Origin of the sequence: [Clostridium] aminophilum DSM 10710, assembly GCF_000711825.1 — a bacterium.
GTDB lineage: Bacteria > Bacillota > Clostridia > Lachnospirales > Lachnospiraceae > Clostridium_R > Clostridium_R aminophilum.
In genome coordinates, this window is sequence record NZ_JONJ01000018.1 from 1 (window position 1) to 42,875 (window position 42,875).

A 42,875-nucleotide genomic window follows, 5' to 3' on the forward strand; every position below is an offset into this window, starting at 1 on the left:
CGTGGGTCGGCTCCGCTTGTGCAGGCATCTGGCCGGGCTCCATCGGCTCCGATCATTTGCTTGAGGAAGCGGTCTGCCAATCGGCGATCTCTGCTTCTTAGGTGCGGGATGCATAGAGCACTTATCCGGGAGGCTTATCAGGGATGAGCACGTGGAACATCAAAAAGGCAGAGGCGTCCTCCGCAAACATGTTGATAATTGAAATACTAAATGCTTAATTGCACTACTTAATGCATAGATGAGCTTTTACTTTTGCAAATATTGGGTTAAGTAAAGGATGCGGTGGGTACCCGCATCCCCATTTAAAAAACATTAACCTGAATTATTCATGGAGGCGTTTGCTCATTCTATTTCACCTTGTTAAACAGTAATATATACATGGTATATATCTTCTTTAATTTGCCAGCTTCAAATTCTGTCCTATATAGATAATATCCGGATTGGAAATGTTATTCTTATTGAGTTCGTAAATATAGGTCCAGTCTTTTGAATCCCCATATTTTTCTTTGGCAATTTTAGAGAGTGTATCGCCTGGCTTAACTACATAAATACCGGAAGTGACATCCTTATCAGGAACTATTTCGGTAACAGAGGATAGAGCCGTTGCTGTTTCAGAAAGGTCTTTTTTAAGAGTGTCAATTTCTTCATTAGTAAGCCCTGTAGATTTTAGATATTCAGCAGCTTCTGCACTTAAATCCGCGCTGCGAAGATTTTCCACACCAAATTCATTTTTCAGAGTCTTTTCAAGATTACTGGTTAGAATACTGTTATATCTTTCATCATCCGTAGTGATTCCATAATAATTATAGAAAGTTGTCATATAATCGGCAGTCACCTCATCATAAGCAGCACCCATTAAGCATTCCAAAACAGCAACAACGAAGCCCGCTCTGTCTTTTCCCTCTGTACAATGAACAAGATATACTCCTGGATCAGAAATGAAGAATTTGAGTCCATTAGCCAGTTTTTGCTTAAAATCATCAGCTTCAAAGTCAACTCCCATATTCAGAGCTATATAATTCTGGTGTGAATAGTATGTTGTATTGATATCGGGGTATGAAGCGACTGTTTCCGGGTCATCAGCAAGATTCATTATTGTTGTAACATGAGCTTGCCTGATGGCTGCATCTGCATATATGTTCCTGTTGTATTTAGGATTAATAGGTGAAGCGGACCTGTACAATCTTCCTCTTCTGATTCCTGAAGTTGTCACTTCTCTGAAATTAGCAAACTGGGCATCAGAAAGGTTTGGATAATCGGATCTGTCTGTGGTATAGCTCAACTGATGCAAAAGATATTCGCCATAGTATCCACCTTTTGTATCCATGGAGATAGACACTTCTATCCTGTCTGTTGCACCGTCTGCAGGTTGCCATGATACAGAATTGTCAGCGGCTGTCTTTTTAGTGGCAATACCGTATGTTGTGGCAAAATCTTTCATGTTGATTGCAAGCAGGACAAACTCATCTTCCTGTCTCACAAAAATCCCTGCAGTACCTGAATCAACATCAGAATAATTGCTACATAGTGGGAGCTTCAAATTCTGGTTCAAAAAGTTCACTTTTAGTATATCTCCGAATTCATAGCCTGATGACAGAAAATCAGAACACTTAATATCAAGAACAACGTTCCCGTATTTTTGAATATTTGCAACGCTGGCAGTTGTATTAATTACTTTATTTGCTGCACTAACTTTTCTTGATGGCAGAATCACTAGAGAAAAAATGATAAGAATTACTGATAACATAGCCAGCAGTCTTTTTTTTACGTTTGCAGCGTTGCACATCTGTTTCATAGATACCTCCTGAACAATATATTTTTTCACGTGATACCAATGATATTTCCGCATACCTACATTTATTCGAGTATCATATGAGAAATATCGACATCTCCTTGTAAAAAATCATCTGTTATTTTTTGCCTCTGTGGATAAGTTTTATGACGGCTCTGAAAATTTGCTATCATTTATGCCGACAATGATGCATTAAATCTAATGACTGGTGATATCAAAATCTATTTTTAAGAAAGGTATCATCATGAAAAATAAACATTTAACTTTTGACGAACGTTATGCTATACAGACAGGTCTTAACGATGGAAAATCTATTCATAAGATTGCGGTTGAACTTGACCGTGTAGACTCTTCTATCCGGAGGGAAATCAACAGGAACAGGCACAGAGTATCCGACAGGAAATATACGGTTCATCCATGCCGCTTTTCAGGCATAAAAAATCGAGGTATTATGCAGTTACCTTTGCAAAACTGATAATACCTCGAAATTAAGCATTTACCTTTTCAAGTGACGCTCCGCAAACATGTTCGCCGAGGATGCCCCTGTCTTTGGTTATATTCTCGCTCTAAGTGCGCAAAGTCCGGATATATTCGAAATGCTGATGCGGCATCTTACGGGGACACCGCTTTTGCTTCGCTCACATCCGCAAAGCCAATCCGAAACAGGATCGGTCGGACCGCCAGATACACGATGACGCCGAGAATGGAATTGATAACGGCATTGATAATCGTCGCGTAGGTAGTAATCGCCAGAAGCGCGCGAATTGCAGATTCCGCCTTGTCTGCATTCGGGGTTAGAATGGTGTACCACAGATACTTAATAGATGGTTCAATGATACAGTTGGCACCGAGACCCGCCGCGGCGGAAATCGCAGACCAGCGCATCAGGTAGGATTTCGGGTGGCTCTGCGAGATTTTTGCGATGCGGTGTGCCACAAAACCGGCGATCAGGCCGATCAGAAGCTTGCAGATAAATGTTCTCGGCGCAGATGCCGCGTAACCTCCGAGAATATCGGCGAGTGACAGTCCGATTGCACCGGCCATTCCGCCGTAGGGACCTCCAAGAAGAAGTGCACCCAGCACCACGAACGCATTTCCGAGGTGAATCTTCGTTCCAGTCGCGTTAAAGGCCGGGAAGACTGCGTATCCGACGAAGCAAAGTGCGGCCATAAGACCGGTATACGCAATTTTTAACAGGTACTGATTCCTTTCATTTGTTTTCATATCCTTTTCCTTTTCTCTTTTCCAAAACGTTCTCACGGGGTTCTGAGCTTCCGATCAGCGCTGAATCCATAGCTCTTCTATATGATATCTGTCAATATAGCATCAGGTTGACAATATCGAAAATGTCAGAAAGGAATAATTTTATATAACCAGATATAACCTGCAAGAGTAACGGTGACGTATGAGTAACGTTTCGTGTAGATTCTGAGTAACGATCCGTGAGAGGTTCCGAAGTACGATGCGTGAGAGGTTCCGCGTGGTGTTCCATGGAGGCTTTCGAAAACGAATGTCATCCGGAAAAATACCGGGCATTCCATTGGAAGAGGAATAGGGAAAAATCTTCAGATAAATGCTTGACAGATGAATGCTTTTTCGATATACTACCTTTGTTGCTGATATGACAGCAATTATTCCTCTATAGCTCAGTCGGTAGAGCGCGTGACTGTTAATCACGATGTCGTTGGTTCAAGTCCAACTGGAGGAGCTTGTTTTACACCAGATCCTGTGTGTGGGACAATCAATACGGCCCCATGGTCAAGCGGTTAAGACATCGCCCTTTCACGGCGGTAACACCAGTCCGAATCTGGTTGGGGTCATTTCGATACTTTGGTATCGCAACAGAATATGGCGACATAGCCAAGCGGTAAGGCGTGGGTCTGCAACACCCTGATCACCAGTTCAAATCTGGTTGTCGCCTCGAGGAAGAGAAGCTGAGAAGCTTCTCTTTTTTTGTTCTGGATTTTAGTCTGTTGAATGCGCACGGTGCGAGTTTCTCAACAGAGAAATGAAGCGCGCATGAAACAAAAATTATCTACCATCAATTAAAAGCAGATATCAGAACAATTCTGAAGCAGCTTTGTACGTACAAAGGTGTTGAAAGATTGGAGGGGCATCTCATGCCAGACCAGCGTGAGGGGATACGCATACCTCAGACAGGCAAATGCCTCCGGATGATTCTATATACTTTCTCTTTACCGCTATCCCCATAAAGCGTATAATAAATTCAGATAATTTTGTTCCAAAAAGTTAATTTAATAACAACCGGCAACCAACAGCCCGCAGTGCGGCTTCGATATGACTCCGTTTCTGCGAGTGTTTTGAAAATGGGAGGACAACGGGTAAATGAGTCGACTTAGCATCGTAACCCAGGACAAGGCCCAGCAGACGGTGGAAGAGCTGTACAAAGACCTGGAGCGTCGTATTACCGCCAGCCAGCCGGGACTGTGTCCGGTGGATCTGGCATGGTCATTTCTTCATCTGTGCCATGCACAGTCCTGCGGAAAATGTGTTCCGTGTCGCGTCGGTCTGGGACAGCTGGAATTGCTGATCAATTCTGTTCTGGACGGAACGGCAACCATGGAAACGCTGGATCTGATCGAGAAGACGGCAAAGAGTATCTATTATTCCGCCGACTGTGCGATCGGAGCGGAAGGTGCGCACATGGTTCTGCGCGGACTGGAGGGATTCCGCGACGACTATGTGGAGCACATCACCAGAAACCGCTGCAAGGGAATGCAGAACCAGCCGGTACCGTGCGTATCGCAGTGTCCGGCGCACGTGGATATTCCGGGATATATCGCCTTGGTGCATGAGGGCAGATATCAGGATGCAGTCGATCTGATCCGCAAAGATAATCCGATGCCGGCAGCCTGCGGCCTGATCTGTGAGCATCCGTGCGAAGTCCGCTGCCGCCGGATGATGATCGACGCGCCGCTGAATATCCGCGGTTTAAAGAGGTTTGCAGTGGAGCATGAAGGAGAGATCAAGGCTCCGAAACGGATGGAGAAGACCGGAAAGAAAGTTGCCGTGATCGGCGGCGGTCCGTCCGGCCTGTCTGCGGCATATTATCTGTCTATCATGGGCCACGATGTCACGGTCTATGAGCAGCGCCAGAAACTCGGCGGTATGCTCCGCTACGGCATTCCGTCCTACCGTCTTCCGCGAGAAATCCTGGATCACGAGATCAACGGTATGATGAAGTCCGGCTTCAAAGCGAAATGTGGCGTCAGCATCGGAAATGACATCAAGATCGAGGATATCCGGAAAAAATATGACGCGATCTATGTTGCCATCGGCGCACAGACGGACCGTAAAGTGGGAATCGACGGCGAGGATGCCTCCGGCGTGATCTCGGCGGTAGAACTTCTCCGCCGCATCGGCGATGACGAGTATCCGGATTTCACCGGAATGCGTGTTGCGGTGATCGGCGGAGGAAACGTTGCGATGGACGTTGCCAGAACTTCGATCCGCTGTGGTGCCAAGAGCGTACACATCATGTACCGCCGCCGGATCGATGATATGACCGCGCTTCCGGAAGAAGTTCAGGGAGCGATCGCGGATGGCTGTGAAGTGATGGAACTGGATGCGCCGCTTCGCATTGAGAAGGATGCGGAAGGAAAAGTGGCGGCACTCTGGGTTCGCCAGCAGATGACCAGTTATATCAAAGACGGAAGACCGTCCGTGAAGGATTCCAGTGAACGGGAAGATATCCGGATGCCCTGCGATCTGGTGCTTGTTGCGGTCGGACAGGGAATTGACTCCCGTAAATTCGGAGAATTCGGTCTGCCGTTGGAGCGAGGCCGTCTTACTGCATTTGACACCAGTCAGATTCCGGACAATGAAGGAATCTTCGCGGGAGGTGACTGCGTGACCGGACCGGCGACCTGTATCCGTGCCATTGCGGCCGGAAAGGTTGCGGCGGCGAATATCGATGAATATCTGGGATATTTCCACGCGATCACGACGGAAGTTCAGGTACCGCCGGTCCGCTTCAGCGACAATACGCCGTGCGGCAGAATCAATATGCACGAGCGTCCGGCCGATGAACGCCGCAACGATTTCAAACTCATGGAACTGGGAATGACGAGAGAAGAGGCCTGTCAGGAGTCTGGCAGATGTCTTCACTGCGATCACTTCGGATATGGTGTATTTAAAGGAGGCAGAGACGCGAAATGGTAAAAGTTACGATCGATGGCAGAGACCTGGAAGTCGCAGAGGGAACTACCATTCTGGACGCTGCCGCCATGGCAGGTATTCATATTCCGACGCTCTGCTTTATGAAGGGGTTAAATGAAATCGGCGCCTGTCGTGTGTGCGTCGTGGAAGTGGAAGGTTACGAGAGACTGTTTACCGCCTGCAATAATCCGGTGCAGGACGGTATGCAGATCCATACCAACACAAAGAAGGTGCGCGATGCCCGCAAGACCAATGTGGAACTGATCCTGTCCGAACACGACACCAACTGCGCGATCTGCAACCGAAGCGGAAACTGTCAGCTGCAGAAAGTGGCGAACAGCCTGAATATTTTCCGTATGCTGTATGAGAGGAATATTCCGAAGAAGAAATCAAATGTAAAATTCCCGCTGATCCGGGATTATGACAAATGCATCAAGTGTATGCGCTGTATTCAGGTGTGTGACAAGATTCAGAACACAAATGTATGGGATCTGGTCAATACCGGCAGCCGTACCACGGTCGATGTGACCGGACTTTACCGTCTCGAAGACGCAGACTGTGTCCTCTGCGGACAGTGCATCACGCATTGTCCGGTCGGCGCGCTCCGTGAGCGTGATGACACGGATCGCGTGCTGGAAGCACTGGAAGATCCGGATCGGATCACGATTGCGCAGGTTGCACCGGCGATCCGTACCGCATGGGGCGAGTCGTTCAAGATCAATCCGGAATTTGCGACTTTCCGCCGTATTGTCGGCGGTCTGCGCAAGATTGGCTTTGACTATGTATTTGATACCGACTTCAGCGCGGATCTGACGATTATGGAAGAAGCGAGCGAACTTCTGGAGAAGGTAAAACATCCGGAGGGCCAGAAATTTCCGATGTTTACATCCTGCTGTCCGGGCTGGGTTCGCTACTGTAAGTCGCATTATCCGGAATTTGTCGATAACCTTTCAACGGCCAAGTCCCCGATGGAGATGTTTGGCGCGCTGATCAAGACCTATTATGCGAATCTTCTCGGTGTGGACCCGGCGAAGATCTTTGTGGTTGCGATTATGCCATGTGTTGCGAAGAAGGCAGAGGCGGAATATCCGAGCATGAAGAATGCGGAAGGCGACCCGGATGTCGATGTTGTGCTGACGACGAGGGAAATCGCGCGACTGATCCGTGCAGACCAGATTGACGTGACATCTCTTCCGGAATCCGATCCGGATCTTCCTCTGGGTGTCGGAAGCGGTGCCGGCAATATTTTCGGCGCCACCGGCGGCGTTATGGAGGCGGCGCTCCGTACGGCCTATTACATGGTCAACGGCAAGAACCCGAAGCCGGATGCGTTCAAGAGCGTCCGCGGCATGAAGGGATGGAAGGAAGAAGAATTCGAACTCGGCGGAAAGACGCTGAAGGTTGCGGTTGTCAGCGGGCTGGGCAACGCGAACGAGCTGTTAAGGCAGATGAAACAGGGACGTGTGTCCTACGATTTTGTGGAAGTGATGGCCTGTCCGGGAGGCTGCGTCGGAGGTGGCGGTCAGCCGATTCGCGAAGGCTTTGAGATGGCTTCACTCCGCGCCCCGATCCTTTATATGCAGGACAGCGGAAGCAATCTGAGATTCTCTCACGAAAATCCGTCCATCAAACAGGTTTATCAGGACTTCCTGGGAGCTCCGCTCTCGGAGAAGGCCGAAGAACTTCTGCATACCAATCATCATGACTGGCGGATGCCGAATGAGAGATAAGACAAAACCCGAGAATTGAAATCAGGCCGGAATTGCTGCCGGAGCGAAACGCCCTGCAGAGGATTTCGGCCGTTTTTATGTCGTTAGGAGATTTCTCTGAAATCTCCGGTGATATAAAACGTTCTGCGGGGACATGCACGCTGCTGAGAGGAAGATGTCGTTTTACGCGGTCCTGACTATGTATTTGATGCGGTGACCGGCGGCGGAAAAAGACGGAGAGCTCTCTTCAGAATTGAAGGGGTGAGAATGGTCATTCCACGGTTATAAACAATCGGCAAAAGAACAATCGGCGGAGATGAGCGCGGCGCAAAAGACAGATCCATGCGGACGGCATTTGCCGTAAGGCGGGAGTAAGTGTTATAGTGGAAGAAATGTTTCAGGATACAGGAGGAGACGTGGATAAGAATGTGAGCGTGTATCATCGGGGCAAGTATGAGATTCTCTATGACCCGGAGAAACTTCGCATAGGTTTTGGCGTTTATCTGCTGGGACTCTGGGGACCGCTCATCGTGCGGCCCGATGAGTTCGGAATTTATGATCATCTTCGACGCGGGCTGGAGGAAGACCGGTGTTCCGATATGATCCTTGCGGCGCTGATGCTGGTCATGATGAACGTTGTCCGAATGATGCCGCACTATCTCGGCGCTTTTCTGATCGATGAGTCAATCGAGTTCAAGAAAGCCGGAAAACGGCGCTTTGAGTGGAATGTCTGGCTCACATTCGGTCTCATTTTAGGGATGTACCGGCTGATCGATCTCATCCACGGTGCAAGCTATGATTTCGGTTTTCCGGCTCTTTTTACCGTCAGTGTGATTCTTCTTTTGTCATATATGAATCTCTTCGGCGTCAGTCCGTTCAACAAAGTCATCGTCGTGATGACGATGCTGCTCAGTATTCAGTGGCTAGACGTCATGCCGGCATTAACCCGTTACGGGTTTGGCCGCGGAGAAGTGTCCAGAGATATCAAGTCCTTTGCCTTTGCGATGGGCGAGGAAGATACACTGACGATTTTTGCGGTATGCCTGACGACGATCTTTACCTTCGCATCGGCCATGCAGATTGCCCTTTTATGGAAAGAACACAAGCTCCGGATTGCCGGGGAAGAGACAAGAAGGGCGCAGCAGAATCTGTATGAATCGCGGATCGAGGCGCTGAATATGCGAAGTACGACGGAGGCGCAGAGTCTGGTACATGATCTGAAAAGCCCACTGACCACGGTTCAGGGGCTGATCAGCCTCGCGGAGATGATGGAAGAAAATCCGCTGATCCGGGAATATTTCGCCAAGATCTCAAAAGCGCTCAGCAATATGAGTGTGATGATCTCGGAGATTCTTTATGAAAACCGGAAAAAACCGCTGAATACGGACGATCTGTTTCATGATGTTCTCGCGCAGGTTTCCATCACGATACCCGCAGATATGATCCGGTATGAAAATACGTGTCCGGAGGCGCAGATTCTTGGAAACCGGATTCGCCTGGTCCGCGCGGTCATCAACCTCGTCAACAATGCTTATGCAGCGGTGGACAAGAAAAAGGGCCGAATTGATCTGACCGTCGGCCGGAAGAACGGCGGGATCGAGATCATGGTGCAGGACAATGGACACGGCATGACAGAGCATGAGAGGACACAGGCCTTTGAACTCGGTTATTCCGGGGCCGGATCCTCGGGACTGGGGCTTGCATTTACCCGTCAGGTGATCACTGCCCACGGCGGAACCATTGAGATAGAGAGTGAGAAGAATCAATACACGCGGGTGAAAATCCTGCTGGATGAAGTAAGGGAGGACGCGCATGACGGAAATGGCGGCGCAGACGGTGAGGATTCTGGCGATTGATGACAATCCGGATATTCTGTATACGTTGGAACAGATCTGCAGATTTCAGGGGTGGATTCCGCTGATGGCAAACGGCTATGACGCGGCGATGGATGTGATCCGCAGTCAGATACCGGATTTGGTTCTGGTGGACTATCATATGCCCGGAAGAGATGGGATCAGTACCGTCAGCGAGCTTCGGAAGATTCTTCCGGATGTGCCGATTGTCGTACTCACGATTGAGGAGAGCGACCGTGTGGTTCAGCGCTTTACCGAAGCCGGTGCAGATGATTATGCCCTGAAACCGATCAAAGCGATCGATCTGATCTCCCGGATCAAGGTTCATCTTCAGCTGGCGGCAAAGAGGCTACCTGACCGCACGCCCGGGAAAGATGACCGGGCGGTCAGAAGCGAGGCTGCGGGGGAAGGGCAGAATGATAACGGCGAGAAAATCTCACGGCAGGATGTTTTCCACGAAAAGGGAATCAGCGAGGTGACGCTGACCAAGATTGAGAAAGCATTGAAGGGAGAAGCGGCTTTCCGGGATATCGATGAGATCGAAACCGCGACGACCATCAAGAAAAAGACGCTGTATCGCTATCTTCAGTTTCTCCTCAAAGAAGGAAGAATCGAGCAGGATTACTCGTACGGTGAGATGGGACGGCCCAGAACGCTGTACCGTTGGAAAAACGAGCATTAGGCATAATACGGCGTCGGGGGATGTGGATCGGATTTTTTCGGAATGAATGTAATGGGGGCGAAGTCTGTTTTGGGACTTCGTCCCCATTACATTTGAAGGCAGCGGTCCGGAAACTGCAGCGCAGGTATGGTCAGAATCCCGCAGACGGGAAGAAATTCTGTGAAGATAAAAATGAGAAAAATGAGAGAAAATAGACAAGATGTGTAGAATTCTGTAATTATAAGATTATGCGCGGCATAAAAATGAAAATTCAGATTTGATTGCGTTTCGGGAGAAATAACGTATGAAAAGACAACACGGAATCGTTTTTCCGGGGCCGTTGATCGAGGGAGCAGGTATGTCGAGACACATTCCGGCAGCATTGTCTGCGATAGGGATTGCTTTGGCGGCAGCCGGCTGCGGATCTTCCGCTTTTTCTGCGGCGATTCAGAGTCGGACGGCGCAGGAAACCGGTCTGAATGGTTCGGAATGCCGCGAAGACAAAAACGGGAATGATGCTTTAAAACCGGAACTGTTATCCAAAACAGATGAAAGGAATTCGGATGTATCTGAAAATACAGAGAATATGACCGGGAACGATACCGAAGAACCGGAAGAAAAGCGGATAGCAGACCGGAATATTATCAATTCTTCGGAACAAAGCATCGAGAGTTACACGATTCCGTCGGGAAGCGGTCCGAACACCGTGATTCACATCCGAAGCGGAAAGAAAGGTCCGGTTCTCTATATCGAAGCCGGGATCCACGGCGATGAAACAGCCGGTCAGGGGGCGGTCCGGAAGCTGGCAGAGACACTGTCACAGGGAGAAGAACTCTCTGCCGGAGAAATTTACCTGATTGAAGCGGTGAACCGGTACGGAGCGGAACACGGAAAGCGGACCACAAGAGAGAATGAAGACATCAACCGGGCATTTCCGGGAGAGAACAACGGAAGCGGAGCGGAAGTGACTGCTGCGGCACTCTTCCGGGATATCCGGGAGAAGAGTCCAGATCTGGTACTGGATCTGCATGAGGCGAGAAAACATGCGGACGGGATCGACCAGCTCGGCGAAAGTGTGATCGCCGGTTCTCTGGACGGGATCGAAGATCTGACGCTCGGTCTCATCGCCGATTCCGAACAGAACCCGGAAATCGGCGTCAAACTGGATTTGTTTGGATCACCGCCGGAAGGCAGCATCAACCGGACAGTGACGGAACAGCTTCATATTCCGGTCATCACGGTTGAGACGTCGAGAGAAAAGCCGGAAGCCGAGCGGATCCGTGTGCAACTCGGTATCATTCAGTATGTTCTTGATTTCTATCATATGCGCGGCCGGTAGGGCAGCCATAAGCCGGCATGGATGGAAATGGAGATAGAGCAGCCGGAACGGCTGCGGAATCAGAGGGGGACGGAATGACAAAGGAAGGAGAGAAAGTATGAAGAAAAAACTGCGCAGAGTAGTCAGCGCGGCGCTTTCCGCAGCGATGGCAACCAGCCTTGCAGCCTGCGGAAACACGGCGGCGACCTCCACCACAGCTGCCGCGGAGAAAACCGCGGCGGCGGAATCAGAGACAAAGGCGGAAAAACCGGCTCTGACACCGGCATACAGTGTTGCGGATTTCCAGACGGTGGACGCGGAAGGAAACCGGATCACAACCGGACGCGATGCAACCAGCAAGAAGGCGGTTGCGGTTGCATCCAAGTATGAGGTGTCTCAGGTCGGCGCGGAAATCATGAAAAAGGGCGGAAATGCCGTCGATGCAGCGGTAGCCATGGGATTTGCGCTCGGCGTCTGCGAACCGTTTACGTCCGGTCTCGGCGGAGGCGGCATTGCAACCATCCATATGAAGGACGGATCGAATTATTTCATCGATTTCCGGGAGGTTGCTCCGGCACTCGCAACGCTGGATAAGTATGTGGATGAGAAGGGCGAGCCGAACGGCAACACCAAGAAGGGCGGCCTGGCATCCGGTGTTCCGGGCGAGTGTGCCGGTCTCCTCTACATGCTGGAGAAGTACGGCACCATGACCCGTGCAGAGGTTATGGCTCCGGCGATCCGCATTGCGAACGAGGGATTTACGGTATCCACCTACTGCGCAAATGCCATCAATGACGCTTATCAGACCGCACAGGAGTTCCCGGAGATGCAGAAGGTCTACTGGGACGAGAATGATCTTCCGTACGGCGAGGGCGCGGTGATCAACAATCCGGATCTGGCAAAGACACTTCAGAAGATTTCTGATGAAGGCGCAGATGCATTTTACAAGGGTGAGATCGGACAGGCCATGGTTGACACTCTGAAAGAGTACGACGGCGTCATGACCATGGAAGATCTGGCAAAATACACCGTTCTTGAGCATGAGCCGGTGGAAGGGGAATACAGAGGATACAAGATTATCTCTTCCCCGCCGCCGTCTTCCGGTGGTACGCACCTGATCGAGATCCTGAATATTCTGGAAAATTATGACATCGGCAGCATGAAGATCAACTCTCCGGAGTACGTTCACACCTTTACGGAGGCATTTAAGCTTGCCTTTGCGGACCGTGCGAAGTATATGGCGGATACCGCATTTACGGACGTGCCGCTTGATGGCCTGACCAGCCAGAAGTATGCGGATGAGAGAGCGAAGAAGATTGATCCGGAGAAGGCGATGGAAGAGGCTGCACCGGATGATCCGACACTCTTTGAGCACACCGATACCACACACTTCTCTGTCGGCGATATCGACGGCAACTGCGTGGCGATCACCAAGACCATCAACTACTACTTCGGCAGCGGCGTCATGGTCAAGGGCTGCGGATTCATGATGAACAACCAGATGGATGATTTCTCGACCGATAAAGACAGTGTCAATGTGATCGAGCCGGGCAAGAAGCCGCTTTCATCCATGAGTCCGACAGTGGTACTGAAGCCGGACGGCACGCCGTTCATGGTTACCGGTACTCCGGGCGGATCCCGCATCTTCTCCTCGGTAGCACAGACCATCTCCCGTGTCATCGATCACAAGATGACGCTTCTGGATGCGATCTGTGTTCCGAAGATCTGGAACTGCAGCAACAAGAACAAACTGGATTATGAGAAGAACCTGAAGGGATACGAAGAGTATGCCGTAACGGAGGACACGATCGCAAAACTGACCGAGATGGGCCATGGCGAGATCAAGACCGCGGCGAGCGGCAGCGTAAACTCCATCATCTACAACGATGACGGCACGATCACCGGCGTTGGCGATCCGCGCCAGGACGGTAAGGCGGTCGGTGTAGACTGACCCCGGATGGAACTGAGGGACGGGGTCAGCGGTCCATTTTGCCCCATCCGGACCGCAGCCCGTTCAAAAAATACGTTTAATAGATAACAGCAAAAGCTTCCATACTTGCCGGATAATGAGGTCACGGCGAGAATGCGAGAAAGAATCAAAGAGCATAAAGACAGGCAAAGAGCCCGGCGGATTACCCCGCCGGGCTCTTGGTATTTGAGAATCACGAACGTTATCCGGAGACAGCAGCACCGCTGATATAACTGCTTTTGCTGCAGCAATTCGTGTTATGAATTGAATTTTTTCGTATCGAGAAGTCCTTCTCGCTTGGCAACGATCGTGGATACCACTGCGTCTCCGGTTACGTTAGTGCAGGTCTGCATCATTCCAACCAGCGGGTATAATCCCATGATAAGGCTTATTGCCTCTGCCGGAACACCGATCTGCGGAATCAAAAGCGCGATGCAGACCAGATTTCCGCCCGGAACACCGGGGCTTCCGACAGAAAGTACCATGATCGAAATAAACAGAGACAGCAGTACGCTCGGAGTGACCGGTATCTGGAAGATCTTTGCGCAGAATAAAGCGGATATCAAAAGTGAAATGCAGCTTCCATCCATATTGATCGTTGCTCCCAGTGGCAGGGAAAACGAATAAATCTTCGGCGAAATTCCCATTTTATCGCATCGCTCGATGGAAGTGGGGAGCGCCGCATTACTCGATGCACAGGTAAATGCGGAAACCATTGCGGGAAAATATTTTTTGAGGAATTTGTGCGGAGCCAGACCGGCAAACACTGCCAACAGGATGATATACACTCCGATCATCAAAATGTCTCCGAAGTAAACAACCGGTGTCCATACGAATACATTTAAGAGAGTTCCAAAGTCCATTGCGATCATCATTTTTGCCATAGAGCAGAAGACAACGATGGGAATTAATTTTACTATCACAGATGTAATTTTGGAAAAAACAGCATTAAAAATTCCCAGCATTCTTTTGAATTCCGGCATTTTTCCTGCCAGAGAGGCCGCAGCTACGCCGAATATCACAGCCAAAAATATCAGCTGAAGCATATCGGACTTCTGAAATGGTGTAATGATATCACTTGGTATGATGCCTACAAGCGTGTCCTTGATGGAAATTGTTACGCTTTCCGCTTTCTGCAGTGTCGACTCTGCGGTCTCTTCGGAAACCGCCATTGCCAGATCAGTATTTCCGATTGGAAAAAGCTGATATGTGAAATATCCAACAAAGATCGCGATGACAGAGGTCATGAGATAAAAGATAACCATCTCGAACGCAATCCTCCCAAGTGCTTTCAGATCCGTGAAGTCAGCAATGCTGTAAGCCACAGAGAAAAAGACAAGCGGAGCCACGATCATTTTCAGGAAATTGATGAACATGGTATATATCGGTGTAATGATGATCGTGCTGATGTTTTTTCCGACTGCCGCAGGAAATAACTTATGGATCAGAAATCCCGTCAGAATACCAAGTACCAGCGCAGCAATCGTATAGACCAGACTGGAGTACGGAGATTTTTTTACAGGAAACGTGACGGTGGTCTTTCCCCTGCTATTACGTATGGAAAGGGTGTCTGCAAATAACTTATCGTAAAGTTTTCTGATAACATCGCCTGCGTCTTCATCAAATTCATCAATCCTGAGATTCTCATAGATATCAGAAACCGCAAAAACTTCGCAGGCTGACTTTATCTGAATTGCCAGATTCCCAAAATGCCCCTTGATTTCTATCACAATATCACTTTCCGCAGGAGCTGATTCCAAAATCTTGGCCAGTACCTCCTCAGAAGTCAAAAGGGTCTGAGCAATCTTTCGCTTGCTAATATCCCTTGCTTTCAGCGATTCCTGAATAAAGTTTACTCCGTTTGCAATTGCATCACGATCTGCTTTTAATACCTTCTTGTTCATACGGATCTCCCTATGAAAAATGTTGTAAGGGTCAAAAGTTCAGTGTTGTTATTCATAAACTCCGGCATGTGATTACTCAGAACACCGAAATCATTTGTACTGTTAAGAATCTGCCGGTCAATTTATGGTCGCGTGCGGTATATTGTGACCATCTATTCTACTACTTCGCCATTTTCTTAAAAAACATAAATTTTCCATAATTGATTATGAAGAGAAGATTTAAAGATAACGTATATTACAGCGGTATGTGCCGCCTCGGAAAGATCCGAAAACATAGAAACGACAGAATGACAAATCCCGCACCGAGCAAACCGGCAATTTTCCGGTCATAGCGCAGTTCCGAGTAGACATCTCCTTCGCCGACCGCCGGAAGCGGGACCGGATCGTAGGGGAGACCGTTGGCCGGCATCAGCGTCTTCATATTCAGAAGATGAATGACCGGGGTTCCACGGCGGAAGAAATACGGGATCAGGCCCTGCGGTTCGGAGGAGGACCGGTCTTCTGTCACGATGCCGTCGGCCGCCGTCAGTTTTTCCTCCGCGCCGGCGAAGGACAGGAGATTTCCTCCGACATTGATGAAGCACACCGGTTTTTCCGGCACGGCCGCGTAGATTTCCTTCCGGATCTCCAGATTTGCGGACAGATCCGGTTCGTGGATATAGGAAAGTCCATGGGAACGCGCACGTCGGACGATCTCTTCCGTCACTTGCTCCGGCATACCGGTTCCGACATCACCTGCCCCGCCCAGTGAGAACCATTCTGCATGATTCCGGATCAATCCCTTCCCGAGAAGCTCCTGTTCCATATCGAGGTAGGTCAGATCCGGAAGATTGGCTCCATAGGTGGAGGCACCGACGGAATTGATGATAATGCCGTGGGCTCCGATGCTGTCCAGTGCACAGACTGTTGCGAGGTCCAGCGTCGGAAAAGAGCTGGAGAAATTGCAGGCGACGTAGTCCCCTTCCTTCACGCCGCACCGGATCAGAAGATCTGTGACCATGGCGGCACTGTTGGGATTGGCGGCAGAGCGTTTGGCTTCCAGAATGCCGTGCGTGGTCGTGATATCGGTCAAAAGATCGCCGATCATTCCGGTTTCGTTCGGATCATCGAGTTTGTCGATGGGATGTCCCAGCGAAAGCCGGAGATCCTTTATTGCACCGAACGCAGTATTCAGCTGTTCGGAGGCCTGAAGCATGATATCCGCATACGGCTTGGGAGCGCGGTATCGCGTGGCCTGAAGGAGGCCGCAGCTTCCGCCCAGATACACGGTCAGAAGACTGAGAAGAATCAGGCGTTTCCTGGAATCGGAGAGCGCCGAAAAACGGGATGACAGGAACAAGGGACACCTCTTTTCGGATGATAGGAAACAGGGTTTCGTCGGAGATATTCTCTACCGCAGAAGAAGGATCACAAAATAGGTGGCAAGGGTTACCACCGCCAGTGAAAGGAGTGTCGGCAGGATGTGCTGCCGCTCCATCTCACGGCCGAGAATTCCCGGGATCAGGCTACCGATGGAGAGTGCCGTGCCGCCGATCAGCGCCGACATCAGCACCTTCAGCAGGACGCCAGAGATCAGGAAAACGGCGTACCGTCTTCTGCCGTAGAGGATCATGTACCGGGACAGAAAACTTACGATCAGCATTGTCACAAGGGCGGCGGCCACCGTTGTGAGAATCCGCACGGGGCTTGTGAGATAGAGCGCAAAATATGCCGGGACGATGACGCCGCCCGGAGACAGATCGGTAAATTCGGTAAAGATCAGGGCGAAAATGATGCCGATCAGGAGTGTTTCGTTCATGTGGTTCCTTCTTTCATAGAATGTTCGCCGTTAAAAAATGCGGGCTTTGTTTTGAAACCGGATTGTTGATTTGTAATCAGGTCCGGCCGGATTCCAGCGTCTCGATCAGATGATAGGCGGGACCTTTGATGTTTCCGATACCGGTGATCAGGATGCGGGGAATGCATTCGGATCTGGCGGCGGGAACCATTTTGTCTGCCGGAGAGCATGCATTGGCGTCCGGGTGGCGACAGTCATCGGAAACTGCCGAAGGAGCAGCGGCGCGCTCAGAATCCGTGGCCGGATCCGCAGTGCGGATCATATTCCGGAGCACCTCCGGCGTCAGCTCTTTCTCCCCGAGAATCCGGATATTTTCCGCGCCAGCCTCCCGGAAGAGCCGGGCCGCAAGTGCACCTCCTTTTCCGGAGATGAACCAGCGGGCGTCGCGGTGGAGCAGCACGAAGTGCTTCGCAAACAGGATGGCGCGGTCCGGACGGTCCGGGCGGTGGTTGTAGAGGAAGATAACCTCGGCCGGCGCCCGGAGTTCGCCGGCAGGACTGTTTTTTTCCACCTCTCGGAGTTCGTCGGCAGGACTGCCTTTTGCTGCCCCCCGGAGCTCGTCGGCCAGATTGCTTTCCGTCGATTGGGGATCGTTGGCGGAGAACAGATTGAGAAAAGCGAGCTGTCTTCCGGATACTTCTCCGAGCCGGTAGACTCTTCGGATTCCGAAATCCTGCTTTGTGCGGGAGAGTCCGTCCCATGCATCGGATTCCGGAATTCCGAGAGTGCGGGCAACGGCCAGCGCAATGCCCTCATTTTCGGCGGCGGTATCGGTGGATGGGCAGGTGATGAGCCTTGTTCCCCGTTGGCGGCATTTTTCGCCCCAGTATTCTTCGGCATGCGGGTCGGCGGAGATCAGGATGCCGTGATCCGGAATGACAGCGCTCAGCGATTCGGCAATCTCCGGGAGTGTATCCCCCATCTCGAAGGTGTGATCGTACCGGACATTGGTGATGACGCTGATTTTGGACTGCAGGATCCGATCCTGGGCGATCTTCTGCAGATCGGGGCGGACGGCCATGCACTCAAGAATAAGGATCTCGGCGCCTTCCCGACGGGCTTTCCGTATGGTGCGGATCTGTTCATGGATGTTGGCGGGACCGAATCGTCTCACGGGATGTTCCGTTCCGTCGACTCCGATGTAGGCCGCGTCGGTCCCGGTGGTCTTGGTGAAGGTCCTGTAATGTGTCCGGAGAGCGGCGTCGATTGCACGGCAGGTGGATGTCTTGCCGCGGATCCCGTTGACGTGGATGACATAACGAAACGAGGAAAGCGCCCGCCGGTTGAATTCATTTTCCAAAAGAAGACCGATGAGATAGGCCGCGGTCAAAAGCAGAAGCAGAATGAGCATTCGGATGTGGTCCTCCTAAAAAATGTTGCAATCAATACAATGTATATAGAAGTTTATCGCAAATCACAGAGAAATACGAGTTTTTCCGACGAACAATCCATGAGAAAAATGAGAGAAAATAGACATTTGAAGTTGAATTCTGTAATCTTAAAGACATCAGGATGAAAACTGTGAAAATGTCGCAGAGAATTCCGATTCTTAATGAGGTACTGAAAACCAGCAGAAAGGGAGAAAAAACATGAAAAAGAGAAATCTTGTACTTGCACTTGCAATGGCAGCAGCAATGACATCCGCAGCAGCATGCGGCGGAAGTTCCGCACCGGCGGCAGCAACGACAGCAGCGGCTGCAGCGACCACAGCGGCTGCAGCAGAGAGCAAAGCCGAGGAGACAAAGGCAGCAGATACAAAGACTGCGGAGACCAAGGCAGCGGACGCGGCAAAGAGCGATGCGAAGGCAGAGGCATCTCTGGAAACTCCGGCTGTTCTGACCAGCATCGGTCAGTCCGCAGACGTTGACATTGTAAAGACACTCTGCACAAAGGCAGGACTTACCATCGAGACCAACGGAACCCTGAAGGCTGACGATCTTCCGGCAGACTGCAAGACGCTGATCCTTGCGGTGGGCGGATCCTCCAAGGGTCTGGGTGCTGCAGGAATTGATGCGGACGGCGAGCTTGCCCGCACAAAGGCACTTCTTGAGAAGGCAAAGAGCCAGGGCACCAAGGTTCTTGCAATGCACACCGGCGGCTCCGCAAGACGCGGCACCCTGTCCGACAGCTTCATCAAGCCGGCATTCGAGGCTGCTGATGTGGCAATCGTTGTTTCCGAGGGCGATTCCGACGGACTGATGAAGGGAATCATCGACGGAAAAGGCGCTCAGGGCGTATATGTCGATAAGATCACCGATGTGCTGACCACACTTCAGGGCCTGTTCGGCGTTTCCAAGTAACAGGGAAATCCTGACAGGAAAATCATGCAATAAAGAAAAACCGGTTCTGCGGCTTTCTTCCGGAAAGCCGCCCGGTAACGGTAACTTTTGGGGATATTTAGTTTCACATATATTTTTCTAATTTTTTCTTTTTCCAGAATATAAAAAGCTTTTTATACAATAACAACTTCATAACACACCCGGAATGCCTTTAGGGGAGACATTCCGGGTCTCACCTGAAAAAGGAGATACCTATGACTGGCTATCTGATTACATTCCTTATCATGCTCGGTGTCTTCATGATCGGATGTTTCGCCTTTAAACTTCCGGTTGGTGTATCCATGCTTCTCGCAGCAGTTCTGGGTGCACTCGAAGGCGGACTCGGCATCGACGGTATCCGTATGATGGTCGAGGGCGAATTTGGTTATGTTGACACGATTCTCACCATCGGAACCGCGATGATCTTCATGAAAGTATTCGAGGATTCCGGTGCGCTGGATGCGCTGAGTTCTCTGATTATCGAGAAATTCCACAAGGTTCCGGCCGTTCTTCTGATCCTGATCATGCTCATCATCATGTTCCCGGGTATGATTACCGGATCTTCCACCGCAGCGGTTCTCTCCGCGGGATCCATTATGGCGCCGGTACTGACGCTGATGGGAATTGACGCGGTTACGGCAGGTTCGATTATCGCCGTCGGCGCTCTTCTCGGCATGATCGCTCCGCCGGTCAATACCGCAGCGCTGATCATCTGCGCCGGCATTGACGTTCCGTATGTCGGTTTTGAAGGCCCGCTGGCACTTCTGACATTCCCGCTTGCTGTCCTCTTTGTACTGATGCTCGGATGGAAGCAGGCAAAAAACATTGACTATGAAAAACTGAAACCGGCTCTGGTAAAGCAGGACGAGGTCAGAAAACAGTATGGATTCCGCATTTACGTTCCGCTGTTTGTACTGGTGATCCTGATGATCCTCTTTAAGGTGGTCAAGATCGGAGAGGATATCGGCATGCCGCTGATGTTCCTTCTGTCTGCCATCTCCGGACTCTTTACCGGTAAGAAGATCAACGTTCTGGAGAGCGTTCCGGCGGCAATCCGTACTGCAGCTCCGGTTATGGGTATCCTGATGGGCGTAGGAATGTTCATCGAGGTGATGACCGCAACCGGTGTCCGCGGCCTCATTGTTACCAGCTGCCTCAGAATTCCGTCCTCTCTCTGGCTTCTCGCATGCTGCATCAGCATTCCGCTGTTCGGCGCGGTTTCTTCTTACGGCGCATGCTCGGTTCTCGGCGTGCCGTTCGCGTACATTTACGCTTCGCTCCTTGGCGGAAATGCCGTCGTTGTACTGGCTGCAATCTCTCTGATCGCATCCGTCGGCGATATGATGCCGCCGACCGCTCTGGCCGGACTCTTTGCCGCACAGGTTGTCGGAGTAAAGGATTACACGAAGATTCTGAAGAAATGTATCATTCCGATCGTGATTCTTCTGGTATATGCAGCATTTGTCCTGGCGAACTCCAAGATGATCGCTGGCCTGTTCTGAAGAAAGGAGTGCAACCATGTCAGTTATCACAATTATTTATCTGGCGATCGCAGCGCTCGTCTTTGTGAGCACGCTGTATAACATGATCTTCAAGGAGGAGAGAATTGTCGATCAGATCAATGCCGCGATGATTCTCATTCCGCTTGTGTTAAGAATCTTTCTGATCAAATAAGGAGGGCAGACCATGAAGAAACAATATGCATCCGCAGCTGCTATTCTGGTCGCTGCCGCCATTGTCGGAGGGATCGCAGGAAACAGCTTTTATACCAAACGTCATTTTAAAGAAGATATCGTGAAGGGCGACGGGGTAACCGAAGTGCGCATGCTCTCGGATTACAACCCGAGACTCAAGGGAACCATCGCCGATACCGAGATTTACGTGCTCAAGGGTGAAGAGCCGGGCGGATCGGTTCTGGTACTCGGTTCCACTCACGCGAATGAACCGGCAGGACACATGGCCGGCATCGTGATCGAGGAGAACGCGAAGGTGAAGAAGGGTACCGTCTATGTCATCCCGAGTGTCAACCAGTCGGCGCTGACGCACAATGATGCCCTTGACGGCGCACCGCAGTACATGCATTACACTACGAAAACCGGTGAGCTGAGAACCTTCCAGTACGGATCCCGTGCAACCAACCCGATTGATCAGTGGCCGGATCCGGATATCTACACACACCGCTCTTCCGGTCAGTCTCTGTCCGGTTCGGAGACAAGAAACCTGAACCGCTGCTATCCGGGCGTGGAAGACGGAACCATATCCGAGCAGGTCGCGTATGCGGTTAAGAACCTGATCACCACGGATGACATCACCATGGAGATCGACCTTCATGAGTCGAGTCCGGAGTACGCGGTAAACAATGCGACGGTCGCGCACGAGAGAGCAATGGGCATCGCCTCCGAAGGTGTTCTGAACCTTCAGCTTGAGGACATCGCCATGAGCCTTGAGCCGTCTCCGGCAACCCTGCACGGTCTGACCCACCGTGAGCTGGGTGATTTCACCAATACGTATGCGCTTCTGATGGAGACCGGAAACCCGTCCCAGGGCCGTCTTCGCGGAAAGACCGATGAGGCGCTGGTTCAGACCGGTATCGATCCGTGCTATGTGGTCAACTACGGTCTTGGACTTCTCTATGTAGACTACAGCTCCGGAAGTTTTCCGATGGAACTCCGTGTAGGCCGTCACCTGCAGGGAATTTCGGAATACATCGCCGCGCTCGGCAACAACGAGCCGGATAAGGCGATTATCGTAGAAGGCATTCCGAGTTATCAGGAAATGCTGGACAATAAAGTCGGCTTCTACCTGAAGTGATGGTACATTTTCCCGGAAACGGGATATGTAAGGCACCGGACCGGCTGTCCGGTCCGGTGTGATACAGCAACCTGTCAACGTTCATATGTTACCAAAAGAGGGGAGTAATTTATGAAAAGACAACTTGCACTTGCTGCCGCCATGATGATGGGCGTCAGCTCCATCGCAGCATGCGGAAACGGATCCGCAGCAGCAACCACAGCAGCAGCGACGACAGCAGCAGAGTCCGCCGCTGAAGAAACCAAGGCAGAAGAAGTAAAGAAGCCGGAAACATTCCACGGTGAAGATGTATGGCTTCCTTACGACGAGAAACTGGAGAAGAAGAAGGATGACCGCGACGCCACCGGAACCAAGGGCGCGGTTGCAGCATGCTCCTGGTATGCATCCAAGGCCGGTCTTGAAGTTCTTCAGAAGGGCGGAAACGCATTCGACGCGGCAGCGGCGACTGCTTACGCACTCGGTGTGGTAGAGCCGTATTTCTCCGGTCTCGGCGGCGGCGGTTTCATGACGCTGTACGATGCAAAGACCAAGGAAGTCAAGGTAATCGACTTCCGAGAGACTGCTCCGGCAGCAGCAACTCCGGAGATGTGGCTCGGTGAAGACGGCAAAGTAAAGAATTACACACCGGACGGCGCAGATCCGACGACAGCGGCAGCTCCGGCAAGCCAGTACGGCGGCCAGTCGGTTGCGGTACCGGGTGAAGTAGCAGGAATGGAGTTCCTTCTGGAAAAGTACGGTTCCGATAAGGTAACCAGAAATGATATCTTCCAGGGCGCGATCGATCTTGCGAAAGACGGTTACGTTGTCGGTGCAACCTTCAAGGAAGAGCTGGATGAGAATTACAACCTGATCCATGCGATGCCGGATCTCTCCAAGATCTACCTGAACGATCTGGAACTTGCATACGAGATCGGCGATCACATCAGCAACCCGGATCTTGCCAAGACACTGGAAGCAATCCGCGACGGCGGAAAAGACGCATTCTATAAGGGCGAGATTGCGCAGAAGATGGTGGATGCCACCAAGAAGTACGGCGGCGTTATGACCATGGAAGACCTCGCGAATTACACGGTTAAGGAAAGAGAACCGGTAAAGGGTACCTACAAGGATTACACCATTTATTCCCTTCCGCCGGCATCCTCCGGTGGTACACACCTCTGCGAGATCCTGAACATTCTGGAGAATGCGGACATGAAGTCTCTGGAAATCAACTCTCCGGAGTATGTTCACCTGTTCTCTGAGGCGTTCAAGATCGCATTTGCCGACAGAGCAAAGTACATGGCAGACACCGATTTCGTCGATGTTCCGCTGAAGCAGCTCACCAGCAAGGACTATGCAAAGTCCCGCTGGAGCCAGATCGATCCGGAAAAGAGCGGCGCTTATGAGGCTGTTCCGTCCGACGAGCTGGAGCACTATGCAACCACTTCCTTCTCCGTAATCGATGAGGAAGGCAACATGGTAGCATGCACAAAGACCGTAAACTATGGCTTCGGTTCCAAGATCGTTCCGGAAGGAACCGGATTTGTACTCAACGATGAGATGGATGACTTCTCTCCGGATCCGAAGAGCACAAACTGCGTAGCCGGCGGAAAGAGACCGCTTTCCTCCATGTCCCCGTCCATCGTTCTGTATCCGGACGGCAAGCCGTTCCTGACCATCGGAACTCCGGGCGCAACCCGTATCTTCCCGACCATCGCTCAGGTTGTTCAGAGAATGATCGATTATGATATGGACATTCAGGATGCGATCGACTGCGCGAGAATCTATGATAACTCCTCAAAGAAGGTTTGCTACGAGTCCGACGGCGTGAAGCCGGTGACTGCCGAGACCGCAGCAAAACTGCAGGAGATGGGCCACGAGGTAACCGACAAGGGTGCTTGGCAGCTCTTCTTCGGCGGTGTTCAGGGTATTGAGATCAAGAAAGACGGAACCCTCCGCGGCGGTGCTGACCCGCGCCGTGACGGTAAGGCTCTCGCTTACTGATCCAACCATTTTCCTCCCATAAAAATAAAAAGTACGAATAAGTAGGACGGTGCCGTCTTCGGGATAGATTTCCGGAGGCGGCACCGTCTTTTTCTGACGAAATGATGCCGGGTTGTGATAAAATAACAGAAAAGAGAGGAAGCCGCCGGTGAAGGCGGCGGAATGGAGAATACAATGAATCATACATTTGCTGGAAAACTGGTCACTCCGGAACAGGCGGTCAAGGCGGTTCAGCCGGGGGACTGGGTTGATTACGGATTCGGCGCCGGATTCCCGGAACTTCTGGATAAGGCGCTGGCGAAGCGCAAAGGAGAGCTCTCGGATATCCGGATCCGCGGCGGTCTGATCATTCATCCGCGGATTGAGACGGTAGAGTGCGATCCGGAGCAGGAGACATTTTCCTATTACAGCTGGCACATCGGCGACTACGAGCGGAAACTTCAGAAGAGGGGACTGGTTCAGTTCTCCCCGATGATCCTCCGTTATCTTCCGCAGATGTACCGGGAGAAGATGGCGAAGGTTGATGTCGCGTTCGTCCCGGTTTCGAAGCCGGATGAGAATGGCTACTGCGGTCTCGGAATCGGAAGCTACGGTTGGAAGACCATCATGGAGTGCGCGAGAGTGGTGATCTTTGAGATCAACGAGAAGTATCCGACCCTCCAGGGCGTGGACGGCTCCCACCGTGTTCACCTCTCGGAGGCGGATTACATCGTGGAGGGAGAGCATGAAGATCTTCCGATCCGCACCTATCGTGAGCCGAGCGCAGAGGATATTCAGATTGCGAAGAATGTGGTGGCGGAGATCCCGGACGGGGCGACGCTCTCTTTCGGTGTCGGAACGGTGCCGTTCACCGTGGCGAAAATGCTGGCGGAGTCGGATAAGAAGGACCTGGGCTGCCATACCGGAACCATCAGTGATGCATTCATGGAAATGTGGAAAGCCGGAAAACTGACCAACGCGAAGAAAGAGATTGATACCGGCCGGTCCACCTGGAATCTGGCGATGGGAACAAAGGAATTCTATGACTGGATCGCGGAGAATCCGGAACTCTTCAAACCGGCCGGCCTGGACTATGTGCATATGCCGGAGATTATGGGGAAAATCAGCAATTTCATCTCCATCAACGGCGGCGTTCAGCTGGATCTGGTCGGCGGAGAGAACGGTGAGTCCTCCGGAACCAGGCAGCTCTCCGGAATCGGCGGACAGATGGATTTCCTGGAAGGAGCCTTCCGGTCCAGAGGCGGAAAAGGATACATCTGCATCAATTCCACACACAAGAAGAAAGACGGTTCCCTTCAGTCCAATATCGTTCCGTTTATTCCGCAGGGAAGCACGGTTTCCGTTCCGAGAACGATGATCCAGTGCGTAGTGACGGAGTACGGTGTGGCCAATCTGTTCGGCAAGACGCTCCGGGAGAGAGCCGAGGAGATGATCAGGGTGGCACATCCGGATTTCCGTGATGAGCTGCGGAAATATGCGGACGAGGCGTTTCAGTAATCCGGGTTCATCAATCACAGACCGGAAATGAGACAATGCGGGTATAATGTTCGGGTATCGTGTACGGAAGACGAAAGAAAGGCGGTTTGTATGAAATTCGAAAACGTAATAAAAACAGCAGTGATTCTGACCGGCGTCGGCGTAGCAGTCAGCGGTATTTTCGATATCAGAAAGGGCCGCGGATGCGGAGACAGCAAGGACTCATGCTGCTGCGGCGGACATGGCGAGGGGGTGGACGGTCACGACGGAGACGGCTGCCGTTTCGACGAGGATGACGAGACCATCATTGAGATGGAAAAAGAATGCAGCTGCGGATCTTCATGCTGCCGGACCGCAAAGGGAATTCTGAAAGTCCTGACCGGCGGCATTGTCATCGGTCTCGGTGTTGCCTCCGCTTTTCTGGATTTCGAGGAAAAGATCGGACAGAAGAATCCGGAGCTGGCAGAGCGGATCGCCCGGGCGGAGGAATGGTGCCAGAAGCTGCTGGATGACGGAGCGGCAAAAAGCAAGGTGCTGGCGGCGCAGGGAAGAGATCTCGCCGTGCAGGGAAAAGACCGTGCATTTGCCGCATGGAAGAAAGCAAGAGAAACAGACTGCGTCGGAGAATTTTCCGACTGAGTGAAAAATGATCCCCTGACAGGGTACGGACACCGGAACGTTATGGTGCTGCGAAAGTGGAGAACGCCCGGTGCAAGGCCCGCAGGAGAGGTTTGATTACAAAAGTTATTAAGGAATTTACAAGATGGAAGAAATGACACAGCTTACCGACGAACAGCTCGGAAAGATACGGGAAAACCGTAACAAAGATAACACGTTTGCCTATGAGATGGGATTTCAGGGCGTCCGGCTTTCTGCCGGCCATTGCCGCGGCGAACTGACCGTGACGGAACATCTGATGAATCCCATCGGCTCCGTCCACGGCGGCTGCCTCTTTACCATGGCGGATTCGACCGCCGGCATGGCGGCCAGCAGTTATGGCTACAAAGTAACGACCATGGATGCGGATTTTCACTATCTCCGCGCCGGCATCGGCGTAAAGAAACTGATCTCCGAGGCAAAAGTTCTGAAGAGAGGAAAGCGTGCGATCGTAGTTTCGGTCGATGTCATGGATGAGACGGAGAGGGTACTCTGTACGGGGACATTTACCTTTATGTCTCTTGGTGAGCCCTATGACGCCGTGAAGGATGTGCTGAAAAGCATGAAGAAGTAATCCTGAATTACATACAGCATTCAGAAGAGGAACCGCGCGGAAGATTCTGCGCGGTTTCCTGTTTTATAGGAGATTTCTCCGAAATTCCCTATGAAATGAAAACGCTCCGCGAGGATGCGCACGCCGCTGTAAGCAAATTCACTAAGCTCGAGAAAACCTCGCTAAGAGCTTCGCCAAGGACGCTGTCACCTGACGGTGATCAGCGGCGGTGCACAAAGTGCGCAGGCTTCCCTCGGGAGTGAGGGAGGGGAGAGCCGAAGTCCGCTTGCGGACTTTGTTAAGGCCCGATATAATTGCTTTAAAGCGAAGAATCTAATATAATATCCGTGAATATGACATATGACGGAGGATTACATGACATCAGTTGAAAACAATAACACCACGGCAGCCTGTGAATCCAGAGATTCCTGGAAGTCCAAATACGGCTTCATCATCGCCTGCATCGGATCGGCGGTCGGTATGGGAAATATCTGGCTTTTTCCCAGCAGAGTGGCAAACTACGGCGGCGCATTTCTGGCGGCGTACCTCCTTTTTGATGTACTGATCGGATTCAGCGGCGTGGTCGGCGAGATGGCGTTCGGGCGAAAAGCGAGATCCGGTCCGCTGGGGGCATTTTCCAGGGCAGGGGCGTCCATCGGTTATGGAAAAGTCGGTAGAATGCTGGGCGTTATCCCGATGATCGGCGCCTTTATGATGGCAATCGGTTATTCGGTTGTGGTCAGCTGGATCTTCAAATACACCTTTTACGCGGTGACCGGCCGGGTGCTTCATCTGGGCGACGCGGCGATGGAGATCGCGGAGGAAAACGGCGATTCGGCGGTGGCCGCGGGAATTTCCGGCTTTGCGTCGGAATTCGGACATACGGCCTCGGCGTTTGGCAACAGTTACTGGCTGGTGATTGCCATCGCGGTGACGCTGGTCATTATGGTGCTCGGCATTGCCAGCGGTGTCGAGAAGGCGAATAAGCTGATGATTCCGGTATTCTATGCATTGTTTATCTCGCTGGTCTTCTATGTGGCCGCACAGCCGGGATCAGCGGCGGGGTACCGCCATATGTTTACGATTGATCCGGAGAAGCTCCGGGACCCGATGATGTGGGTATATGCGCTCGGACAGTCTTTCTTCTCCCTGTCGCTTGCGGGGAACGGAACCATCATCTATGGTTCTTATCTCTCGGACGATGTGGATGTGGTGGCGAGCGCATGGAAAGTTGCCCTGTTTGACACCCTTGCGGCAATGCTGGCGGCGCTGGTGATCGTGCCGGCCATGGCAGCAGCCGGAGAGACGGCATTTTCCGGCGGGCCGGGCCTGATGTTCATCTATCTCCCGCATCTGTTTGCGTCGATGCCGGGCGGCCCGATTGTGGTGATCGTCTTCTTTGTTGCGGTTCTTCTGGCGGGAATGTCCTCTTTGGTGAATCTGTTTGAAGTGCCGATCGCCGCGGTACAGGACCATCTGGGAAGAAGCCGTGTGCTGTCGGTGGCGCTGGTCGGCGTGATCGGTGCGATCATCTCCATCTGTATTCAGGGAATTGTCTCCGACTGGATGGACTTTGTATCCATTTATATCTGCCCGCTGGGCGCTGGTCTTGCCGGCGTGATGTTCGCGTGGGTATGGGGAAAGGATGCGGTTGTCGACGCGGTATCCCTCGGACGGGAACGCCGTGTGGGAAGCTGGTTCTACCCGCTCTATAAGTATCTGTTCTGTATTCTGTCGCTGGCGGTCTTTCTTCTGGGCGCGGTCAACGGCGGAATCGGATGAGGAAATTCTATGTCTTTGAATCGTGATATGAAAACCGAAATGCTTCTTGCCTGGTATGACCGGAACGGGAGAACGCTTCCCTGGCGGTCGGACCCGACACCTTATCATGTGTGGCTGTCGGAGATTATGCTTCAGCAGACCCGCGTGGAAGCGGTGAAGGAATATTATCGGAGATTTACGGAGGCTCTGCCGGACGTCCGCGCGCTTGCACAGGCGCCGGAAGAGCAGTACATGAAACTGTGGGAAGGACTCGGCTATTACAGCCGGGTCCGAAATCTTCATAAGGCGGCTGTGCAGATTATGGAGGATCATGGCGGGCAAATGCCGCCGACCAAAAAAGAACTCTCGGAGCTGTCCGGAATCGGCGATTACACATCCTCGGCCATCGCCTCGATTGCATTCGGCGAGCGGACGCCGGCGATCGACGGCAATCTCCTCCGCGTCTACGCGAGAATGACAAAAGAAGAGGAGAATATCAAGACCGGAACGGCGAAGAAGAAGGCGGAGGCGTGGTTTCTGAAGTTTATGCCGGAAGACCGGCCGGGGGATTTCAATCAGGCGGTGATGGATCTGGGAGCGACGGTCTGTCTTCCGAACGGCGCGCCGGAGTGCGGACGCTGCCCGTGGAGGGAATTTTGCCGGGCGCATGCGGACGGCACGGAACTCCGCTATCCGGTCATACCGCCGAAGAAAGAGCGGCGGAAAGAGGAACGGACGATCCTCCTTCTGGTCGATGAGACGGGGCGGATCGCGCTCCGGAAGCGACCGGAAAAGGGGCTTCTGGCAGGGCTGTGGGAGTATCCGGCTCTGGAGGGGAAAAAGAGCTCAAAAGAGGTACTTTCGGCGGTGAGGGAGTTACTCGGCGGTGCGGCCGGGAATCCGCTTCCCGGCGGTTTTGACGTTTTGGATCTGGAGTTTCTTCCAAAAGCGAAACATATCTTTTCTCATATCGAATGGCATATGACGGGATTCGCTGTCCGGGTCAGAAAGCCCGCAGTGGGAGAGGTGCCGCTTCAGTGGGTGACGCCGCAGGAGCTTTTCGAAACGTATGCGGTGCCGACAGCGCTGGTAAAATATACGGAGTGGATCAGAGATCAATTCAAAATAACAGAATAATTGCTGACGAAGTTATGGAAAGAATTCGGACAGCCGGTGCGATACAGAGGATAGGTCAGGCTGTTATTCGGAGCATATCAAGCGAAAAACCGTGCCCGGTCAATGCGACCGGACACGGTTTTTTTCGGATCTGTAGTGTGTGATATTTTATTACTTGTCATCCCGGTCCTTGAACATCTCGTCCATGGTGTGCCAGCCGAGTACCGCGCATTTTACGCGGGCCGGCATATGGGAGATATCCTCCAGGGCGCCGGCTTCCTCCAGTTCTTCCTTCTCTTCCGGGGTGATCTTGCCGCGGATCATGCGAAGAAAGATCTCCGAGAGATGCTCCGCCTCGGGAACGGTCTTTCCGATGATCATGTCGCACATGATATCGGCGGAAGCCTGGGAAATGGCGCAGCCGTCGCCGGTATATCCGGCATCTTCGATGACGCCTTCGTCATTTACCCGAAGCTGAAGGATGATATCGTCGCCGCAGGACGGGTTGACGCCCTCCAACTCATAGTTCGGATTCTCAATCGGTTCTTTATGGATCGGATGAAGGTTGTGATCCGTGAGAATTTCATTATAAAAATTATTCATGGAATACGCTCCTTATGATATACAACAGCCTGCCGGCAGAGGGAACACAAGGTTCTCCCGGACGGCAAGCCATATCATACTGTATCTGTTTTCTTCTGTCAATCCGTATAACCCATCTTGCCGCGGACGGTCTTTAACGCCTCCGCGAGACGGAAGATATCGTTTTCGGTGTTGTAGAATGCGATGCTCGCGCGGGCAGTGGACATCGATCCGAGATACTTCAGGAGCGGCTGTGCGCAGTGATGCCCGACACGGATATCGACCTTGAAGGAATCCAGGATCGCGGCGATATCATGAGGATGAACGCCGTCAATGGTAAAGGAGAGGATTCCGTGGTGGTTCAGCGGATCATCGGATCCGAGGATATTCAGGTGCGGGATCCGGCTCAGCTCTTTCATGGCAAGCACAGTCAGGTAATCCTCGCGCTCCTCGATCACATCGATGCCGATGGCATTGTAGTAGTCGATGGCGGCACCGAGTCCGACCGCTCCGGCCGCGTTGACCGTTCCGGCCTCGAACTTATGCGGAACTTCCGCATAGGTTGCGCTCTCGCGGGTGACATACTCGATCATCTCGCCGCCCGTCAGGAACGGAGACATTTTTTCAAGGATCTCCATCTTTCCGTAAAGAACGCCGATGCCCATCGGCCCCAGCATCTTATGACCGGAGAAGGAGAGGAAATCGACATCCAGATCACAGACATCCACTTTGATGTGCGGAACGCTCTGTGCGCCGTCGCAGGAGAAAACAGCTCCGTTTTCATGAGCGATGCGGGCAAAGGTCTTGATATCGTTCCGGACGCCGAGGACGTTGGAAATCTGTGTCATGGAGACCAGCTTTGTCTTCGGGGTCAGAGCCGCACGGAACATTTCCTCCGTGATGGTGCCCTTTTTATCGCACTCGAGGAACTTCAGGACAGCGCCGGTTCGCTTTGCGACATGCTGCCACGGAAGGAGGTTCGAGTGGTGCTCCATGATCGTGATCAGGATCTCGTCGCCCGGCTTCAGATTGTCATCTGCCCAGGTGTGCGCGATCAGATTCAGACTCTCTGTTGCGTTGCGGGTGAAAATGATCTCGTTCGGGTCTTTTGCACCGATGAAATCAGCCACCTTTCGGCGGGCATCCTCATACGCTTCGGTTGCGCGAAGACTCAGCTCGTAGAGACCGCGAAGCGGGTTCGCGTTGTCATTCTCATAGAATTCGCGGGTTGCGCGGATGACACAGTCCGGCTTCTGGGTCGTCGCTGCGCTGTCCAGATAAACCAGATCGGTATCCTCAAAAATCGGAAATGCGTTCCGGATCAGACGATCCTGACGCTGTCTTGCTTCGCTTGTCATTCTTCTTCAACAGCTCCCTTCAGAAAACCGTGAACGTCGCATTTTGTCATTTCGTCGTTGACCTTCTTCAGGAGTGCTTCGACGTGAGCGGTGCTCATCATGCGGTAAATCTCTTCGGTGGAAAGTCCGCGGGACTCCATGTAGAAGAGGAGCTCTTCGTCGAGCTTGCCGATGGATGCACCGTGGTTTCCTTCGACATCTTCCTCGTCGCAGAGAATGAGAGGGATGGTCTGGTTGACGATGTTGTCGCTCATCAGAAGGATGTTCTCCATCTCATTGCCCTTTGCGCCGACCGCGCCGTTGCGCAGGTCGATGGTGCCGCGGAAGATCTTTTTCGCCGTATCGGCAATGGTTCCGTTGGCGTTGATGTTGCTGACGGTCTTTCTGCCGATGTGGTTGACGGCGTAGTTGATATCGAGAAGGTGATCCTTCTCAATCATGTATGCGGAGTCGAGTTCGAGCTCTGCGGCTTTGCCCATCAGGTCGGCCTGTGCGCCGAGATAAATCTTTCCGCCGGCCAGGACGATCTGGATCAGCTCGAGTTTGGCACTCTCGTCAAAGGTGCCCCCGACATCGTTGATAAAGGTGAGGTCATCGCCCAGCTTGTGAATCTGGACAAGACGGACAACCGCGCCTCTTCCGGCACGGATTTTGGTCTGGATGCCGGCGAAGCCGCTCGCGTCCATACCGCTGAAATCTTCGATTACCCAGAGATAACCGTTGTCCTCGGCGGTCAGCTCGACGCTGCTCATGTCCTGCGCGTCTTTTTCATAGCGGAAGGAGAGACGAACCGGATCTGCGGTGCGCTCGCCTTTCTTTACGCTGTAGCGGTGGCACGGAACCTCCGCATCGTGGATCAGTTTATCCACGTCGCGGCCGGAACCGGTCGCCAGATCGAGATATACCGGCTTGCTTGCCTTCATCTCGGCAACATTTTCCGGTTTTACGACTGTCAGATTTCCCTCTTTCACGGCAGTGATGCCGGAGAGATCTGCCTGGTTCATCTTGAGGTGATTCCAGGTCGGAACAGGCAGTCGGTTAATCGTCATATTCATAGTGCCCTCCTTATCCGATGCTGCCCTTCATTTCCAGTCTGATCAGGTTGTTCATCTCAACCGCGTATTCCAGCGGAAGTTCCTTGGATACATTATCCGCGAAACCGCTGACGATCATCGCCCTCGCATCCTCTTCGGAGACGCCGCGACTCATCAGATAGAAGACAGCCTCATCGCTGATTCGTCCGATCTTTGCCTCGTGGCCGACATCGGCATCCATGGTACGGACATCCATCGCCGGGATGGTATCGGAGCGGGAGATCGCATCGAGCATCAGGGACTGGCAGGAAACGGAAGACTTTGCCCCCTTTGCCTTGTTCGTGATGACGACAGAGCTTCGGTAAGTGCTGACACCGCCGTCCTTGGAGATGGACTTGGTGCTGATGCTGGAGGAAGTGTCCGGCGCGTTCATGACAACCTTTGCACCGGTGTCCAGATTCTGGCCTTTTCCGGCAAAGGTGATGCCGGTGAAGTCGGCTCTGGAACCCTTTCCGTTCAGGATACTCATCGGGTAAAGGTAGGAAACATGGGAACCGAAGGAACCGGATACCCACTCGATGGTACCGCCCTCTTCGACCTTGGCACGTTTGGTGTTCAGGTTATACATGTTCTTGGACCAGTTTTCGATGGTGGAATAGCGGAGTTTTGCGCCCTTTGCGACGTAGAGCTCGACACAGCCGGCGTGGAGGTTGGCCACGTTGTAGTGCGGAGCGGAACATCCCTCGATGAAGTGAAGGTATGCGTCCTCGTCGACAATGATCAGGGTGTGCTCAAACTGACCTGCGCCCTTCGCGTTCAGTCGGAAATAGGACTGAAGCGGGATATCCAGGTGTACGCCCTTCGGAACGTACACGAAAGAGCCGCCGGACCAAACCGCGCCGTGAAGCGCCGCAAACTTGTGATCGGTCGGCGGAACGAGTTTCATAAAGTGCTCTTTGACCATATCGGCATACTCGCCGGTCAGAGCGCTCTCCATATCGGTGTATACAACACCCATCTGGGAAACTTCGTCTTTGACATTGTGGTATACCAGCTCGGAGTCATACTGCGCTCCGACGCCGGCAAGGGATTTTCTCTCTGCTTCCGGGATTCCGAGTCTCTCAAAGGTATCCTTGATATCGTCCGGAACCTCGTCCCAGCTGGCCGCCATCTTGGTGTTCGGCTTGACGTAGGTTGCGACATTTTCCATGTCCAGACCCGCGATGGACGGACCCCAGTCAGGAACCTCAAGACGGTTGTAGATTTCAAGGGATTTCAGACGGAAATCCAGCATCCAGTCCGGATCATGTTTTTCCTCCGAGATCTGTCTTACGATCTCCGGAGTCAGTCCGGATTCGATGCGGTAAGCATCTTTTTCCTCATATCGGAAGTCGTAGAGGCTGCGGTCGACATCCGCAACCTGGGACTTTTCTTCGTTATTGCCCATTGATCGGTATCTCCTTTCAGGCAGCTTCGTTTTCCGGATTACTTCAGGAACTGCTCGAAACCGTTCTCGTTGATGTTGTCAACGAGAGAAGCGTCGCCGTCCTTGATGATGCGGCCGTCCGCCAGCACGTGGGTGTAGTCAACGTGCAGAGCTTCCAGAATACGTGTGCTGTGAGTGATGATCAGGAGAGCGCCGTCATGGTTCTTCTGGTACTCTTCGACACCCTGGGATACGGTGCGGACTGCATCGACATCGAGGCCGGAATCGGTCTCATCCAGGATGGCAAGATCCGGGTTCAGCATAAGGAGCTGCAGGATCTCTGCCTTCTTCTTCTCACCGCCGGAGAAGCCGACGTTGAGATCACGGTCTGCATAGGACTCGTCCATGTTCAGGACCTTCATGGCAGCCTTGAGCTGCTTGCGGAAATCCCAGAGACGGATGTGCTTGCCGGTCTTCTGCTCAACGGAAGTCTTGATGAAGCTGCTGAGTGTAAGACCGGGAACCTCCAGCGGATTCTGGAAGGAGAGGTATACGCCGGCCTGCGCGCGCTTGTTGACCGGGGCGTTGGTGATATCCTCGCCCTTAAACTGAATGGAACCGCCGGTTACGGTGTATCTCGGATTGCCCATGATCGCATAGCCGAGAGTGGATTTTCCCGCGCCGTTCGGGCCCATGAGAACATGAGTTTCGCCCGGCTTGATATCCAGAGATACGCCGTGAAGAATCTCCTTGTCCTCAACGTTGACAGCGAGGTTTTCTATGTGTAATAATTGTTCGGACATGTCTGTTCCTCCGTCTGTATATTCTGCGGACGGTGCCGCATCTTTGATAACAGTTGTGTGTGCCTTGATCCGGATTGTTTCCTATTTAAATTATCGACCGGAAATGTCCCGAAATTCGGCTTGTGTTATTATATACTACGAATTTCCTATAAGCAAGCGCGAAAGCCGCATTCTGTACAATTCCTACAAAATCCAGTGTATTAGTCGATAAAACTTGGAATTATGACGGAATATAAGGAAAAGAAATGCATTCGGGATCATTTTCCGAAAGGCGTGCCGCACGGATGTCCGAAACGTAGTACAATAGCTATATGCGTGAAGGTTTACACTCAGGGAAAGAGGTATGGATTATGGATGATAAGATCAGACAGCTGAATGAGTGGATCAGAGAGAGCAGCAGGATCGTGTTTTTCGGCGGCGCGGGCGTATCGACCGCCAGCGGGATTCCGGATTTTCGGAGCAAGGACGGACTGTATAACACGCCGAGTGTCGGCTTCGAGGCATACCAGCCGGAGTATCTGCTCAGCAACCGCTGTCTTGTGCACGAGCCGAAGGTGTATTTTGAGTTTCACCGGCAGAAGATGGATACGAGGAAGATTAAACCGAATCATGCGCACCGGTATCTGGCGGAACTGGAGAAGACCGGAAAGCTGACTGGCGTGGTGACCCAGAATATCGACGGTCTGCACCAGAAGGCGGGAAGCCGGAAGGTATATGAGATTCACGGGAGCGCGCTGCGCAACTACTGCATGAAGTGCGGGAAAATCTACCCGTCCGACTATGTGTTTGAGTCGAAAGAACCGGTTCCGCACTGCGAGTGCGGCGGTGTGATCCGGCCGGATATCACCCTTTACGGTGAGAGTCTTCCGGAGGATGCGGTGGCCGGCGCGGTGAGCGTGCTCTCCGGCGCGGATATGCTGATCATTGGAGGTACATCGCTTACGGTGTATCCGGCGGCGTCCTTTATCAATTATTTTGGCGGAAAATATCTTGCGGTTATCAACCGCGATCCGTTGGATGTTCACATCGGAAAGAATGTGCTCAACATCACGGAGGATATCGACCGTGTATTTGCCGGGCTGGCGGAGATGGAGAATATGACGCTTTGACCGGGAAACGGGGAAGGGCCGGAATGATGGCAGGAGAGTCATGAAGGACCGGCGGAAAACCACCGGTATCGAGAAAAGAAACAAGCATGAAATAAAGCATGAAACGCGGAATTTGAGCGGAGGAACCGGAAGTGGAGTATGAAGTCGGCGATATCGTAAAACTGAAAAAACAGCACCCGTGCGGGAGTTTTGAGTGGAGAATTCTCCGAGTCGGAGCGGATTTCCGCCTGGAATGTCTCGGATGCGGACACCAGATCATGATTGCCCGTCGGATCGTGGAAAAAAGCACCCGCGGACTGCGGAAGCCCGAAAAGTTGTAAAAGTCGTTTCCGCTGCATATCCGCCGATTATCCGTCCGGAGAAGACGATGCGGGAGAAACGGTTTAAAAGCATCTTTTTTGATAAAAAAACCGCTTGCGGGCTTGCGAAAACTCTGATATAATCGTTAGCCGTGATATACCAACAATCCTTACTCCCTGCTGGAGTCAGGGGGTCAGAGACCACAAGGAGGTTCTGAAACACATGAACAATTATGAGTTAGCCGTAATTCTCAGCAGTAAGCTTGAGGACGAGCAGAGAGCTGCCGCACTGGAGCAGATTAAAGAGCTTGTAAAGCGTTTTGGCGGCCAGATCAAGGACATCGATGAGTGGGGCAAGAAGAAGCTCGCTTACGAGATCCAGAAAGAAAAAGAAGGATTCTATTATTTCATCCACTTCGACGCTGAGCCGACAGCACCGGCTGAGATCGAGTCCAGAATCCGTATTATGGAGCCAGTTCTCAGATACTTATGCATGAGACCGGAAGCATAAATAAGGAAGAGTGATCGTATGAATAAAGTAATTCTGATGGGTAGACTGACAAGAGACCCGGAAGTGAGATATTCTCAGGGTGAGCGTTCCATGGCGATCGCAAGATACACCCTCGCAGTTGACAGAAGACGCAGATCCGGAAGAGGCGCGGAGGTCGGAAACGATCAGACTGCAGACTTCATTCCGTGTGTGGCTTTCGACAGGGCAGGCGAATTCGCGGAGAAATACTTCCATCAGGGAATTAAGGTTGTAGTATCCGGAAGAATTCAGACTGGCAGTTACACGAATAAAGACGGCCAGAAAGTATATACGACAGAAGTTATCGTTGAAGATCAGGAATTCGCGGAGAGCAAGAACGCATCCTCCGCACCGATGGGCGCACCGCAGTCCGCTTCCTATGCACCGGATCGTCCGGCGCCGGCAAGCGCTGCAGCGGCGACAAGCGATGGTTTCATAAATATTCCTGACGGAGTTGAAGATGAGGGCCTTCCGTTCAACTAATACGGAAGCCGCGAGGAGGAAATAAAATGCCATTCAATAAGACAGAAAGACCGGAAGGTGCAAGACCGAGAAGAAACGGTGGAATGCACAGAAGAAGAAAAGTTTGCGTATTCTGCGGATCCAAGGCAGAGCCGATCGATTTCAAGGATGCAAACAAGCTGAAGAGATACGTATCCGAGAGAGGTAAGATCCTTCCGAGAAGAATTACCGGAAACTGCGCAAAGCATCAGAGAGCTCTTACTGTAGCTGTTAAGAGAGCAAGACATCTTGCTATTCTTCCGTACACAGTAGAGTAATCGGAAACGACAGAACGTCGAATACTGGATTAAACATCAAACATCAGAAGGGCCGTCCGTTTTTCGGGCGGCCCTTCTTCCTTCTGTTCGGGATTTATGGTATGATTAAGGCAAAGAGAAACCCCGCAAAGATACAGCTGCGGCAGTTCAAAAATCAGAACAGGGGGGTCAATCATGAAGAAAAATATCATTACGATCAGCCGTGAATACGGCAGCGACGGACGCAATATCGGTCTGCTTACCGCGAAAAAACTGGATATCGAGTTTTACGATAAAGAACTGATCGACGCGGCGGCGAAGGAGATCGGCTTTCCGGCGGAGACGGTGGCGGCAAAAGAGCAGAAGCTGACATCCAGCATTCTCTATAATTTTGCGGTGGGCACTATTTACGGAAGTGCCTATCCGCGGGAACCGAAACCGAGTGAGCTTCCGCTGGCGGAACAGATCTTTCTTGCGCAGAAGAAAGCGATCATCGAGAGGGCCAAGCGCGGGCCGTGTGTGATCATCGGCCGCTGCGCGGACTATATTCTGAGAGACCGGGAAGATGTTCTCCGCGTCTTCATCTACGCTGATTACGAGAGCCGGAAACGCCGGGCACTCAAGGAGTACGGCGAACTGGAGGAGAACATCGACAAGATGATGCGGGAGATCGATAAGAAACGCCGGATCCACTACGAGAATTATACAAGTCAGCGCTGGGGAGACCGCAATAACTATGATCTTCTTCTGAACACAGCGCTTCTTGATCCGCAGAAGTGCGCAGATATCATCTGTGAGGCAGTACGGTGATAAGAGGAACAATGAAATGAGAGGTAGAATCCGAACGCAGGGGCTGTTTCGCGCGTATCTGACATGGCCGCTGATCATGGCGGCGATTCTGGTGATCTCCAATCTGTCAGTCGCGCTGGTCAGTCCGCAGGCCGGAGCGGCGATGGCGGGCTTCACTTTCGTGGGCGTGCTGATCGCCGGCTGGCTCCTGCTCTACAGCAGAAGACAGATTTTAGCGGGGCTGGTCCGTTTTTCTTCGGAGTATTCCGAAGTGCAGGACCAGCTCCTTCGCGAGATGAGCGTTCCGTATGTGCTGGCGGACGAGGAGGGACGGATCCTCTGGGCGAACCGGGAGTTTGAGAATCTGATCCGTGAGGAGAAGGGTCATCACAGATTCCTGTCTTCGTTTTTTCCGGAGCTGAATGCGAACACTCTCTATAAGGTGGAGGACGACACCAGTCTTCACACGGAGTACAGCGGCAAATTCTATGAAGTCGGCATCCGCTCGATTCTGATCGACGATTCGGCGCAGATCCGCCTCGGCATGGACCATTTTAACGGGACCCGTATGTACGGGATCTTTCTGTTTGACGAGACACAGCTCCTTACCTATGAGCAGGAGCTGGACCGCAGAAAACCGGTGGTTGGCCTGATCTATCTGGACAACTATGATGAGGCGCTGGAGAGCGTCGAGGCGGTCCGCAGATCTCTTCTGGCGGCGCTGATCGACCGAAAGATTACCAAGTACATCGACCGCATGGAAGGTATCGTGAAAAAGCTGGAGAAAGACAAATACTTTTTTGTTATCCAGCAGAAGTATACGGATGAACTTCGTGAGAACCGTTTCTCAATTCTCGAGGACGTAAAAACCGTCAATATCGGTAATGATATGGCGGTAACGCTGAGCATCGGTATCGGAATGAACGGCGGGACATATCTTCAGAACTATGAGTATGCCCGCGCAGCGATCGATATGGCGCTCGGCCGAGGCGGCGATCAGGCGGTGGTCAAGGATGCCGACCGCATCCGGTATTACGGCGGAAAGTCGCAGCAGGTAGAGAAGACAACCCGCGTCAAGGCCCGCGTCAAGGCTCATGCGATGCGAGAGCTCATGGATACCAAGGACAAGATCCTCGTTATGGGGCACCGGATCGGCGACATGGATTGTTTCGGCGCGGCGGTCGGTATCTGGCGTATCGCCCAGGCATTTAACAAAAAGTCCCGTATTGTGGTCAATGACGTCAATTCCTCCGTCCGTCCGATCATGGCGAAATTCCGCGGCAATCCGGATTATCCGGAAGATCTCTTCGCGACAGCGGAGGAGGCGGCGGAATGGGCGGACAGCAACACCATGCTGGTTGTGGTGGATGTCAACCGCCCGAGCATTACGGAAGCGCCGGATCTGCTGAAGAAGATCAGCACCATCGTCGTTCTCGATCATCACCGCCAGAGCGCGGAACTGATCCAGAATCCGACCTTGTCCTATGTGGAGCCGTATGCGTCCAGCGCCTGTGAGATGGTTGCGGAGATTCTCCAGTATATCGGAGACGGAATCCGTGTGAAGCCGCTGGAGGCGGACGCAATGTATGCCGGCATCATGATCGATACGCACAATTTCATGAATCAGGCCGGTGTCCGCACCTTTGAAGCTGCGGCATTTCTCCGCCGGAACGGCGCAGATGTCGTGCGCGTGAGAAAACTCCTCCGGGATAAGCCGGAAGATTACCGCGCAAAGGCGGCGGCCATCCAGAACATGGAGATCTACAAGGGCGCGTACGCGATCTCGGAGTGTCCAGCTGACGGCCTCGAAAGCCCGACGGTGGTCGGAGCGCAGGCGGCCAATGAAATGCTGGATATCACCGGCATCAAAGCGTCCTTTGTGATCACGCAGGTCAATGATACCGTCTTCTACAGTGCCCGTTCCATTGACGAAGTCAATGTTCAGGTTATGATGGAAAAGCTCGGCGGCGGCGGACACCGCACGATTGCCGGCGCACAGGTGAAAGAGATCAGTACCGCCGAGGCGCGGGACAGACTCAGAGCGCTTATCGATGAGATGAGTGAGAAAGGGGAAATATAACATGCAGGTAGTATTACTGGAAGATGTAAAATCCGTCGGAAAAAAGGGTGATATCGTAAAGCTCAGCGATGGTTATGCAAGAAACTTTATTATCAAGAAGAACCTTGGTCTGGAGGCGACTCCGCAGAATCTGAACGATCTGAAGCTGAGAAAGGCGAATGACGCAAAGATCGCAGCGGAAGAGCTTGCAGCGGCAAAACAGCTGGCAGAGGAGCTTGCCGGAAAGAAGATCACCCTGTCGATCAAGGCGGGCGAGGGCGGCAGAGCGTTCGGTTCCGTATCCACCAAGGAAATCGTGAAGGCGATCAAGGATCAGCTCGGGATGGACATTGACAAGAAGAAACTCATTCTTCCGGAACCGATCCGCAGCTTCGGCGTAACCGAGGTGCCGATTCGTCTGCATCGCGACGTGACAGGAAAGCTGGATGTTCACGTGGTAGAGGCCTGATTCTTCCCGTGACGCGATAATCAGGAGGAACGGATGGCAGCAGAAGATGCATTGGTAAAAAGGGTCCTTCCCAACAGTGTCGATGCCGAGCGATCAGTGATCGGTTCGATGCTGATGGACAAAGAAGCGATCATGGCTGCGGCCGAGACGGTGACGGGCGCGGACTTCTATCAGCAGCAGTACGGCATCATGTTTGATACGATCGTTGAGCTCTTTGAGAGCGGAAAGCCGGTCGATATCGTGACCGTACAGAACCGTCTGAAAGAAAAAAACGTCCCGCCGGAGGTGGCAAGCCTGGAGTTTGTCCGGGATATTATGACGTCGGTTCCGACTTCCGTCAATGCGAAGGCATATGCGGAGATTGTCTATGAAAAGTCGGTTCTGCGCAAGCTGATCCGGATGAACGAGGAGATCGAGAATCTCTGCTATGCGGGAAAAGACACGCTGGACGAGATTCTCGATCACACCGAGAAATCGGTATTTGATGTTCTGGAGAAGAAGACAACCGGTGAGCTGGTTCCGATCAGCGATGTGGCGCTGAATGTTCTGGACAAGATTGAGAAGGCGTCGAAGAGTACCGGAACGGTAACCGGCGTCCCGTCGGGGTTCATAGATCTGGATTACCGGACCTCCGGTTTTCAGCCGTCGGATCTGGTGCTGATTGCGGCGAGACCGTCCATGGGTAAGACTGCATTTGTCCTGAACGTTGTTCAGCACGTTGCAATCAAGAAGAATCTCCCGTGCCTTGTGTTCAGTCTCGAGATGAGCAAGGAGCAGCTGATCAACCGTGTTCTGTCCATGCAGTCAATGGTCGATTCGCAGAAACTCCGTACCGGAGATCTGAATGATTCGGACTGGGATGCGGTTGTAGAGGGAATCGGCGTGATCGGAAATTCCAAGATCATGATTGACGATACACCGGGCATCTCTTTCTCGGAGATGCGGAGCAAATGCCGCAAGATCAAACTGGAGTACGGTATCAGCATTATCATCATCGACTACCTCCAGCTGATGAGCGGTTCGGGCAAAGGACACAGTTCCGAGAGCCGTCAGCAGGAGATTTCGGAGATCTCCCGTTCGCTGAAGGCGTTGGCCCGTGAACTGAACGTGCCGGTTCTGGCGCTGTCCCAGCTTTCACGAGCGTGTGAACAGAGACCGGATCACCGGCCGATGATGTCGGATCTTCGAGATTCGGGAGCGATCGAGCAGGATGCCGATGTGATTATGTTCCTATACCGCGATGATTACTACAACAAGGCGACCGAGAAGCCGAACGTGGCGGAGGTCATCATCGCAAAGCAGCGAAACGGTCCGATCGGAACCGTCGAGCTGATGTGGAAGCCGGAACTGACAAAGTTTGTCAATATGGAACGGCAGCCGCATGACGGAGGAATGTAAACGTCACCTATGAAGAAGATAAGGACAAAAAAAGATCAAAAAAAAGACCGGGGCGCTGAGCCAATGTCATTAAGTTAAGATGACAGAAATAAGAGTTCTATATCTTAAGTGATATAGGGCTCTTTTTTTATATAAATACTTGACATGTTTCAAAAAATGTGCGGCCGCTTTCGCTACTGATTAGTTTTAATGTAGCGAAAGCGGCCCTTGAAATTGTAAGCATAATTCTCAATTTCAAGGAGGCGCATATGAATCCAAAACAAGTAAAAGATTTATTGGTGGACAAAATAAAGCTGGTTTCAGCAAATGCTAAGTCGTTCTGTATTGATTCTGATAAGAACTTTTCAAGAAAAAGAAAGCTGACT

The 42,875-nt window shown here is 52.1% G+C and carries 37 protein-coding genes, 3 tRNA genes and 1 pseudogene; 30 read left to right on the forward strand and 11 right to left on the reverse strand.

Translation table 11 applies throughout. The features are described from left to right. Window positions 1-394: 394 nt before the first annotated feature. Complete coding sequence (locus BR86_RS16085) at window positions 395-1,795, reverse strand: tyrosine-protein phosphatase (RefSeq protein WP_051684793.1); 1,401 nt, start codon at window positions 1,793-1,795, stop codon at window positions 395-397. Window positions 1,796-2,036: 241 nt separating this feature from the next. On the opposite strand from BR86_RS16085, the gene BR86_RS16695 reads away from it, so the two are divergent. Then, window positions 2,037-2,267, forward strand: coding sequence for a helix-turn-helix domain-containing protein (locus BR86_RS16695; RefSeq protein ID WP_075034509.1), 231 nt, complete (start codon window positions 2,037-2,039; stop codon window positions 2,265-2,267). Window positions 2,268-2,404: 137 nt separating this feature from the next. Here the strand turns inward: BR86_RS16695 and BR86_RS0112140 are convergent, their stop codons facing one another. After that, entirely contained in the window at window positions 2,405-3,016 is a 612-nt protein-coding gene (locus tag BR86_RS0112140; RefSeq protein WP_031474278.1) for an ECF transporter S component, read from the reverse strand. A 411-nt stretch (window positions 3,017-3,427) separates the two neighbouring features. Here BR86_RS0112140 and BR86_RS0112145 point away from each other — a divergent pair. From BR86_RS0112145 to ggt (BR86_RS0112195), 10 genes and pseudogenes are all read left to right on the forward strand, one after another. After that, a tRNA-Asn gene (locus BR86_RS0112145) sits at window positions 3,428-3,500 on the forward strand. A 40-nt stretch (window positions 3,501-3,540) separates the two neighbouring features. Next, a tRNA-Glu gene (locus BR86_RS0112150) sits at window positions 3,541-3,612 on the forward strand. A gap of 30 nt (window positions 3,613-3,642) precedes the next feature. Next, window positions 3,643-3,713, forward strand: a tRNA-Cys gene (locus BR86_RS0112155). Between the two features lie 97 nt (window positions 3,714-3,810). Beyond that, window positions 3,811-3,921 (forward strand): annotated as a pseudogene (locus BR86_RS16720) (IS200/IS605 family transposase); the annotation flags it as partial. A gap of 217 nt (window positions 3,922-4,138) precedes the next feature. Further along, on the forward strand, window positions 4,139-5,974 hold the full coding sequence (locus BR86_RS0112160; protein WP_031474280.1) for an NAD(P)-binding protein: 1,836 nt from the start codon (window positions 4,139-4,141) through the stop codon (window positions 5,972-5,974). Further along, window positions 5,968-7,701: an NADH-dependent [FeFe] hydrogenase, group A6 gene (locus tag BR86_RS0112165; RefSeq protein ID WP_031474282.1), complete on the forward strand. Its 1,734-nt coding sequence runs from the start codon at window positions 5,968-5,970 to the stop codon at window positions 7,699-7,701. Before BR86_RS0112160 ends, BR86_RS0112165 begins: the two co-directional genes overlap by 7 nt. Before the next feature lie 395 nt (window positions 7,702-8,096). After that, on the forward strand, window positions 8,097-9,536 hold the full coding sequence (locus BR86_RS0112175) for a sensor histidine kinase (RefSeq protein ID WP_075034510.1): 1,440 nt from the start codon (window positions 8,097-8,099) through the stop codon (window positions 9,534-9,536). Next, the gene (locus tag BR86_RS0112180) at window positions 9,493-10,215 is read left to right on the forward strand and encodes a response regulator (RefSeq protein ID WP_242841612.1); all 723 of its coding nucleotides are present in this window, start codon (window positions 9,493-9,495) and stop codon (window positions 10,213-10,215) included. Before BR86_RS0112175 ends, BR86_RS0112180 begins: the two co-directional genes overlap by 44 nt. A gap of 283 nt (window positions 10,216-10,498) precedes the next feature. Further along, window positions 10,499-11,533, forward strand: coding sequence for a succinylglutamate desuccinylase/aspartoacylase family protein (locus BR86_RS0112190; RefSeq protein ID WP_031474287.1), 1,035 nt, complete (start codon window positions 10,499-10,501; stop codon window positions 11,531-11,533). 97 nt (window positions 11,534-11,630) lie between these two features. Beyond that, on the forward strand, window positions 11,631-13,463 hold the full coding sequence (gene ggt, locus BR86_RS0112195) for a gamma-glutamyltransferase (protein WP_031474289.1): 1,833 nt from the start codon (window positions 11,631-11,633) through the stop codon (window positions 13,461-13,463). A 275-nt stretch (window positions 13,464-13,738) separates the two neighbouring features. Here ggt (BR86_RS0112195) and BR86_RS0112200 read toward each other — a convergent pair whose 3' ends face one another. From BR86_RS0112200 to pgsB, 4 genes are all read right to left on the reverse strand, one after another. Further along, the gene (locus BR86_RS0112200) at window positions 13,739-15,385 is read right to left on the reverse strand and encodes a dicarboxylate/amino acid:cation symporter (RefSeq protein WP_031474291.1); all 1,647 of its coding nucleotides are present in this window, start codon (window positions 15,383-15,385) and stop codon (window positions 13,739-13,741) included. A 235-nt stretch (window positions 15,386-15,620) separates the two neighbouring features. Next, window positions 15,621-16,724 carry a poly-gamma-glutamate system protein gene (pgsW, locus tag BR86_RS0112205; protein WP_051684794.1) on the reverse strand — a complete coding sequence of 368 codons (1,104 nt, stop codon included), beginning with the start codon at window positions 16,722-16,724 and terminating at the stop codon, window positions 15,621-15,623. A gap of 51 nt (window positions 16,725-16,775) precedes the next feature. Continuing rightward, a complete protein-coding gene (pgsC, locus tag BR86_RS0112210; RefSeq protein WP_031474295.1) occupies window positions 16,776-17,183 on the reverse strand; it encodes a poly-gamma-glutamate biosynthesis protein PgsC in 408 nt (135 codons plus the stop codon). Between the two features lie 76 nt (window positions 17,184-17,259). Then, window positions 17,260-18,573, reverse strand: a complete 1,314-nt coding sequence (pgsB, locus tag BR86_RS14820) for a poly-gamma-glutamate synthase PgsB (protein ID WP_038288705.1) — start codon at window positions 18,571-18,573, stop codon at window positions 17,260-17,262. 238 nt (window positions 18,574-18,811) lie between these two features. Between pgsB and BR86_RS0112225 the strand changes: the two genes are divergently transcribed. The 10 genes from BR86_RS0112225 (at window position 18,812) to mutY (ending at window position 29,918) form a co-directional block, all read left to right on the forward strand. Further along, window positions 18,812-19,522 (forward strand): DUF6305 family protein, encoded by a 711-nt coding sequence (locus BR86_RS0112225; protein ID WP_031474299.1) that lies wholly within the window; start codon window positions 18,812-18,814, stop codon window positions 19,520-19,522. Between the two features lie 233 nt (window positions 19,523-19,755). Then, window positions 19,756-21,042 carry a TRAP transporter large permease subunit gene (locus BR86_RS0112230; protein ID WP_031474301.1) on the forward strand — a complete coding sequence of 429 codons (1,287 nt, stop codon included), beginning with the start codon at window positions 19,756-19,758 and terminating at the stop codon, window positions 21,040-21,042. Between the two features lie 16 nt (window positions 21,043-21,058). Next, window positions 21,059-21,214, forward strand: coding sequence for a hypothetical protein (locus tag BR86_RS16170; protein WP_169738158.1), 156 nt, complete (start codon window positions 21,059-21,061; stop codon window positions 21,212-21,214). Between the two features lie 12 nt (window positions 21,215-21,226). Beyond that, window positions 21,227-22,351, forward strand: coding sequence for a M14 family metallopeptidase (locus tag BR86_RS0112240; protein WP_031474303.1), 1,125 nt, complete (start codon window positions 21,227-21,229; stop codon window positions 22,349-22,351). A gap of 111 nt (window positions 22,352-22,462) precedes the next feature. After that, window positions 22,463-24,334: a gamma-glutamyltransferase gene (ggt, locus tag BR86_RS0112245; protein WP_031474305.1), complete on the forward strand. Its 1,872-nt coding sequence runs from the start codon at window positions 22,463-22,465 to the stop codon at window positions 24,332-24,334. Between the two features lie 174 nt (window positions 24,335-24,508). Beyond that, window positions 24,509-25,831, forward strand: coding sequence for an acetyl-CoA hydrolase/transferase family protein (locus BR86_RS0112250; protein ID WP_031474307.1), 1,323 nt, complete (start codon window positions 24,509-24,511; stop codon window positions 25,829-25,831). Window positions 25,832-25,921: 90 nt separating this feature from the next. Then, a complete protein-coding gene (locus BR86_RS0112255) occupies window positions 25,922-26,449 on the forward strand; it encodes a hypothetical protein (protein ID WP_031474309.1) in 528 nt (175 codons plus the stop codon). 124 nt (window positions 26,450-26,573) lie between these two features. Next, window positions 26,574-27,041 (forward strand): PaaI family thioesterase, encoded by a 468-nt coding sequence (locus BR86_RS0112260; RefSeq protein WP_051684795.1) that lies wholly within the window; start codon window positions 26,574-26,576, stop codon window positions 27,039-27,041. A 354-nt stretch (window positions 27,042-27,395) separates the two neighbouring features. Beyond that, window positions 27,396-28,802 (forward strand): sodium-dependent transporter, encoded by a 1,407-nt coding sequence (locus tag BR86_RS0112265; RefSeq protein WP_031474313.1) that lies wholly within the window; start codon window positions 27,396-27,398, stop codon window positions 28,800-28,802. Window positions 28,803-28,811: 9 nt separating this feature from the next. After that, window positions 28,812-29,918, forward strand: coding sequence for an A/G-specific adenine glycosylase (gene mutY, locus BR86_RS0112270; protein ID WP_031474315.1), 1,107 nt, complete (start codon window positions 28,812-28,814; stop codon window positions 29,916-29,918). Window positions 29,919-30,068: 150 nt separating this feature from the next. On the opposite strand, the gene sufU is transcribed toward mutY, so the two are convergent. From sufU to sufC, 5 genes are all read right to left on the reverse strand, one after another. Further along, window positions 30,069-30,500: a Fe-S cluster assembly sulfur transfer protein SufU gene (gene sufU, locus BR86_RS0112275; RefSeq protein WP_031474317.1), complete on the reverse strand. Its 432-nt coding sequence runs from the start codon at window positions 30,498-30,500 to the stop codon at window positions 30,069-30,071. A 98-nt stretch (window positions 30,501-30,598) separates the two neighbouring features. Continuing rightward, window positions 30,599-31,837 carry an aminotransferase class V-fold PLP-dependent enzyme gene (locus BR86_RS0112280; RefSeq protein ID WP_031474319.1) on the reverse strand — a complete coding sequence of 413 codons (1,239 nt, stop codon included), beginning with the start codon at window positions 31,835-31,837 and terminating at the stop codon, window positions 30,599-30,601. Continuing rightward, window positions 31,834-32,892 carry a SufB/SufD family protein gene (locus BR86_RS0112285; RefSeq protein ID WP_031474321.1) on the reverse strand — a complete coding sequence of 353 codons (1,059 nt, stop codon included), beginning with the start codon at window positions 32,890-32,892 and terminating at the stop codon, window positions 31,834-31,836. The genes BR86_RS0112280 and BR86_RS0112285 overlap by 4 nt, the downstream gene beginning before the upstream one ends. Before the next feature lie 10 nt (window positions 32,893-32,902). Beyond that, window positions 32,903-34,318 (reverse strand): Fe-S cluster assembly protein SufB, encoded by a 1,416-nt coding sequence (gene sufB / locus BR86_RS0112290; protein WP_031474323.1) that lies wholly within the window; start codon window positions 34,316-34,318, stop codon window positions 32,903-32,905. 38 nt (window positions 34,319-34,356) lie between these two features. Further along, window positions 34,357-35,100: a Fe-S cluster assembly ATPase SufC gene (gene sufC / locus BR86_RS0112295; RefSeq protein WP_031474325.1), complete on the reverse strand. Its 744-nt coding sequence runs from the start codon at window positions 35,098-35,100 to the stop codon at window positions 34,357-34,359. 347 nt (window positions 35,101-35,447) lie between these two features. Between sufC and BR86_RS0112300 the strand changes: the two genes are divergently transcribed. The 9 genes from BR86_RS0112300 (at window position 35,448) to dnaB (ending at window position 42,510) form a co-directional block, all read left to right on the forward strand. After that, the gene (locus BR86_RS0112300) at window positions 35,448-36,209 is read left to right on the forward strand and encodes an NAD-dependent protein deacylase (protein WP_038288717.1); all 762 of its coding nucleotides are present in this window, start codon (window positions 35,448-35,450) and stop codon (window positions 36,207-36,209) included. A gap of 131 nt (window positions 36,210-36,340) precedes the next feature. Further along, window positions 36,341-36,529 (forward strand): DUF951 domain-containing protein, encoded by a 189-nt coding sequence (locus BR86_RS0112310; protein WP_031474329.1) that lies wholly within the window; start codon window positions 36,341-36,343, stop codon window positions 36,527-36,529. Window positions 36,530-36,731: 202 nt separating this feature from the next. After that, window positions 36,732-37,019, forward strand: coding sequence for a 30S ribosomal protein S6 (rpsF, locus tag BR86_RS0112315; protein WP_031474331.1), 288 nt, complete (start codon window positions 36,732-36,734; stop codon window positions 37,017-37,019). An 18-nt stretch (window positions 37,020-37,037) separates the two neighbouring features. Next, the gene (locus BR86_RS0112320) at window positions 37,038-37,520 is read left to right on the forward strand and encodes a single-stranded DNA-binding protein (RefSeq protein WP_031474333.1); all 483 of its coding nucleotides are present in this window, start codon (window positions 37,038-37,040) and stop codon (window positions 37,518-37,520) included. Window positions 37,521-37,546: 26 nt separating this feature from the next. After that, the gene (rpsR, locus tag BR86_RS0112325) at window positions 37,547-37,816 is read left to right on the forward strand and encodes a 30S ribosomal protein S18 (protein WP_031474335.1); all 270 of its coding nucleotides are present in this window, start codon (window positions 37,547-37,549) and stop codon (window positions 37,814-37,816) included. Window positions 37,817-37,990: 174 nt separating this feature from the next. Then, window positions 37,991-38,605 (forward strand): cytidylate kinase-like family protein, encoded by a 615-nt coding sequence (locus BR86_RS0112330; RefSeq protein WP_031474337.1) that lies wholly within the window; start codon window positions 37,991-37,993, stop codon window positions 38,603-38,605. 16 nt (window positions 38,606-38,621) lie between these two features. Beyond that, the gene (locus BR86_RS0112335; RefSeq protein ID WP_031474339.1) at window positions 38,622-40,664 is read left to right on the forward strand and encodes a DHH family phosphoesterase; all 2,043 of its coding nucleotides are present in this window, start codon (window positions 38,622-38,624) and stop codon (window positions 40,662-40,664) included. A gap of 1 nt (window position 40,665) precedes the next feature. Then, window positions 40,666-41,112 (forward strand): 50S ribosomal protein L9, encoded by a 447-nt coding sequence (gene rplI / locus BR86_RS0112340; RefSeq protein WP_031474341.1) that lies wholly within the window; start codon window positions 40,666-40,668, stop codon window positions 41,110-41,112. A 33-nt stretch (window positions 41,113-41,145) separates the two neighbouring features. Further along, window positions 41,146-42,510: a replicative DNA helicase gene (gene dnaB / locus BR86_RS0112345; RefSeq protein ID WP_031474343.1), complete on the forward strand. Its 1,365-nt coding sequence runs from the start codon at window positions 41,146-41,148 to the stop codon at window positions 42,508-42,510. The last annotated feature ends 365 nt before the right edge of the window (window positions 42,511-42,875 follow it).

Excerpts from the sequence above, each read along its gene's own strand:
- rpsR (WP_031474335.1), top strand. The coding sequence starts at position 37,547 with ATGCCATTCAATAAGACAGAAAGACCGGAAGGTGCAAGACCGAGAAGA.
- sufC (WP_031474325.1), bottom strand. The coding sequence starts at position 35,100 with ATGTCCGAACAATTATTACACATAGAAAACCTCGCTGTCAACGTTGAG.
- BR86_RS0112255 (WP_031474309.1), top strand. The coding sequence starts at position 25,922 with ATGAAATTCGAAAACGTAATAAAAACAGCAGTGATTCTGACCGGCGTC.
- BR86_RS0112180 (WP_242841612.1), top strand. The coding sequence starts at position 9,493 with ATGACGGAAATGGCGGCGCAGACGGTGAGGATTCTGGCGATTGATGAC.
- pgsB (WP_038288705.1), bottom strand. The coding sequence starts at position 18,573 with ATGCTCATTCTGCTTCTGCTTTTGACCGCGGCCTATCTCATCGGTCTT.
- BR86_RS0112285 (WP_031474321.1), bottom strand. The coding sequence starts at position 32,892 with ATGAATATGACGATTAACCGACTGCCTGTTCCGACCTGGAATCACCTC.
- BR86_RS0112280 (WP_031474319.1), bottom strand. The coding sequence starts at position 31,837 with ATGACAAGCGAAGCAAGACAGCGTCAGGATCGTCTGATCCGGAACGCA.
- BR86_RS16695 (WP_075034509.1), top strand. The coding sequence starts at position 2,037 with ATGAAAAATAAACATTTAACTTTTGACGAACGTTATGCTATACAGACA.
- pgsC (WP_031474295.1), bottom strand. The coding sequence starts at position 17,183 with ATGAACGAAACACTCCTGATCGGCATCATTTTCGCCCTGATCTTTACC.
- BR86_RS0112140 (WP_031474278.1), bottom strand. The coding sequence starts at position 3,016 with ATGAAAACAAATGAAAGGAATCAGTACCTGTTAAAAATTGCGTATACC.
- dnaB (WP_031474343.1), top strand. The coding sequence starts at position 41,146 with ATGGCAGCAGAAGATGCATTGGTAAAAAGGGTCCTTCCCAACAGTGTC.
- BR86_RS0112240 (WP_031474303.1), top strand. The coding sequence starts at position 21,227 with ATGAAGAAACAATATGCATCCGCAGCTGCTATTCTGGTCGCTGCCGCC.
- BR86_RS0112160 (WP_031474280.1), top strand. The coding sequence starts at position 4,139 with ATGAGTCGACTTAGCATCGTAACCCAGGACAAGGCCCAGCAGACGGTG.
- BR86_RS0112250 (WP_031474307.1), top strand. The coding sequence starts at position 24,509 with ATGAATCATACATTTGCTGGAAAACTGGTCACTCCGGAACAGGCGGTC.
- BR86_RS16170 (WP_169738158.1), top strand. The coding sequence starts at position 21,059 with ATGTCAGTTATCACAATTATTTATCTGGCGATCGCAGCGCTCGTCTTT.
- BR86_RS0112225 (WP_031474299.1), top strand. The coding sequence starts at position 18,812 with ATGAAAAAGAGAAATCTTGTACTTGCACTTGCAATGGCAGCAGCAATG.
- rplI (WP_031474341.1), top strand. The coding sequence starts at position 40,666 with ATGCAGGTAGTATTACTGGAAGATGTAAAATCCGTCGGAAAAAAGGGT.
- BR86_RS0112190 (WP_031474287.1), top strand. The coding sequence starts at position 10,499 with ATGAAAAGACAACACGGAATCGTTTTTCCGGGGCCGTTGATCGAGGGA.
- BR86_RS0112230 (WP_031474301.1), top strand. The coding sequence starts at position 19,756 with ATGACTGGCTATCTGATTACATTCCTTATCATGCTCGGTGTCTTCATG.
- BR86_RS16085 (WP_051684793.1), bottom strand. The coding sequence starts at position 1,795 with ATGAAACAGATGTGCAACGCTGCAAACGTAAAAAAAAGACTGCTGGCT.
- BR86_RS0112320 (WP_031474333.1), top strand. The coding sequence starts at position 37,038 with ATGAATAAAGTAATTCTGATGGGTAGACTGACAAGAGACCCGGAAGTG.
- BR86_RS0112335 (WP_031474339.1), top strand. The coding sequence starts at position 38,622 with ATGAGAGGTAGAATCCGAACGCAGGGGCTGTTTCGCGCGTATCTGACA.
- ggt (WP_031474305.1), top strand. The coding sequence starts at position 22,463 with ATGAAAAGACAACTTGCACTTGCTGCCGCCATGATGATGGGCGTCAGC.
- BR86_RS0112165 (WP_031474282.1), top strand. The coding sequence starts at position 5,968 with ATGGTAAAAGTTACGATCGATGGCAGAGACCTGGAAGTCGCAGAGGGA.
- BR86_RS0112330 (WP_031474337.1), top strand. The coding sequence starts at position 37,991 with ATGAAGAAAAATATCATTACGATCAGCCGTGAATACGGCAGCGACGGA.
- sufB (WP_031474323.1), bottom strand. The coding sequence starts at position 34,318 with ATGGGCAATAACGAAGAAAAGTCCCAGGTTGCGGATGTCGACCGCAGC.
- BR86_RS0112200 (WP_031474291.1), bottom strand. The coding sequence starts at position 15,385 with ATGAACAAGAAGGTATTAAAAGCAGATCGTGATGCAATTGCAAACGGA.
- BR86_RS0112260 (WP_051684795.1), top strand. The coding sequence starts at position 26,574 with ATGGAAGAAATGACACAGCTTACCGACGAACAGCTCGGAAAGATACGG.
- ggt (WP_031474289.1), top strand. The coding sequence starts at position 11,631 with ATGAAGAAAAAACTGCGCAGAGTAGTCAGCGCGGCGCTTTCCGCAGCG.
- mutY (WP_031474315.1), top strand. The coding sequence starts at position 28,812 with ATGTCTTTGAATCGTGATATGAAAACCGAAATGCTTCTTGCCTGGTAT.
- BR86_RS0112265 (WP_031474313.1), top strand. The coding sequence starts at position 27,396 with ATGACATCAGTTGAAAACAATAACACCACGGCAGCCTGTGAATCCAGA.
- sufU (WP_031474317.1), bottom strand. The coding sequence starts at position 30,500 with ATGAATAATTTTTATAATGAAATTCTCACGGATCACAACCTTCATCCG.
- rpsF (WP_031474331.1), top strand. The coding sequence starts at position 36,732 with ATGAACAATTATGAGTTAGCCGTAATTCTCAGCAGTAAGCTTGAGGAC.